The organism is Acidocella aminolytica 101 = DSM 11237 (assembly GCF_900129125.1).
Lineage (GTDB): Bacteria > Pseudomonadota > Alphaproteobacteria > Acetobacterales > Acetobacteraceae > Acidocella > Acidocella aminolytica.
Window position 1 is genome coordinate 1 of sequence record NZ_FQVJ01000019.1, and the last position, 56,228, is coordinate 56,228.

At 55.7% G+C, this 56,228-nt stretch carries 57 protein-coding genes, 10 pseudogenes and 1 other annotated feature (1 of these 68 running past the window's edge); of the genes and pseudogenes, 29 read left to right on the forward strand and 38 right to left on the reverse strand.

Annotated elements, in window-relative coordinates; translation table 11 throughout:
* Positions 1-349: transposase (locus tag BUB54_RS11060; protein ID WP_175556502.1), on the forward strand; the 349-nt coding region annotated here is incomplete at its 5' end.
* Here the strand turns inward: BUB54_RS11060 and BUB54_RS11065 are convergent.
* The 3 genes from BUB54_RS11065 to BUB54_RS11075 form a co-directional block, all read right to left on the reverse strand.
* The gene (locus BUB54_RS11065; RefSeq protein WP_048880248.1) at positions 303-1,478 is read right to left on the reverse strand and encodes an MFS transporter; all 1,176 of its coding nucleotides are present in this window, start codon (positions 1,476-1,478) and stop codon (positions 303-305) included. The two genes, BUB54_RS11060 and BUB54_RS11065, sit on opposite strands and share 47 nt — an antisense overlap.
* Before the next feature lie 330 nt (positions 1,479-1,808).
* Positions 1,809-2,822, reverse strand: coding sequence for a membrane dipeptidase (locus tag BUB54_RS11070; protein WP_199444748.1), 1,014 nt, complete (start codon positions 2,820-2,822; stop codon positions 1,809-1,811).
* A 5-nt stretch (positions 2,823-2,827) separates the two neighbouring features.
* Positions 2,828-4,279 (reverse strand): aldehyde dehydrogenase family protein, encoded by a 1,452-nt coding sequence (locus BUB54_RS11075; protein WP_048880250.1) that lies wholly within the window; start codon positions 4,277-4,279, stop codon positions 2,828-2,830.
* Positions 4,280-4,381: 102 nt separating this feature from the next.
* Between BUB54_RS11075 and BUB54_RS11080 the strand changes: the two genes are divergently transcribed.
* Both BUB54_RS11080 and BUB54_RS21160 read left to right on the forward strand, forming a co-directional pair.
* Complete coding sequence (locus BUB54_RS11080; RefSeq protein ID WP_048880251.1) at positions 4,382-5,233, forward strand: LysR family transcriptional regulator; 852 nt, start codon at positions 4,382-4,384, stop codon at positions 5,231-5,233.
* A gap of 52 nt (positions 5,234-5,285) precedes the next feature.
* Positions 5,286-5,531, forward strand: coding sequence for a hypothetical protein (locus BUB54_RS21160; protein ID WP_199444749.1), 246 nt, complete (start codon positions 5,286-5,288; stop codon positions 5,529-5,531).
* Between the two features lie 28 nt (positions 5,532-5,559).
* Here BUB54_RS21160 and BUB54_RS20265 read toward each other — a convergent pair whose 3' ends face one another.
* Entirely contained in the window at positions 5,560-6,282 is a 723-nt protein-coding gene (locus tag BUB54_RS20265; RefSeq protein WP_217652488.1) for an IS4 family transposase, read from the reverse strand.
* Positions 6,283-6,298: 16 nt separating this feature from the next.
* Between BUB54_RS20265 and BUB54_RS11090 the strand changes: the two are divergent.
* From BUB54_RS11090 to BUB54_RS11115, 7 genes and pseudogenes are all read left to right on the forward strand, one after another.
* Positions 6,299-6,439, forward strand: a pseudogene (locus BUB54_RS11090) (transposase); the annotation flags it as partial.
* Between the two features lie 29 nt (positions 6,440-6,468).
* A complete protein-coding gene (locus BUB54_RS11095) occupies positions 6,469-6,669 on the forward strand; it encodes a helix-turn-helix domain-containing protein (RefSeq protein ID WP_241869463.1) in 201 nt (66 codons plus the stop codon).
* Positions 6,670-6,841: 172 nt separating this feature from the next.
* Positions 6,842-7,246 (forward strand): hypothetical protein, encoded by a 405-nt coding sequence (locus tag BUB54_RS11100; protein ID WP_048880252.1) that lies wholly within the window; start codon positions 6,842-6,844, stop codon positions 7,244-7,246.
* Positions 7,247-7,297: 51 nt separating this feature from the next.
* Complete coding sequence (locus tag BUB54_RS11105; RefSeq protein WP_073211611.1) at positions 7,298-7,549, forward strand: hypothetical protein; 252 nt, start codon at positions 7,298-7,300, stop codon at positions 7,547-7,549.
* A 44-nt stretch (positions 7,550-7,593) separates the two neighbouring features.
* Positions 7,594-7,899, forward strand: a complete 306-nt coding sequence (locus BUB54_RS20270) for a hypothetical protein (protein WP_139284880.1) — start codon at positions 7,594-7,596, stop codon at positions 7,897-7,899.
* Positions 7,900-8,022: 123 nt separating this feature from the next.
* On the forward strand, positions 8,023-8,367 hold the full coding sequence (locus BUB54_RS11110; RefSeq protein ID WP_048880254.1) for a hypothetical protein: 345 nt from the start codon (positions 8,023-8,025) through the stop codon (positions 8,365-8,367).
* A 104-nt stretch (positions 8,368-8,471) separates the two neighbouring features.
* Positions 8,472-9,341, forward strand: a complete 870-nt coding sequence (locus BUB54_RS11115; RefSeq protein ID WP_241869464.1) for a hypothetical protein — start codon at positions 8,472-8,474, stop codon at positions 9,339-9,341.
* A 522-nt stretch (positions 9,342-9,863) separates the two neighbouring features.
* Here BUB54_RS11115 and BUB54_RS21800 read toward each other — a convergent pair.
* From BUB54_RS21800 to speB, 14 genes and pseudogenes are all read right to left on the reverse strand, one after another.
* On the reverse strand, positions 9,864-9,992 hold the full coding sequence (locus tag BUB54_RS21800) for a hypothetical protein (RefSeq protein ID WP_280521939.1): 129 nt from the start codon (positions 9,990-9,992) through the stop codon (positions 9,864-9,866).
* A 48-nt stretch (positions 9,993-10,040) separates the two neighbouring features.
* The gene (locus BUB54_RS11120; RefSeq protein ID WP_073211614.1) at positions 10,041-11,417 is read right to left on the reverse strand and encodes a sensor domain-containing diguanylate cyclase; all 1,377 of its coding nucleotides are present in this window, start codon (positions 11,415-11,417) and stop codon (positions 10,041-10,043) included.
* 131 nt (positions 11,418-11,548) lie between these two features.
* Positions 11,549-13,309: a hypothetical protein gene (locus BUB54_RS11125; protein ID WP_048877557.1), complete on the reverse strand. Its 1,761-nt coding sequence runs from the start codon at positions 13,307-13,309 to the stop codon at positions 11,549-11,551.
* Between the two features lie 65 nt (positions 13,310-13,374).
* Entirely contained in the window at positions 13,375-14,472 is a 1,098-nt protein-coding gene (locus BUB54_RS11130) for a protein-glutamate methylesterase/protein-glutamine glutaminase (RefSeq protein ID WP_048877556.1), read from the reverse strand.
* A 4-nt stretch (positions 14,473-14,476) separates the two neighbouring features.
* Positions 14,477-15,298, reverse strand: a complete 822-nt coding sequence (locus tag BUB54_RS11135) for a CheR family methyltransferase (protein WP_244890770.1) — start codon at positions 15,296-15,298, stop codon at positions 14,477-14,479.
* Between the two features lie 74 nt (positions 15,299-15,372).
* Positions 15,373-15,897: a chemotaxis protein CheW gene (locus tag BUB54_RS11140; RefSeq protein ID WP_244890771.1), complete on the reverse strand. Its 525-nt coding sequence runs from the start codon at positions 15,895-15,897 to the stop codon at positions 15,373-15,375.
* A complete protein-coding gene (locus tag BUB54_RS11145; RefSeq protein ID WP_048877555.1) occupies positions 15,863-17,701 on the reverse strand; it encodes a methyl-accepting chemotaxis protein in 1,839 nt (612 codons plus the stop codon). The genes BUB54_RS11140 and BUB54_RS11145 overlap by 35 nt, the downstream gene beginning before the upstream one ends.
* A gap of 118 nt (positions 17,702-17,819) precedes the next feature.
* A complete protein-coding gene (locus BUB54_RS11150; protein WP_241869301.1) occupies positions 17,820-18,356 on the reverse strand; it encodes a chemotaxis protein CheW in 537 nt (178 codons plus the stop codon).
* 15 nt (positions 18,357-18,371) lie between these two features.
* On the reverse strand, positions 18,372-20,372 hold the full coding sequence (locus tag BUB54_RS11155; protein WP_048877553.1) for a chemotaxis protein CheA: 2,001 nt from the start codon (positions 20,370-20,372) through the stop codon (positions 18,372-18,374).
* Complete coding sequence (locus tag BUB54_RS11160) at positions 20,369-20,734, reverse strand: response regulator (protein ID WP_048877552.1); 366 nt, start codon at positions 20,732-20,734, stop codon at positions 20,369-20,371. Before BUB54_RS11160 ends, BUB54_RS11155 begins: the two co-directional genes overlap by 4 nt.
* The gene (locus tag BUB54_RS11165) at positions 20,734-21,057 is read right to left on the reverse strand and encodes an STAS domain-containing protein (RefSeq protein ID WP_048877551.1); all 324 of its coding nucleotides are present in this window, start codon (positions 21,055-21,057) and stop codon (positions 20,734-20,736) included. The genes BUB54_RS11160 and BUB54_RS11165 overlap by 1 nt, the downstream gene beginning before the upstream one ends.
* A 265-nt stretch (positions 21,058-21,322) precedes the next feature.
* A pseudogene (locus tag BUB54_RS21480) lies at positions 21,323-22,098 on the reverse strand (transposase); the annotation flags it as partial.
* Positions 22,099-22,385: 287 nt separating this feature from the next.
* Positions 22,386-23,629 (reverse strand): annotated as a pseudogene (locus tag BUB54_RS11180) (IS701 family transposase).
* A 237-nt stretch (positions 23,630-23,866) separates the two neighbouring features.
* On the reverse strand, positions 23,867-24,814 hold the full coding sequence (gene speB, locus BUB54_RS11185; protein ID WP_082075572.1) for an agmatinase: 948 nt from the start codon (positions 24,812-24,814) through the stop codon (positions 23,867-23,869).
* 149 nt (positions 24,815-24,963) lie between these two features.
* On the opposite strand from speB, the gene BUB54_RS11190 reads away from it, so the two are divergent.
* Complete coding sequence (locus tag BUB54_RS11190) at positions 24,964-25,869, forward strand: LysR family transcriptional regulator (protein ID WP_048877549.1); 906 nt, start codon at positions 24,964-24,966, stop codon at positions 25,867-25,869.
* A 17-nt stretch (positions 25,870-25,886) separates the two neighbouring features.
* On the opposite strand, the gene BUB54_RS11195 is transcribed toward BUB54_RS11190, so the two are convergent.
* Both BUB54_RS11195 and BUB54_RS21165 read right to left on the reverse strand, forming a co-directional pair.
* Complete coding sequence (locus tag BUB54_RS11195; RefSeq protein WP_048877548.1) at positions 25,887-27,338, reverse strand: purine-cytosine permease family protein; 1,452 nt, start codon at positions 27,336-27,338, stop codon at positions 25,887-25,889.
* Positions 27,339-27,836: 498 nt separating this feature from the next.
* On the reverse strand, positions 27,837-28,076 hold the full coding sequence (locus BUB54_RS21165; RefSeq protein WP_199444655.1) for an LbetaH domain-containing protein: 240 nt from the start codon (positions 28,074-28,076) through the stop codon (positions 27,837-27,839).
* A 27-nt stretch (positions 28,077-28,103) separates the two neighbouring features.
* Here BUB54_RS21165 and BUB54_RS21170 point away from each other — a divergent pair, with 27 nt between their 5' ends.
* Complete coding sequence (locus tag BUB54_RS21170; RefSeq protein ID WP_199444654.1) at positions 28,104-28,328, forward strand: hypothetical protein; 225 nt, start codon at positions 28,104-28,106, stop codon at positions 28,326-28,328.
* A 287-nt stretch (positions 28,329-28,615) separates the two neighbouring features.
* Here the strand turns inward: BUB54_RS21170 and BUB54_RS11205 are convergent.
* Both BUB54_RS11205 and BUB54_RS21490 read right to left on the reverse strand, forming a co-directional pair.
* Positions 28,616-29,128 (reverse strand): annotated as a pseudogene (locus tag BUB54_RS11205) (integrase core domain-containing protein); the annotation flags it as partial.
* 129 nt (positions 29,129-29,257) lie between these two features.
* Positions 29,258-30,114: pseudogene (locus BUB54_RS21490) on the reverse strand (IS3 family transposase); the annotation flags it as partial.
* Positions 29,717-29,833 (reverse strand) — a sequence feature (AL1L pseudoknot). It overlaps the preceding pseudogene by 117 nt.
* A 471-nt stretch (positions 30,115-30,585) precedes the next feature.
* Between BUB54_RS21490 and BUB54_RS11225 the strand changes: the two are divergent.
* A complete protein-coding gene (locus BUB54_RS11225; protein WP_048877545.1) occupies positions 30,586-30,894 on the forward strand; it encodes an alkylphosphonate utilization protein in 309 nt (102 codons plus the stop codon).
* Between the two features lie 441 nt (positions 30,895-31,335).
* On the opposite strand, the gene BUB54_RS11230 is transcribed toward BUB54_RS11225, so the two are convergent.
* The gene (locus BUB54_RS11230; RefSeq protein WP_048877544.1) at positions 31,336-31,665 is read right to left on the reverse strand and encodes a winged helix-turn-helix domain-containing protein; all 330 of its coding nucleotides are present in this window, start codon (positions 31,663-31,665) and stop codon (positions 31,336-31,338) included.
* A gap of 106 nt (positions 31,666-31,771) precedes the next feature.
* Here BUB54_RS11230 and BUB54_RS11235 point away from each other — a divergent pair, with 106 nt between their 5' ends.
* Both BUB54_RS11235 and BUB54_RS22075 read left to right on the forward strand, forming a co-directional pair.
* The gene (locus tag BUB54_RS11235) at positions 31,772-32,410 is read left to right on the forward strand and encodes an NAD(P)H-dependent oxidoreductase (protein ID WP_048877543.1); all 639 of its coding nucleotides are present in this window, start codon (positions 31,772-31,774) and stop codon (positions 32,408-32,410) included.
* 69 nt (positions 32,411-32,479) lie between these two features.
* Positions 32,480-32,578, forward strand: a pseudogene (locus BUB54_RS22075) (hypothetical protein); the annotation flags it as partial.
* Between the two features lie 21 nt (positions 32,579-32,599).
* On the opposite strand, the pseudogene BUB54_RS22080 reads toward BUB54_RS22075, so the two are convergent.
* Positions 32,600-32,986 (reverse strand): annotated as a pseudogene (locus BUB54_RS22080) (DUF3291 domain-containing protein).
* Positions 32,987-32,998: 12 nt separating this feature from the next.
* Positions 32,999-33,625: a COG4705 family protein gene (locus BUB54_RS11250; protein ID WP_244890772.1), complete on the reverse strand. Its 627-nt coding sequence runs from the start codon at positions 33,623-33,625 to the stop codon at positions 32,999-33,001.
* Between the two features lie 326 nt (positions 33,626-33,951).
* Here BUB54_RS11250 and BUB54_RS20280 point away from each other — a divergent pair, with 326 nt between their 5' ends.
* Both BUB54_RS20280 and BUB54_RS11255 read left to right on the forward strand, forming a co-directional pair.
* A complete protein-coding gene (locus BUB54_RS20280; RefSeq protein WP_139284881.1) occupies positions 33,952-34,140 on the forward strand; it encodes a hypothetical protein in 189 nt (62 codons plus the stop codon).
* Between the two features lie 80 nt (positions 34,141-34,220).
* On the forward strand, positions 34,221-34,646 hold the full coding sequence (locus tag BUB54_RS11255; RefSeq protein WP_048877542.1) for a bleomycin resistance protein: 426 nt from the start codon (positions 34,221-34,223) through the stop codon (positions 34,644-34,646).
* A 217-nt stretch (positions 34,647-34,863) separates the two neighbouring features.
* On the opposite strand, the pseudogene BUB54_RS20285 reads toward BUB54_RS11255, so the two are convergent.
* The 3 genes and pseudogenes from BUB54_RS20285 to BUB54_RS11275 form a co-directional block, all read right to left on the reverse strand.
* Positions 34,864-35,617, reverse strand: a pseudogene (locus BUB54_RS20285) (IS5 family transposase).
* Between the two features lie 77 nt (positions 35,618-35,694).
* On the reverse strand, positions 35,695-37,101 hold the full coding sequence (locus BUB54_RS11270) for an alpha/beta hydrolase family protein (protein ID WP_199444653.1): 1,407 nt from the start codon (positions 37,099-37,101) through the stop codon (positions 35,695-35,697).
* Positions 37,102-37,219: 118 nt separating this feature from the next.
* A pseudogene (locus tag BUB54_RS11275) lies at positions 37,220-37,342 on the reverse strand (integrase core domain-containing protein); the annotation flags it as partial.
* Between the two features lie 610 nt (positions 37,343-37,952).
* On the opposite strand from BUB54_RS11275, the gene BUB54_RS11280 reads away from it, so the two are divergent.
* On the forward strand, positions 37,953-38,222 hold the full coding sequence (locus tag BUB54_RS11280; RefSeq protein ID WP_217652489.1) for a hypothetical protein: 270 nt from the start codon (positions 37,953-37,955) through the stop codon (positions 38,220-38,222).
* Between the two features lie 687 nt (positions 38,223-38,909).
* Here BUB54_RS11280 and BUB54_RS20795 read toward each other — a convergent pair.
* Entirely contained in the window at positions 38,910-39,110 is a 201-nt protein-coding gene (locus BUB54_RS20795; RefSeq protein WP_073211632.1) for a hypothetical protein, read from the reverse strand.
* Between the two features lie 285 nt (positions 39,111-39,395).
* On the opposite strand from BUB54_RS20795, the gene BUB54_RS11290 reads away from it, so the two are divergent.
* The 4 genes from BUB54_RS11290 (at position 39,396) to BUB54_RS11305 (ending at position 43,131) form a co-directional block, all read left to right on the forward strand.
* Positions 39,396-39,716: an SRPBCC family protein gene (locus BUB54_RS11290; RefSeq protein ID WP_241869298.1), complete on the forward strand. Its 321-nt coding sequence runs from the start codon at positions 39,396-39,398 to the stop codon at positions 39,714-39,716.
* Positions 39,713-40,723: a zinc-dependent alcohol dehydrogenase family protein gene (locus BUB54_RS11295; protein WP_048877540.1), complete on the forward strand. Its 1,011-nt coding sequence runs from the start codon at positions 39,713-39,715 to the stop codon at positions 40,721-40,723. Before BUB54_RS11290 ends, BUB54_RS11295 begins: the two co-directional genes overlap by 4 nt.
* Before the next feature lie 29 nt (positions 40,724-40,752).
* On the forward strand, positions 40,753-41,448 hold the full coding sequence (locus tag BUB54_RS11300; RefSeq protein ID WP_048877539.1) for a type 1 glutamine amidotransferase domain-containing protein: 696 nt from the start codon (positions 40,753-40,755) through the stop codon (positions 41,446-41,448).
* Positions 41,449-41,736: 288 nt separating this feature from the next.
* Positions 41,737-43,131 (forward strand): short-chain fatty acid transporter, encoded by a 1,395-nt coding sequence (locus BUB54_RS11305; RefSeq protein WP_082075569.1) that lies wholly within the window; start codon positions 41,737-41,739, stop codon positions 43,129-43,131.
* A gap of 66 nt (positions 43,132-43,197) precedes the next feature.
* On the opposite strand, the gene BUB54_RS11310 is transcribed toward BUB54_RS11305, so the two are convergent.
* Positions 43,198-43,695, reverse strand: a complete 498-nt coding sequence (locus tag BUB54_RS11310) for a DUF4188 domain-containing protein (protein ID WP_217652490.1) — start codon at positions 43,693-43,695, stop codon at positions 43,198-43,200.
* A 140-nt stretch (positions 43,696-43,835) separates the two neighbouring features.
* On the opposite strand from BUB54_RS11310, the gene BUB54_RS11315 reads away from it, so the two are divergent.
* The 4 genes from BUB54_RS11315 to BUB54_RS11330 all read left to right on the forward strand — a co-directional run bounded on the left by BUB54_RS11315 (position 43,836) and on the right by BUB54_RS11330 (position 47,430).
* The gene (locus BUB54_RS11315; protein ID WP_199444651.1) at positions 43,836-44,423 is read left to right on the forward strand and encodes a TetR/AcrR family transcriptional regulator; all 588 of its coding nucleotides are present in this window, start codon (positions 43,836-43,838) and stop codon (positions 44,421-44,423) included.
* Positions 44,424-44,558: 135 nt separating this feature from the next.
* Positions 44,559-45,623, forward strand: a complete 1,065-nt coding sequence (locus tag BUB54_RS11320; protein WP_048877535.1) for a type III polyketide synthase — start codon at positions 44,559-44,561, stop codon at positions 45,621-45,623.
* Positions 45,624-45,628: 5 nt separating this feature from the next.
* Positions 45,629-46,312 carry a methyltransferase domain-containing protein gene (locus BUB54_RS11325; protein WP_158320063.1) on the forward strand — a complete coding sequence of 228 codons (684 nt, stop codon included), beginning with the start codon at positions 45,629-45,631 and terminating at the stop codon, positions 46,310-46,312.
* The gene (locus BUB54_RS11330; protein WP_139284883.1) at positions 46,276-47,430 is read left to right on the forward strand and encodes an NAD(P)/FAD-dependent oxidoreductase; all 1,155 of its coding nucleotides are present in this window, start codon (positions 46,276-46,278) and stop codon (positions 47,428-47,430) included. The genes BUB54_RS11325 and BUB54_RS11330 overlap by 37 nt, the downstream gene beginning before the upstream one ends.
* A 43-nt stretch (positions 47,431-47,473) precedes the next feature.
* Here the strand turns inward: BUB54_RS11330 and BUB54_RS11335 are convergent, their stop codons facing one another.
* Both BUB54_RS11335 and BUB54_RS11340 read right to left on the reverse strand, forming a co-directional pair.
* A complete protein-coding gene (locus BUB54_RS11335; RefSeq protein ID WP_048877532.1) occupies positions 47,474-48,304 on the reverse strand; it encodes an NAD-dependent protein deacetylase in 831 nt (276 codons plus the stop codon).
* Between the two features lie 78 nt (positions 48,305-48,382).
* Positions 48,383-48,631 (reverse strand): DUF6489 family protein, encoded by a 249-nt coding sequence (locus BUB54_RS11340; protein ID WP_048877531.1) that lies wholly within the window; start codon positions 48,629-48,631, stop codon positions 48,383-48,385.
* Positions 48,632-48,848: 217 nt separating this feature from the next.
* Here BUB54_RS11340 and BUB54_RS11345 point away from each other — a divergent pair, with 217 nt between their 5' ends.
* Positions 48,849-49,433, forward strand: coding sequence for a nucleotidyltransferase family protein (locus BUB54_RS11345; RefSeq protein WP_073211634.1), 585 nt, complete (start codon positions 48,849-48,851; stop codon positions 49,431-49,433).
* A gap of 12 nt (positions 49,434-49,445) precedes the next feature.
* Positions 49,446-50,390: an XdhC family protein gene (locus tag BUB54_RS11350; RefSeq protein WP_048877529.1), complete on the forward strand. Its 945-nt coding sequence runs from the start codon at positions 49,446-49,448 to the stop codon at positions 50,388-50,390.
* A gap of 105 nt (positions 50,391-50,495) precedes the next feature.
* On the opposite strand, the gene BUB54_RS11355 is transcribed toward BUB54_RS11350, so the two are convergent.
* The 6 genes and pseudogenes from BUB54_RS11355 to BUB54_RS11380 form a co-directional block, all read right to left on the reverse strand.
* Positions 50,496-52,796, reverse strand: coding sequence for a xanthine dehydrogenase family protein molybdopterin-binding subunit (locus BUB54_RS11355; RefSeq protein ID WP_048877528.1), 2,301 nt, complete (start codon positions 52,794-52,796; stop codon positions 50,496-50,498).
* A complete protein-coding gene (locus BUB54_RS11360) occupies positions 52,796-53,278 on the reverse strand; it encodes a (2Fe-2S)-binding protein (protein WP_048877527.1) in 483 nt (160 codons plus the stop codon). Before BUB54_RS11360 ends, BUB54_RS11355 begins: the two co-directional genes overlap by 1 nt.
* 227 nt (positions 53,279-53,505) lie before the next feature.
* Positions 53,506-54,570, reverse strand: a complete 1,065-nt coding sequence (locus BUB54_RS11365) for an oxidoreductase (RefSeq protein ID WP_048877526.1) — start codon at positions 54,568-54,570, stop codon at positions 53,506-53,508.
* A gap of 134 nt (positions 54,571-54,704) precedes the next feature.
* The gene (locus BUB54_RS11370) at positions 54,705-54,932 is read right to left on the reverse strand and encodes a tautomerase family protein (protein WP_048877525.1); all 228 of its coding nucleotides are present in this window, start codon (positions 54,930-54,932) and stop codon (positions 54,705-54,707) included.
* Positions 54,933-54,946: 14 nt separating this feature from the next.
* Positions 54,947-55,689 (reverse strand): annotated as a pseudogene (locus BUB54_RS22085) (SDR family oxidoreductase).
* Positions 55,690-55,692: 3 nt separating this feature from the next.
* Positions 55,693-56,088 (reverse strand): (R)-mandelonitrile lyase, encoded by a 396-nt coding sequence (locus BUB54_RS11380; RefSeq protein ID WP_048877524.1) that lies wholly within the window; start codon positions 56,086-56,088, stop codon positions 55,693-55,695.
* A 119-nt stretch (positions 56,089-56,207) separates the two neighbouring features.
* Between BUB54_RS11380 and BUB54_RS11385 the strand changes: the two genes are divergently transcribed.
* Positions 56,208-56,228, forward strand: partial view of a LysR family transcriptional regulator gene (locus tag BUB54_RS11385; RefSeq protein ID WP_048877523.1) — the start only. The gene runs 876 nt beyond the window's last position; 21 of the gene's 897 nt are visible here — the first part of the coding sequence; it begins with the start codon at positions 56,208-56,210; its stop codon lies off the right edge, out of view.

Consider the following 56,228-nt stretch of genomic DNA (forward strand, 5'->3'; position numbering starts at 1 on the left):
TGTTGTCATGGACAATTACGGCACACACAAAACAAAGCTGATCCGCAACTGGTTCGTCAAGCGGCCACGCTGGCATGTTCACTACACACCCACCTCAGCGTCTTGGATCAATCAGGTCGAACGTTTCTTCGCTTTGTTGACAGATCGAGCCATCAGACGCGGCGTGTTCCGCTCCGTCGCAGAACTCGAGCGCGCCATCACAGCCTATATCGATACCAACAATGCCAATCCAAAGCCGTTCAGATGGACCAAGAGCGCCGACGATATCCTCGCCTCAATTCAACGCTTCTGCCTGCGGTCCCTCACAAAAATGCCCAAAATGAAGACAAATTCCGAATCAGGACATTAGGGTAGATCCACTCTAGAATCGATGGACCGCCGTTAAAGATGGCATAGAAAGCAAAAGCCAGGGCGATCAGGTTTTGGGGCGCGTTGGGGAAGATCGCTAGGGACATTAGGCCGACGCCGGAGAGAATGAATCCCCAGATCAGGACTGGGCGTCGGCCGAGCTTGTCGACGACAAGGAGAGCCACCACGTTGCCGATCAAAAAAAACAGGTTGATCAAGCCATAACCGATATTGGCGGCATTTCCTGAATCAAGATGGAACAGGGCTAGAATTTGAGGACCAAATGCGTAAATCGCAAACAGGGTCACAATAGTGCAGGTCCAGAAGATAGAGATAAAGATGACGCGGTTCAGATAGCCGCCGGTGAGCACGATCCCGAACGCCTTTGTTGTGCTGAGTTTGACTGCGTTAGGGTCATGGGCGGTGATTCCTTCCAGGGTGGCTGCCGCCCCAATATACTTCTTCAAGATGGCCAAGGCTTCTTCGTAGCGCCCCTTACCTACGAGCCAATGCGGAGATTCAGGAATACTCGCCCGGGCGACGAGAAACAAAATCGCTGGCACTGCGCAGGAGAGGAGCATCCAGCGCCAACCATCCTCTAGTGACAGCAACCAGTAGCCGACAAACGAGGCGACCGTGGCACCTACAAACCACATCGCGTTCAGGCCGCCGATTAGTCGAGCTCGCCAATTCGCCGGCACAAATTCGGCAACCAATGCAGTGGCGATGGGGTAGTCGGCGCCGACCGCTATGCCGATCAACAGACGCAGGACAAATAACTGCCAGGGTTCCTGGACCCAAAATTGCACTATGGAGAACACAACGATCGCGACCAAATCGACGGTATACATGAGCTTGCGGCCGATTTTATCAGTAATGTTGCCGAATATTATTCCGCCTATGAACACTCCGACTAGTGCGGAAGCGCCGATGAGCCCATTCCACCAAGCATTCATATGCCATTGGGGAATGATCTGGACTAATGCAATGCCAATGATGCCCAGGATGTAACCGTCCAGGAACGGTCCGCCTGAGCTAACGAGGGCCAGGCGCCGATGGAAAGAGTTCAGCGGCGCTGTATCAACTGTTAGTTTCGGGGGAGAATTTGAAGCAGGTTCGCGGTAGTACATAATTGGTGGTTCCGATCTGGTTAGAGAGAGAGCGACGATGGTGTCCCAACAGACCAGTGACTATGGATCAGTCAGGCTATTGCGGTTGGACCGGCATCAATTTTAAGATACCTTTCGTTGCTGAAATCGGCAGATTGCCTAGAGCATCGGGAAAGGATGAGATAGCTGCCAGACCTAGTAAATAGGCGACCTTGTGGTCCTCGGACTCATTCGGAATCTGCTAGGTAGACGGTGATATTGAGGGCGAATGACTACCTATGAATTCACGAAATTTGTTTAGTGATAGCGACAATTTCCATTCAATAAAAGCATATCCTCTTGATGCTATGATCAAGTTGACAGTGCCACGACGCGGCATTCTTTTGTTTGATCTGTTTGTGCTGTACCAAAGCTAATGGCGAAGAACCGCAACCAGTTGCCGCCCATGACGCCATCAATGACGGTCTGTTCCAATCCCGCAGCCTTCAGGCCGGCACGCAGGTTTTCAAAATCACAGTTATCGTTGAACCAATGCGGCATGGCTGGAAAGCCCGCTGCATCGGCATGGCCTTCGCCATAATCGATGGCCTTAGTCCATCGTCCAGTGCGCATCCATTCGACGATGCTATCAGGCTGATCCTGACAGAGATCCGTGCCGATTCCTACCTGTTCCGGCCCGACCAGATCCATTGCACGCGCCACCATGTCACACCAGTCTTGCAAGGTACAGGCACTGCCGTTCCTGAGGTGGTGTGGATAGATCGATAACCCGAGAAACCCGCCCGACTCGCCCAGGGCGCGCAGCAGCGCATCAGATTTGTTGCGTAGCACCGGATACCAACTATGGAGGTTAGCGTGAGTGATGGCGATCGGTCGCGTCGAATGCTCGATCGCATCAAACGTGGACCGCTCGCCAGAATGGCTCATATCCACCACAAGACCAACCCGGTTCATCTCGGCCACCACGGCGCGCCCCATGCGGGTGAGGCCGCTATCAACCGTCTCGTAGCAGCCAGAGGCCAGCAGCGATTGGTTGTTGTAGGTAAGTTGCATGAAACGAAGGCCAAGGGTGTGCAATACCTCGACCAACCCGATGTCATCCTCGATGCAGGACGGATTCTGCGAGCCGAAGAAAATGGCGGTGCGTTCCGTGTCACGGGCAATCTGCACGTCGGCGGCAGTCCGACCATGAAAGATTAGATTGGGGAACCTCTCGAACCAGCGGTTCCATTGTTCAATTACCTGCACGGTTTCGCGGAAGGTCTCGTGGTAGGTGATGGTCACATGCACCGCATCCACTCTTCCGGTTCGCATCTGGCGAAAGATCTTCTCAGACCATTTGGCATATTGCAGGCCGTCGATCACTGGTATCATTCCGGCACCCCCGCCGCAACGTAGGCGGTCTTCACAGTGGTATAGAACTCGCTCGCGTATCGCCCCTGCTCACGGGGCCCATAACTCGAAGCGCCGCGGCCACCGAAAGGGACATGATAATCTGTTCCCGCCGTGGGTAGGTTCACCATCACGCAACCCGCCCGCATGTTAGCGCGGAAATGACTGGCGCGCGATAGGCTGCGGGTCATAATGCCGGCGGTCAGGCCGAACGGGCTGTCGTTAGCAATGGCAAGGGCTTCGGTATAGCTGTCGGCCTTAATAACGCATGTGATGGGAGCGAACATTTCCTCGCGGTTGATGATCATGTCGTTGCGTGTGCCTGCAAAGACGGCCGGGGCCATGAAGTAGCCATCGGTCTCACGTTCTAGACGATCGCCGCCACACAAAAGCTCGGCTCCCTCGGCGCGGCCCTTCTCGATATAGCCAAGGTTCTGGTTTAGTTGGCCTTCGCTGACCACGGGACCGATTTGGGTGCCTTCTTCAAGCGCGTGACCAACCTTGAATGCCTTTGCCGCCGCGACCAATCGATCCACGAATTCGTCGTGGACGGCCGAATGGACGATCAGGCGACTGGCGGCAGTGCATTTTTGTCCCGTCCCGCCGAAAGCCGCATTCGCTGCATGGACGACGGCTAGATCCAGATCGCAGTCATCCATGATAAGCATAGGATTTTTAGAGCCCATTTCCATCTGGATCTTGGTCATGTTCGCTATTGCCGCAGTCGCAATACCGTATCCCACACTGCCGGAGCCAGTGAAGCTGATAGCATCTACCTTAGGGCTTTCGACCAGTCGCTGGCCGACCTCCCGCCCCGATCCAAGCACCATGTTGAACACGCCAGCTGGAATATCCTGACGCGCGATGACTTCGGACAGCGCCACAGCGCTCGCAGGCGTCAGGTTCGCGGGTTTCCATACGACCGCATTACCAAAGGCGAGCGCTGGTGCGATCTTCCATGCTGGCGTCGCGATCGGAAAGTTCCACGGGCTGATGATTCCGACCACGCCGACGGGCTCGCGGAGCACGTTGATTTCGATACCGGGGCGTACACTTTCGGCCAGATCACCATGATTGCGCAGACACTCCCCGGCAAAGTATGTAAAGAACTGCCCAGCCCGATAGGCTTCGCCCTTGCCTTCGGCCAAAGGCTTGCCTTCTTCGCGCGCAATGATGTGGCCGATTTCCTCGGCTCGCGACATCAGTTCGGTGCCAATCGCCATGAGGACGTCGTGCCGTTTATGGACGCCAACAGCCCACCAAATTTCTTGCGCCCGCTGCGCTGCATCTAGTGCACGGTCCAGTTGATCGGTGGTGGCCTGCGCATAGTGCCCGATCAGGTCAGACATGTCGGACGGATTGCGGTTTTCTATCGTCGACCTGGCGTCATGCCAGCATCCATCAATGTATAAGCGCTGATTTTGGATCATGGTTTCTCACTTTTTCTTGCATATTCTTTAGGCGTTCGCTTAACTTCAGTAAATATCGAAGTTCTTTAAATAATTACAGGAAATCTGAAGTTGAAACTCGAGATGTTGCGGATCTTCCAAATCACGGCCGAACAAGGATCGCTGTCACGGGCCGCCGAAGCGCTTGGCCGAACACCCTCAGCAGTGTCCATGATTCTCCTGCAGCTTGAAGACGATATCGGGGGTGCTCTGTTCGAAGGCGGCCGCAAGAACCGTCTGACACCGTTGGGGATGCTGGTGCTGGAAGAAAGTCGCCGTGCGAGCGAGGCGTACGACCGAAGCGTCAAGGCGATCCGGCGCTACGCCACCTCAACTGCGGGCTCCGTGCGAATTGCCTCAGTGCCATCGGCCACGATTAGCCTTCTGCCCCCGGTCATCCTGCGGTTCCGCCGGGAGCGCCCGGACGTCAGACTTGAGATAAATGATGTCGACAGCGCTGCGGTCCGACGTCGGCTGGAGTTCGATGAAGCGGATATCGGTATTGTCTCTGCCGCGCCTGACGATGTCGGCGAAGGAACGTTAATCGAGCGTACCCCGCTGGGAATCGTCTGCCGCTCGGATGGCCCGATCGCGCGGGCCACAACCGCAGGCAAAGCTAGCTGGTCATTACTTGGCGAAGAGCCGATGATTGTCAATCCGTTGTGCAGCTTGGTCAAAAGCCCAATCGTCGAGCATCACGCACTCACAGCCACCCTTGAATCACGCAACACAACGTCCTTGCTTGCTTTCGTTCAGGCTGGACTTGGGGCGACTATTCTCCCGCAAAGCGCCATGCGTGCCACCGGCGAAAACCTAACCTTCATTCAGCCGACTGATCCAGTCGCATTTCGTCATCTGCTGAAGATCCGTCAGTCGACACGTCCCAACACTCCGGTCGTAGAGGCATTCTACGAAGCGTTGTTACATGGGGCGTGACATTGATTGACCTGCGCGTATTTGTGCTGGCCAGCTGAGGTGATTCTTTCCAATGGACAATGAATTGATGGGCACTGTACCTAGCAGTCTGGTACCGCTTCGGCGCAGCTTTCAATTACCCACATCTTCGGCCGGAGCCGATAGCTATGCCGAAGAGAATATCGTGCAATCTTGTGAGACCTCGCCAGACCACCATATTGCCGGGCGGCGGATCACGTGTGCTAGCGAGATAGCCGCCGAGCATGGCGATTTGCAAAAGATAGGTTGCGAGCGTTCGGCGGAGGATGCGTGGTTTTGAGCGGGCTGCGTCGATGCGGTCGAGCGTTTCAATTTCTGCGAGGGTAAGAACGGTCTCGGGTCTCGGGTCTCGTATCTGGTCGAGCGCGGGCAGACATGGTGATCCAGAAAATGCGCCAGCTGACGACAGCGATGAGGGCAAGCAGCTTCACCAGCCGCTCGGCGGTCTGCAATCTTGCATCCTCCGCACGGCATCCAGATTTCATGATCTTGTGGAATATCTCGATTTTCCAACGCAAGGCATACCAGTCGAGCTTTCCGATGGCGGCGGCGAGATCACTGACCGGCAGGTTGGTCACGAGCCTCCAGTTGATCGGCTCTCGGTCGGAAGGTGGATCGACTTCGAGGGCATGAATGTAGACGAATGTTTGTTGATCGTAACGCTTTTGCTTGCCGACGGGAGGTAATGTCTTCACCGAGGCAAACTTTATTCGCAAGAGAGCAGTATTTTCGTTCTGATCACCAATAGTGACCTGGTGACGACCGGCCCAGGGGATCGCGGCGAGTTGGGCGAAGACACGGTGGGGCACATCCGTTAGCGCCGCTTCCATCGGTGGCTTGGCCAGCCGATTGGTCTGCACCCGCACAAGAAACCGTGTGCCGAGATCTTGCGCCAAGCAAAAGAGTTCGTAGATGTCACTTTCCCTGTCGCTCACATGCACGCAGCGTTCAGGTGAGCCCATCAGCGCAAAAGATTGGCGCAAGTGGGCTGCTGCCGGTTTGGTGGACACGAGGATAAGATCGTGACCCATGACCCGGAGGGCGAATATGGCGAGACGAAAGTTTGGAGCTGAGTTCAAAACCGAGGCTGCAAAGCTGATTGCGGAGCGGGGCGTATCGGTTGACCGGGCGGCGCGAGACCTGGATCTGACGGAGAGCGTGTTGAGGCGCTGGATGCATGAACTGGCTGTAGCGTCGATTTCGAGCGATCCCTGATCGTGAGGCGCACCAGCACCGGACGGATCTCCGCCAAAGCGCGCGGAGTACGGTTCGGGCCTCGCCCCTCCCTCTCTGCGGAGCAGATCGCCCATGCCCGGCAGCTCATTGAGCAGGAAGGTAAGCCGGTTGCTGAGTTTGTCCGCCTATTCGGGGGGGCATCGAGCGACCCTCTACGGGCGCTGGCGGCTAAACCCGTTTGATCGGGACGCTTTTCCGAAAGTCTTGATTTTCGGGTTTTATAGCCGCCTAACAAATTTTTAATTATTTACGTTCTTTACGTGCGTAAAAAGCGTAAATAATGATACGCCATCAAGAGGCGTAACGCATGATAACCCGCGTTTTCCCCACCGCAGCTACCGACAGGAGGCCACTTTGACGCAGACGATCGATATCGATTTTGATGTTTGGAAAGCACTTACTGCGCTTCGCATGTCACCCACAGACACTTACAACGACGTACTCCGGGGGGTGTTGAACCTGCCCCCTATTGAAAAGCGCCCTGTTACCATCGAGCCGGCTGCGGGCATGGGCTGGGTATCAAAGGGAGTCACGTTCCCGGACGGCACTGAATTTCGTGCCACTTACAAAGGGCAGCACGTTACGGCGCGAGTCGCACGGGGGCGGCTACGTGGTGCTGGCGATAAGGTCGCAACGAGTCTTTCACAAGCGGCTCGGATGGTCACTCAAACTTCGGTTGATGGTTGGACTTTTTGGGAGGTGAAGCGTCCGAATGATCTTCAATGGCAGCAGGCTGGTACTCTCCGTAAAAAGTCTTGATTTATGATATGGGCCGTGCCGGTCGTGCACTTGGCTAGATGGAAAGAAAGGATGAGTTCTTTGGCTACTGTACCAACTACCGAACAAGTCGAGCGCCGGATTTTAGACCAAATAGCGGCGCTGAATGTCCGCAGCGGCGAAATATTTGAACCTCTGCGGATACACATGAAGCTGCAGCAGCAGGGGCTTCGAGCCGCTGAGATCAACGGCGCACTTCAGAGTATGGGCGATAAAGGGTGGTTCGAGAACGCGTCGTCGCTCAAATTCTTGAAGCTGACGGATGCGGGCTACGCTGCAATCTAGGCTCTTGTGTGAGATATGCTCATGGCGATGCCGGAGGGGAAACGATGAGCAAAAAGGCTAAATACACCGATTTTTGGCACATACGGCATAGCTGCGGCCATGCCGTCTATTGGAGCGACATCGACATTGCCGGGCGGGTTTCAAAAGCACCATGCCCGTGGTGCGGGGCCGAGGACGGCAACAAACTTCCGCAAAGCGTCCCCGTGCTGCATGACCCTAAAGCCGGTGTCCTGGCCTTCCGTGAATTACTACCTGACGGTCGCGTCCCTTGGCCGAGCGAGTTGGCCGACAGCGGGGGCCGGGTCGCATTGCGTCATAGGGCAGATAATGGGTGCTGCGGCAGCACATAAGGGCAATGTTCCGGCTTTGTGCTTCCTTGTCAGCTGCCCGTTAGTGCGGGAGGCCAGCCCGCTCGGATGGTTCCCATTTCAGCGGGTACTGACGCGGAAAACAACTGTGAAAAGGAAGTCTGAATGTCTATTTCATTTCTGACGGATAATCCGACAAAACTGCTGAAAGACTTCAAGAAGAAAATTGACGACGGAGAGGTTGTCACATGGTCATATGATAAAGACGGTGACTTCACTCATGCACCGGATCAATGGAAAAACAAGGCATGGTTAAAGCCGACCGAAGAGGCTGACAGGCTCAGATTCAACATTATCGGCAGCAACAAATACGAACTGACCTGGACCATCTATTCTGTTTACCACGGCCGCTTCATGGAAGCGATGATCCGCCATTGCCGTGCTCTCTATACCGTCGCTCGGTCACCATCGAAGCCGACGGACAATGACGCTAAACCTGTTTCAGACTGAGCGACTATAAACGGTCGCACCAGTTCTCGATGCTGGCATCCGCTTTCGTGATGTCATGCTTGAGGCGTGAGCGTTCGTCTTATGACGCTGAGCTGTCGGCCCTCGTGGGCGACGAAGGTATACTTGTGGGTTCGCTTTTTGAGCCGGGCTACTGGATGTCAATTGCCGCAGGTCCGCTTAGAATCCTTACGGCGAAGAACCTGTTACTGGACAACCTCAACAAGAACGTCGTGGAGGATAATTTGGCTAGGGCAACATTACCGGACGGGCTGGACGCTCTCAGGGTGGAGATGGAACTGGGTGATGTGATGCGCCTTATCGAGCGTACCGCGAGGTGGGTAGACCCGGCGACCTTCCGCCTGCTGCCGCTGTGGTATCCCGAGTATGCTCGGAAGTGCCTCTTCTACAAGGAAAACTGGACAGCCCCGCAGCTTAACAAGGGCGAGCACAAGCAGGAAGGAAACACCTACGCCAACAGAGCCCTGACGCACGCCTTGGGGCTGCGGTCCGATAATCGGCCGAACTGGAGCTGCTGCCATATCTGGGGCGTGGACGACGCGCTGTTCCAAGAGACGAACGTCGTCGTGCAGGATCGCCGCTTCTTTTCCTGTGTGGGCAACATGGTCCTCCTGCCCACGCCTCTAAAGGCCTTTACGGATACCGTCCCCGAAGTGAAGGCAATGATCCGTATCTGCGCACGGGCGCTCTATGGATGGCACTGCGACCACGAGAGCTTGGTGGAGACCGTTGCCGTCATCGACCGCTGGGACGACTGGGGGGCCTATCCGGTGAGCTGGCCGCGCGGCTTGGGCGACGGGAAGCTACCGCCTGGCGTGGTTCCCTTGAACAATGACATCCGAAACGACGCCGTCCGCCGGTTGGCGAGGATTCGGCAGGACCTCGAAGACGCCGGTCCGCATTACCCCCGCGACCAAGTTCGAGAAGCCCTGGCCTACTGGAAGGTCGCGATCTGAATGACGTTCGGTTGGGTGCAACTAGCCTGAACTAGCCAAGACTGTGGCTCGTGAGCTCATCAGCCGACGCACGTATGTCACTTATGTCTGCTTTTCGTAGTGTGCGCCTGTAAGCACACAGGCAGCCCCCGGCCCAGCTCCGCCAGAAAGAGAATGTCCGGTATCCGCATCCCCTGGCCGTGAGCTGACCGGCCGATTCCCCCCCCAAGCCGGTCGACCCGTAGCGCGACCACGAGTGTCGCATTTGGAGCATGCCCTCATGCGGGCTGGACGACCGGGAAGGGCGCGGAGCTGTCTTGTCGCCCAAAACCCTCCGGCCATTGGAATGCCAGTTCTCAGGCGATTGATTGGAGGCCGGGTACGGCGAGATTAGTGAAGCGCGCACGAACGTGTGTACGCGGCCAGTTTCTCAGAATTTAGATGGTTGGGGGCATGCTGAACTATATAAAGCGGGTCTGTGGAGGTTCGTTTGTTCACTTTTTGTGCCGCTCCCGAAGGTGCTCACTTTTTATTCAAATAAAATCAATAGGTTCCAGTTCTCAGTTTCGTCACCGTTGGCACGCCACTCTTAAAAAAACTAATATCTTCGGCTGGCATATATTCTATGTCGGTGAGCGCGGGTTTTGGCAGCAATTGTGTGGGACCGGTCATGAGGATCTCCTCATTGATGATCACAATCTGATCCACGAACAGCTTGATTTACGCTTTGCGGAGCTCAGGTGCAGCGGCCTGACCGTTAAATTTGATTACTTCAAAGCCAGTTGCAGCGTTGACCCGGTTTCGTCCTTCAGCTTTGGAGTGGTAGAGTGCCTCGTCAGCGGCTTTGATCAACTCCCGCTTGTTTCTTGCGTTTGTAGGGTATGAGGCAACACCACAGGAAACGGTCACCGGACCCAGTTGTTGACCATGATGGTTAAGGGTCATACCCTCAACTTTCTCCCGCACCGCATCGGCCCAGCGCACAGCATCGGCAGTGTCTGTATTGGGCAGCAAGATGAGGATTTCTTCGCCGCCGTAGCGGCACACAATATCGCTCTTGCGTGCGTGTTGTACAAAGCACCTGCCCAGCGCGGACAACACAACATCACCGGCATCATGGCCATGAAGGTCATTAAATTTTTTGAAATGATCCACATCTAGCATAACGACGGCAAGCGGGGTCTTGTTTCGGTCGGCTTGGCTTATCTCCATATCCATCACTTCGTCCATGAACCGTCGATTAAACAAGCCGGTCAATTTGTCGATAATTGCATGCTCGTGAAGCGCCTCACGCAGACGGATATTGGCGAAAGCGATCCCTACACTCTCACTCATCAGCGAAAGATATATGAGCTCCTGTTGACTTTCCGTCTCGCCATTATCTAAGCAAGTTTCCGTTCCATTCTGAGCGGCTTGGCGGTCAAGACGAAAGCTTAACCCCCCCAGAACTTCGCCCGAGGCAACCAAAGGCAAGCAGATGGCAGAGCATGCATCCGCTGCAAAATGCAGACACCTAATCGAAATATCACTCGACGACATTTTGTGAATTTTGCCCATCCGCAACGCCCAGCACTCATCCGGTCGAAAAAAAGCCGAAAAGAACTCCTCTGGAGCGTTCCATTCGATCACTCGATCAAGAATGTTTCGTGAAGATTTAAAAACATAAAGTGCACCAGAGACACCGGGCAGCAACTTCTGGAATTTTTTGGCAATGATGGCATAAGCCTCGGCTGAGCTATGGCAAGCCTGCAACAGGCGTACGGTATCGGCAAGCTGTACTGCCACCGCACGATGTGCGTCGCTTGTCGCGATTGATTGTTCAAGCGTCTTATTCGCTGTAGCAAGGTCTTTCGTTCTTTCCGCAATACGTAGCTCAAGTTCATCGTGGGCAGCGGCAAGTCTCGCCTTACTAGCGGTCAATTCAGCGTTCTTCGAGACCATTTCTTTGAACACGCCAATATAGAGGACAGGAAACAATAATGCGGCCATGAGGGAAGCATCGAAACACGTTTCGAGAAGTATACTGTGGATATGAGCAAGGTGGGTTCCGAAATTAACGACGGCATCCACAATAAAAACCGTCAAAGTAAGAATCATCAATAAATTCATAAAACTAAGCCAAAAACCGAAGCAAGGTCAATACACAACCACCCAGAACTTAAAACACGGCTTGGACAAATATTCAGCTATATTTCGGGACGTTCTCCAGACGAGAATCAACTTGTACCCTAAAACAACACATCCTCAAAATCGTCGCTCGTTGGTTCCGATGCTTGGGAAGGTACAGCCTTTTCTATACCGATGCTCCAAGTGGCGGCAATCTCTGCTTGGATATCCCGCTCCTGCGACATCGTGTAAATTTCTCCAAGTTTAGAGAAAATCGTGAAAAGTGGAATCTGTATATTGGCGTCGCAAGGCTTCGCGGTGGCCGCAAATGTGCGCAAGTCCTCTCCAGCCTGGAGCAGAGTGTCCCCGATTTCACCGTGAAACGCCAATCCACTGCGAGCACCCGTGAGGAGATTCAAAACAGCTTCCCCATAGCCAGCGAGTGCCGTAACGTCTCGCTCGGTCGTCGAGGCAGCCGTATTGATGCAGGTGACGGCCGATGAGAGCGCCGCACCAATCCTCTCGTCCTTTATATCCGTTGTATCGGATGGCTCTGACGATAAATCAGAAGCCGAATCAATCAATATTTTCAACGCGTCGACGCATGTATTTGCCGTAATTTCCAAATTTCCTGCATGTGCGCGCAATTCCGTAGCTATGATGCCGAGCGGCCGGCCTTCGTCTCCGAGACGGGTTGATTTAAGGGTTGTGTTTAAAGCCATATACTGCACGTCGGACTTCATTATTTGCACCGCATCCAACTTATCCGACAGGATACGCGCCGCCAACCCGGCCTTCTTGCCGATATCCTGCGCCAAGACATCCGCTTCTTCTATTTCGGTTGCAAGTCTAACAGCAACTCCGATGCGCCGTTCCAAAGTTTGCAGAAATCCTCCAGCCTCGCCGGCTTTCGGCCCATAGGCCACGTCCCGCAGAGATAAAAGTGCGGCCGCGTCCTGGGATAACCCCTCCAGCCCCGCGCTGATCTGCTCCATTTCCATATTAAAATCATTCAGCGTGGCATCCAGCTGAGCGGCCAGAAGCACGCAAGTCAGGGCCCGTATGCGCGTTGCATCCACCGGCGGGATATCCTTATCAATGGAATCCAAAAGCGCGATGCCTGTTTGAATATGTTCAACACGTTGGCGGGTGATATCCCCAATTTGCAAAGCTACGAGCATCCGCATAACCTGTTTACGAACGCTTCGGGCCAGCGCGCCGGCATCGGCGGTTGTGACGGCAATTTTAGCGCGATAGTCTGCCATCAGCGCCACCGCGTCGTGCAACTGACGTGATACCACCGGAACCGTATCCGCGCAGCTTCGTTCAAGCGCTTCCGCTCTAGGACCCGTCGTTTGCAATTCACTTTTTAAATTGCGAAGACCATACTCCAGCGCATCAACTTCCTTGCGACCCGACTCGACGCGCCCAGACATCTCCTGTGCAAACACGTCAAACTCGTCGTCCGCGCTCGGGATTCCGCCCGCGGTTATTTTAATGCTAATCGTAAAGGCGCGCATATAAGCGAGGCTTCTGCGCATGATCTCGATATGCGACGATAGAATGGTGTGCTGAGCCTCAAGCTGGCCTATCGTGGCACGCCGCGCGCATTGTTTACCCGGTAAAGCTAATAGTTTAGCCGAAGCGTCGTGAAGTTGCTGGGTTGTCGACGCGATGGTGGCGGGACTGAGGGCTTCAGCCAAAGCATCCAGCGCTGCAACCAATGTAGCGATACCCTCCACTGCCTGCGAAAGAACCCTGCCCACATCCAGAAACTTCGTCTCGATCGCGAACCGCGCAGCCTCCATCTTTTGGACCATACCGGCCATATCTAGTCGCGATTTATGTACGATCCCAGCGTTCGGTCCTGCTTCAAGCGACATTATGCAACTCCTCAATTCTCCACCTCATACTAGCACTGAAAGGCCGTACTGTGACTTGGTGAAACTCACCGGGCAGCAGCACGGCGGATCTCCTGAGCAAGGTGATGAAGGGGTACAATTCTATCGACACCACCGCGCGCGATGGCCTCTTTCGGCATCCCGAAGACGATAGAGGTGGCTTCGTCCTGGGCAAGAGTAAAAGCACCGGCATTTTTCATCTCGGTCAGACCGCGGGCGCCATCGTCACCCATGCCAGTCATGATGACACCAACCGCATTAGAGCCCGCCGCACGCGCCGCTGAACGAAAAAGAACGTCGACGGACGGCCGGTGACGCGCGATCAATGGGCCGTCTTTCACGGAGACATAATAGCGGGCACCACTTCGTTCAATCATGGTATGCAAATTACCTGGGGCGATCAGAACCCGGCCACGCAGGACGCCATCGCCATTCTTGGCTTCCTTCACTTCCATCTCGCAAAGGCTATCAAGCCTACGCGCAAAGGATGCCGTGAATTTCTCAGGCATATGCTGAACGATTACAATACCAGGTGCATCACTTGGTAGCGCCTCCAGGACTTCGCGCAATGACTCCGTACCACCAGTCGAGGCTCCGATGCAGACAATTGTTTCCGTTGTGCGCGCCATGGCGCCAACTACCGCTGGCGGCAGCATTGCATCCGCTGTGAGTTTTTTGTTCGACTCAATGGATGGGAAGGCATATGAATTACGATCCCGGCGGCGCCCGACCCGCGCCTGCGCGGCGCCCTTTACCACGTCGCATATATGCTCACGCGCTTCGGTCAACTGGTCGCTCACACCGATCCTCGGCTTCAGGATGATGTCGACGGCCCCGGCTTCCAACGCCTGCATTAAAGTCTCCGACCCGGATTCGACGAGGGATGAGCACATCACTACGGGAATTGGATGCTGCGCCATCAGTTTGCGCAGAAACGTTATGCCATCCATGCGTGGCATTTCGACGTCCAAGGTAATAACATCGGGCACTTGATCTCGTATGCGTGTGGCTGCCACAAATGGATCGGATGCAATGCCGAGCACGTCGATTTCAGGGTCCGACGCCAAAACCTCAGCCAAGGTCTGTCGGACCGAGGCGGAGTCGTCGACGATAAGTACACGCACACGCTTTTTGGATTGTAGCATGGAACTATAATCTCCGGAAAATTGTGCTGCGGACGGAGACCAGGGGCAATTCAGCGCCCGCGCCCGATTCCGAATGACCAAGAATAAGGTAGCCGCCTGGTCGCAAATGGTCGCAAAGGCGCTTTAAAACATTATTCTGAGTTGATTTGTCGAAATAGATCAAAATGTTTCGACAGAAAATACAATCCATGTCACGGTCGACCGGATAGCGGCTCTCCATCAGATTCAGACGGGCCCAAGCGACTTTGGCGCGTAATTGCGGAATAATTCTCGCCATGGCCAGGGTTTGATCGCGCGATTGCAGAATGTAGCGGCTACGCATCTCCGGCGGAACAGGATCGATCATCGCCTTGGAAAACTGTCCCGCCACCGCTATCTCAAGCGCTTCGGTGGAGATATCCGTTCCTAGAATGGAATAATCAGGTCCATGGTTTTTTCTGCGAAAATCTTCGAGCACCATTGCGATGGTATAGGCTTCGGCACCGATAGACGCTGCGGCACTCCAGATCTTTACCGCCCGGCGTCCGGCGAGCACTAGTGCAGGGAGAAACGTTTCCCGCAGAAAATCGAAATGTACCGGCTCGCGGAAAAAATCTGTTTTATTGGTCGAAACAGCATTGATCAAATGGACAAGTTCATTTGCGATACCGCGGTTCTCAAATATATAGCCGCAATAGTCATCTAGGCTATCGAGCTCCAGCGCGACAAGTCGGGATCTCAGCCGGCCTGCGAGCATAGTGCGTTTCCCTTGCGGCATTTTGATGCCGCTATACCGATGGATCAGCGCGGCAAGTCGTTCAAAGTTGCGTGCGCTGAAGCGCTCCAAGGCAATGTCTGATAGCGGGTTTAGCAAAGAACCACCCAAGCAATGTTTCGCCTTCTCTAACAGCGTATCATCCGTCAAGCGGCATCGTGTCGTACGTTTTCGAGCAGCGAGGTTTCACTGCTCGTAAGGAGTTTGGGCACATCGAACAAGACGACAAATTCATTTTCTCGTCGTACAACGCCAGCGATGTAATCTGAGCGCCACAGTACACCAATCTCCGGCGCGCCCTCAATATCGGTTGCGGCAAAGCTGGCCACCTCGATCACTCGATCGGCGACCAAGCCGAGACCAAGGAGTCGTCCGCCGACCGGAACGTCGAGCACAAGAATTCGCGTTGCGCCATCTGGTGTCGTTGATGGCAATCCCAACTTCGTTCGAAGATCGATCATGGGGGTGCCACGCCCCCGCACGTCAATCAAACCGAGCAGATAGTCTGGTCCCTCTGGTATCTTGAATGGCGCGCGATAGTCTAGGATTTCCCGCACATAGGCAACCGGCACCGCAAACACCTCTCTCCCCAGCGCCAAAGTTACGAAATCTCCTCCTTGCATGGCTCCCCGCCCCTTAACTGTAAGCCGTGAATTGAGCGTCATCGGCATCCGGGCCACCCACCGTTAGGTCGAGGGCGAAGCCGTTGTTGCCATCCTGTCGAACCGGGATGAACTTGCCATGTGGCTCGGTACCTTTATGCATCGGTTTGGCCTGCATCTGTTTGACCTTCGCCGGTGACTTGGCCGTCATGCGTGGCGCTGGCATGTGCGCCGAGTTCGCCGCTACGGGCTTACCTTGGGCAGTCGCATCAGTACGGAAATACGATATGGCAGCCTGCAACTCCTCCGCCTGGGTCGACAATTCTTCAGATGTTGCAGTCATCTGCTCGGATGCTGCCGCATTCTGCTGGGTAACTTTGTCCAATTGCTGGATCGCCTCGTTGATCTGCGAGGCGCCCACATCCTGCTCGCGGCAGGCGGCGCTGATCTCCGACACGAGTTCCGCTGTTTTGCGGATATTGGGGACTAGGTTGGTCAACATATCGCCTGCTGTCCGAGCCGCCTTCACAGTTTCGGTGGAAACCGCGCCGATCTCGGTCGCGGCAATCTGGCTGCGTTCAGCCAGCTTGCGCACTTCCGACGCCACAACCGCGAAGCCTCTGCCATGCTCGCCCGCGCGCGCCGCCTCGACGGCAGCATTCAACGCTAGAAGGTCAGTCTGGCGTGCGATTTCCTGCACGATAGTAATTTTTTCAGCAATTGTCTGCATCGCCACGACCGCGCTGTTCACTGCCTCGCCGCTGGTTTCAGCATCCTTAGCCGACTGCCGGGAAATTTTCTCGGTCTGGGTAGCGTTATCCGCATTCTGCTTGATGTTGGCGGTCATCTGCTCCATCGAGGCAGAAGCCTGCTCTGCCGCCGAAGCCTGCTCGGTTGCCCCCTGGCTTACCTGCTCGGCTGTCGCCGAAAGTTCCTGGCTGCCCGAAGATACATTGTCCGAGGCAAGTATTGCATTACCCACGACGTCACGCAGTCGCAGGGACATGCTCTCCAACGCTAAGCCGAGCGTATCTTTCTCTGAGAGTGGTTTGGGCTGCACCGTTAGGTCGCCATCAGCGATTTTGTCCGCAATCGCGGCGGTCGCACGCAGGTTGGCGCTCATACGGTTGACCGTATCAACCAGATCTTTGATCTCGTCATTGGTATTGATCTCGACCTCTTTGTTGAGGTCACCGATCGCTACCGCGTCGGCTAGCGTGGCTATTTTGTTCAATCCCTTGCTGATTGACAACGCCAGCCAGATCGCCGCGATAAGCGCGATAAGCAACGATCCAATAGCAACGGCGATCAACGCGTCGCGGATGGTGCGATAAGTTCTGCTGGCTGCCTGCTGTTGGGCCCGCATATCCTGGTTCGCTAATGTGACGAGGTCATCCGTTATGGCGACAGACTTACCCGTCAGCGTCTTCAATTGCCCGACGGACAGTGCATGCGCTTGTTCATTCTGGTTATCCATCGCATAGGCCCGCAACTGGCTGTCCAACGGCTTCATGGTTTCCCAAAGCGAGCGCAATTCGACATATTTAGCTCGTTCCTTGGTCGATCTGCTCTGATCGCCTTTATTGAGAAGGGCCTCGAAATCCTGACGGTCCTGTCTGAGCTCGTTATCATAGCCCTGCATCTTGGTCTGATCGGTCTCGAGGATGATGTCCTTCTCGGCGCGACTAATATCGAGAAGCTTCAAGCTGATATTATCCGCGAGCCGCATCCTGGCGACTGGACCGCTTATCAATTCGGTGATCGTGGCATTCATGGTGGCAAGGCCAAAGACGGCATAGCCAGCAGCGCTCATGAGCAGGAGGAGGATGATACCAAATGATAAAGCGAGCTTGAGTTTGATGGTGAATCGCATAACGAGGGCTTTCAGCTAAACGGTTTGAAGAAGCCGGCAGAAATCTGAATCGTGAAAGCCGAAGCTGAAGCTTCGCAGCCATCATTTTCTGCCCAATGTTGCGGCTGGTGCACCGGACTCATCCGGATTGGCCCGGCAGACGGACGCCCCCGCCATCGGCCTTGCCCCGGGCAGCGAATACGGCGGCCAGATCGGGGAGGATGATGATATCGTCGCCCCGTTTGGCGAGATAGCGGATGAAGTCCGGTCGCCAGCGCATACCAAGACGCGGCGCGGCCTCGGTCGCGGTATCCTGGATCATTGTGACTTCGAAGACCTTGTCGGCACGCAAGGCGAGCAGCGCTGTTTCACCATCAATTTCAAATTCGATGACGATGATACGGCTGTCGTGCGAGATGCCGCGGGCCTCGAGGTCAAATGCCAGCCTCAGATCCGCGAGTGGGATGATCCGCCCGCGAAAATTGATCACCGCATCGACAAAGACGGGCGCTCCCGGTACGTAGGTTTCAGGGGATTTATCCAATACCTCTCGAACCAGAATAGCCTCCAGAGCGAAGATTTCGCCCGCCAGATCAAATGTCAGCACTTCCAGACCACCCCCGCCACTTATCGCTGGGGCCGGCATGGCGCTTAGGCTAGCAGATTGAGCTTGCATGACTCTGTCCCTCTCTCAGCTCGCAACCCGCAGCGGCGGTGGGTTATGATGGGCCTCGGCGGCCACCAAGGCGCCTACATCCAGAATCAAGGCGACGCTGCCATCTCCCAGAATTGTGGCACCCGAGAAGGAGCCAACTTCCGAGTGGAACGATGATAGTGGCTTGATGACTGTCTGGTGGTCCCCCAGTATCTGATCCACCACTAGCCCGACGCGCTCCACGCCGCTCGAGATCACAACGATCTTCTGGTATCGATCCGGCTGCATGCCAGTCTTGAACATGTCGTGCAGCCGGACGAAGGGAACAAGCTGTTCGCGGATAGTTAGCAAGCTCCGACCGCGGGAACGCTGGTCCTGCGCAGCCGATAGCTCCAAGCACTCCTCCACCGCCGAGAGCGGAATAACATAGCGCTCCGCCCCTACACGCACGAGCAGACCATCGATGATGGCCAGAGTGAGAGGAATGCGCAGCACTACCGTGGAGCCCTCGCCAGGCGGGCTTGAAAGCTCCAGCGTGCCTCGGAGGCCGTCAATCGTCCGCTTAACAACATCCATGCCAACACCGCGACCGGAAAGATTGGTCACTGCAGCGGCGGTCGAGAAGCCGGGCTGGAAAATCATCTGGAGCAATTCCTGATCGCTGAGCACAGCACCCGGTGCGACCAAACCGTTCTCCTCGGCCTTGGAACGCACTCGGTCGCGGTTCATGCCCCTGCCATCGTCACGCACGGTGATCACGACTTCTGCCCCGGCCTGCCGGGCGGAAAGCGTGATGCGGCCCTTTGCCGGCTTACCAGCTGCCCGGCGGTCCTGTGGCATTTCTAGACCGTGATCAGCAGCATTGCGGATCAGATGAATCAATGGGTCGGCGAGACGCTCGATCACGGTCTTGTCGAGTTCCGTGGCTTCACCTTCGGTCACCAACTCGATTTCCTTGGCTGTTTCACGGGCCAGATCATGGATCAGGCGGCGGAAGCGGCCGAAAAGCTGGGCCACGGGGACCATGCGCACAGACATCATGCTGTCGCGCAGTTCAGAGGCGAGATGCTCAATCTCCTCGGCCACCGATCTCAGATTCATGTCAATACTAGCGCCAGCGATCTGCTTTAGACGCGACTGGGCAATCACCAGTTCGCCCACCCGGTCCATCAGTTCGTCCAGTCGCATTGCCGGGACCCGCACTAATGCGTCTGAACGCAAAACCTTGCCATCCCCGCCGACCACAGCGCGCTCTGGCGCCTGAGAGACAGCAGTTGGCGCCGCTTCGGATGCTGCTTGAGACGCGATGGCGGGACTAGCCGCGCTTGGCGCAGCCAGCGCCTCGATTTGCAAGGTCATGTCGTCCATGACGAACATGAATACATCCTCAATAACGGAGCGCGGTTGATCCGTCGTCAGAACCACATCCCAACCCAAATAACACAAGTTCGGAACGAGTTCGTCGAGCGGAGGTATGTTGTCGACGATCACATCGATCCGGCTTTTGCCCAGAGCTCTCAATTCATCGAGCATCGGCAGCGGACGTGTGCCGTTCACTAGAACATCGGCAGCCAAGGTGAAACGCAAATGCCAGGTGGTCAGTGACACGTCACCCTCTGAACCAGCCGCAATGACACTGGAACTACCAGCGCCGGAAGCTGCGGCCCCAACTCCCACGACGCGCTCCAACGCCTCCAGCAACACCTCGCCTTCGGCTGCCGCCGCTGCACGCCCTTCAGCAAGAGCGCGCATATGGTCCATAGCATTCAAAACCGCCGCCACTAGCTCCCGCGTCGCCGGAACTTCGCCTTTGCGCACCAGGTCGAACGCTGTCTCGCAGTGATGGGTAAAATCGGCCAGCGCGTCGAAGCCGAACATGGCCCCCGACCCTTTGAGCGTATGCAGGGCACGGAAAACCGTTGCGACCAATTCCTTGTCGCCCGGATTATGCACCAGATCCAAAAGCCCTTGCTCGATCTGTTCCAAAAGCTCCTGAGCCTCAACTCGGAAGATTTGGATCCCCTCGTTCGCGCTCATCTCGCAAGAATCTTTTTGACGAGTTTAATCAGATTATCGGGGTCGAAGGGCTTCGTCATCCAGCCCGTCGCACCGGCGGCTTTCGCTTCTGCCTTCAGACCGCCGTCGGATTCAGTTGTTAGAAAAAGGATGGGCACACCGGCATGGACAGGTAATTTGCGCAACTCCCGGATCATAGTCAGACCATTCATAACCGGCATGTTGAGGTCGGTGATGATGAGATCGAACCGCCTGCTCCCTGCTTGACGAAGCCCGTCCTCACCATCGTAGGCTTCGGTGACATCATAGCCTTCACCCGTCAGCGCCATCTTTATGGTCCAGCGAACGCTGGGGGAATCATCGACCGTAAGGATAGATGCCATCACATCGGCTCCGTTCGGCCCAGCCAAAATAGCGTGCGCTCGTCCGATGGGTCATTGAGAAATCCGCCTCGATTTAAGGTCTCCAGCACCACCCCCCCAGCGGGTTCGGATAATCGGATTGTTGTCCCGGACAGCGCAGCGCTTCGTCTGGCAGATTCGATCAGTTGCACAAAGGTCAAGTCGATGTCCGTGATATCTGTAAGATCGATTTCAACTGAAGCCCCTCCCCCGACGGCATTCTTAACCTTTTCGAAAGAATCGCCTATCGAACGAATATCGATGACACCAGACAATTTGAGCACCGATAACATATCGTCGACCATAAGATACCCCGCCCTTGGAATTTACTTGTCATTTTCTTATCCTCTATCTCTTAATGAGAAGATAACTGAGCTCCCCCCCCCTGTTGGCCAACTCCTGGGATTATTTAAGCTACTCTCCGTCCCAGTTCATCGGCTTCGATCTGATTGAAGTCGACCACCTCAAGCGGTTGACTGCCATGGGAGGCGTTGTGTCCATCGTCAGATAATTTACGACAGTTGACTATCTGAATTTGCGGAGGCTTTGGCTTATCTATTGGGTTAACGTTTAAGCGGCTGTTTGATTGTGCTGTAAGCGCCCGGCCTGGATGGTTTGGCACTTTATCTGTTGGCGTTGCTGCAGGATTTGCGGAGTCCGGCAGTAATAGGCATCGGCGGATGTGACATTGCCCAGGGTCTAATGATAGATGCGGTTATTGTAATGGTCGATGAAGGCGGCGATCTGTTGCTCGAGATTGCCGGGCAGGTGGTAATTTTCGAGCAGGATGCGCCATTTCAACGTCTGGTGCCACCGCTCGATTTTGCCTTGCGTCTGCGGAAGGAACGATGCGCCAAGGATATGCTTGATGTTTTTGCGCGTAAGCCATTTTGCCAAATCACCGGCGATGTAGAACGGCCCATTATCTGATACCGGGCGTGGCTGATGAGAGGCTTTGACCGTGTTACAGCCAGAAGCTTCGAGGGCATGGGTAGACGGGTCGGTAACATCCTCAGCTGCATGGCGTTGCCTAGTCTCCAGGTGATGACTGAGCACGAATAATCATTGAGGATGGCGGGGAGATACATCCCTCCTCCGCCAGCTTTCCAACAGCGCTACGCGCTCGCGGAAACTTCGCAGGCTCAGCACCAGCCGACGACTTTCAGATAAGTGAAATCCGCTTTCCCAATTTGGTTTGGTGCAGTGGTCTTTATGCTGAATTCATCAGCGGCCTTGATAACGATAAAGGCAGGCGAGGTAATCAGACCATGTGCCTTCAGCAGCCGGCAGGCCGACGCCTTGGAGACAAAACAGCCCTGCGGGTCAGTGAAGGTCACGGCGAGTTGGCTCTGGTCGCGTCTCCTGGTGCGGTCATATGTCTAGCCCTGTTTGGGCGGCATTTTTGCCGCAGGCCAAGATGCTCCCCGCGAGCAACATCAAACAGGATTTGCGGCATTGAACTGTCTTCGGTCAAAACGAATTTTGTCGCTCGTCAGTGGGATCGGTTACCATCTCCTGCGTGGCCTTTAGCCCTTGGCACCGGCGAACCGTTAGGCAGCGTTCGGCTGACGCCGATACGCTTCCCCGTGTACCAATATGGCCCAGATAATCCGGGCCATATTGTTTGCCAGAGCTACCGCAACGAGCTTAAGCGGATTGCGCTCCAGCAATTATAGCAGCCATGGCGAGATTGACTTGCTGCCGGCAGAGTTGGTTGTGGTGGTGGTCCGGAGCTTCTTTTTCCCCCATCAGCCTCGATGAGCCGATGGGTCTGAAGGAAGGCGTAAGAGATCATTGTCATTAGAGCATGTCGGTGCAGCCACGTCCCTGACGGTCCGTCGAAATAATCAAGGCCGACTTCCTCCTTCAGTAGCTGATGTACCTGTTCGTAGATCCTGCGGGCCTTGACGGTCACGGCGAGCGCTTTGAGCAGCGTATCGTCGGGTACATTGACGAGATAACATTTGCGCTCGCCATTCTTGCGGTGCTCACCGACCAACCAGACGGGCTCACCCGGCATGCGTTTTCCACCCATATGATGAATGCGTCGCGGCAATCCGTCGCCGACCCGCACCCGCAGGGCGGCGAAGCGGGTCGGCAGGCGTCCTTTGGTGCCGCGGCGCCAACTGAGAGAGCGCCAAACTGCGTCAGCCGGCATGGTCTCGGCCGCCATCGACTTGCTGTCCGGGACGTGCCGCAGCCGCGGAATACCGACTGCCCAATGCAGCCCGCGGGCGCTCAGCGCCTGGCGGAATAGCACGCTTAAGCCACAACCTGCATGGACCAGCACTCAACCGAATCGCACATCCGCCGCCATAATGCGGTCGATCTCTTTGATAGCGATCTCCGACTTGCTACTGAACACTTGGCGAACTTCCGGCACATGCGCCCGTTGCAGGCTGGCCGGATCACGCGTCCAACTCTCCGGCAAAAGCAGCCGCAACCCCACCATCACCGGCACTTCGCCACGCGCCAACATCAGCGATACTAACATCCGGCAATTCGTCTTCTTGCCCAGGGCCAATACATATTGCGGCGCCACGCCAACTGAGTGGCTTCCCTGCTTCGGCGAGGCCGTGTCGTCGACGTCCAAAGCCATGTCATCGCCGCCAATAAGCCGATCGGCCTGAGTCAACAATTTCACCTCTAGCTGCACCGTGCCCTAGCCCCCGCCGCGACGAAGCGGTGCAATCGATCATAATCGCCGGGCGCAAAGCGCACCGTCATCGGTTGAACACTCTTGCGGTCACCAGGGCCAATCAAGCCCGCAACATACCGCGGGCACGTCCGCCAGCGAGTCTTGTTGCCAAGTCGTTCAATGAACGGCTCAAGCCACCGCTCCAAATTCCCCGTCCAATCCGATCCACTCCCACTCATGGCCGCCCCCATCATGCCGACCATCTACGAAGCAATCCTATCCCGATTTGAAAATCCCGAACGCCCCCCAAAACTAAATTTCTGCCAAAGTATTGCTAGGCGGCATCGTCCAATGCAGACATGCGCGTTCCCATAGCACGGGGAAATCGATGTCGATAAAAAACATGGGTCCACGCCTTGATGAGATGGTCTGCGCTTTGAAGATTACGCAGACAACAACCAAGTCAGGAACAGCTATCATTTAACTCCCGGAAAAACGCACAAAATCTCAAAAGCGATATTCGCCGCCACCAGGGCGGTGGTGCCCTGCGGGTCGTAAGGCGGTGAGACCTCCACCACGTCACCACCAACAATCTCCACCCCATCCAGCCCACGAATAATCTCAAGCCCCTGTGGGACGGTTAGGCCGCCGATCTCGGGTGTGCCGGTGCCAGGAGTAAAAGCGGGGTCCAGACTGTCTATGTCGAAAGAGACATAAACAGGCCCCGAACCAAGCTTAGCCTTAATTTCTACCATCAGCGGCGCCAGCGACTTATGCCAACACTCATGAGCCTCCACCACGGTGAAGCCCTGACTACGCCCCCAGTCGAACTCGTCAGCCGCATAGCCTGTGCCCCGCAAACCAATTTGGACTGTGCGCTTAGGGTCAATCAACCCTTCTTCAACCGCCCGGCGGAAGGGCGTGCCATGAGCGATCTTCTCGCCAAACATCGTGTCGTTAATGTCGGCATGAGCGTCGACATGCACCAGCCCCACTCGGCCATGCTTTTTAGCCATGGCACGCAAGATTGGTAGGGCGATGGTATGGTCGCCGCCGAGGGTCACGGGTTTGCAGTTGGCTGCCAGAATAACGTCATAGGCACGTTCGATGCGGGCAATGGAATCGCGTAGATTATATGGATTTACCGAGATATCCCCGATATCGGCAACGCGCAGGCTGTCGAACGGCCCCTTGCGGGTGGCCACGTTATAGGGGCGCAGCATTACCGATTCCGTGCGGATCTGCCGTGGGCCGAACCGCGTGCCAGTGCGGTTGGAGGTGCCGAGATCGAACGGCACGCCGACGAAGCAGGCATCCAGCCCCTCGGCCGAGGGATAGACCGGAAGGCGCATCATTGAAGCGATACCGCCACAGCGCGGCATCTCGTTGCCACTTAAAGGCTGGGGAAAATGCGGCTTTTCCATCTGTGGGCGTCTCCTCATGGGCCGATGCAGGTCACTTGTGTAACTCTTCCAGTCCTTTTCATACATAACCCGGGCACGCTATTTAGTTTGATTTTCTTAAATCAAATGATAAATTAAAGTCATTAGCATAAGAAATAGGAGACATGGGGATGGCGCGGTTGGATAGCGTGGACCTGCGCTTGCTACGCGTATTCGTGACCGTAGTGGAGGCACGCGGATTCAGTGCGGCGCAAACAATACTGAATGTGAACACCTCTACCATTTCCAACCAGATCTCCGCGCTGGAGACGCGGTTGGGAGTAAAGCTGTGCCAGCGCGGGCGAGCGGGCTTCAAACTGACGGACGACGGCGCCACTATCTTTTCCGAAACGCAGAAGCTGTTCTCGGCGATAGATGGGTTCGACATGAGGGCCAGCGCCTTGCGTGCCAAGGTGCGCGGCACGCTGAATATTGGCTTGCTGGATAATACGATCAGTGACAAGCAGGCCCGGGTGGAAGTGCTGCTGCATAAATTCACCCAGACAATGAGCGATGTGCAGATCAATCTTGAGGTAAAATCACCCAACGAATTGCTACGCGATGTGGTGGACGGAAAGCTGCATGCGGCCATTGGAAGCTTTCCAAAAATTCTGCTCGGGCTGAACTACACAAAGCTCTATGAAGAGCGGCACTCTTTTTACTGCGCCGCCTGCCATCCTTTGTTCAATCTGAAGGAAACAGAGATCACGCGAACGATGATTGCGAAATACCGCCTGGTATCACGTGGTTATTGGGGTTCACGGGACGCAAAACATATACGTTCAGAACGAGCGAGTGCTACCGTGAATAATATGGAAGCTGCCGCGCGGATGATCCTCTCCGGCGATTATCTTGGGTATCTGCCCGAGCATTACGCGCAAGACTGGGAGAAGACGAAGACAATCAAAAAGATTTTGCCCGCAGATCTAAGCTTTCTGGCGCCTTTCGAGATTGCTTATGATCCAACGAAGCTCGTTTTGCCGCCGGTGAAACTATTTACTTCACTGGCGGCTTCCGTGCTAACGCGGGAGGAATAGCTCCCGCGGCGCCTAGCTCAGAGATTGGTACCCAGCGCCTCATTGCTGGCGGCGATAGCGGAACGCTCAGCAGAAAGGTCAAGGTTGCGGGTGATGAGATAATAGACCACGCCCGAGACCAACAATCCCGGAGCCCAGGAAATATCAACGCCTCCCAGCGCATGGGCTATCGGCCCCTCATATAGCCCGGCCAGGTTGAAAAATGGCACGCTGGTGGCAAAGCCGACAGCATAGGCCAAAAGCCCGCGGCCACCCCAGGCGCCATAAATGCCCTTGGGAGTAAAAAAATCCTCGATGGCATAATGGCCTTTGCGCACGAAAAAATAATCCATCAGGTTCACTGCGGTCCAAGGCACCAACAGATACAGCATCATAGAGAGCGCATCATAAAGTGCGTTAATGGCATTAGCATTGAGCGAAAGCGAGATTGTCAACCAAACAATCGCCAGTGCTAGTACGCCTGAGATGCGCACGCCACGCGAGAAGGGGATATTGGCAAAGCAATCCAAACCCGTGATCAAAGTAAGCATGCCGGAATAGGCATTCAGCCCCATAGTCGCGGTTAGTGCCGCGACCGAGACTAGCACGGTGAGCGTGCCAAGATACGGAAACACCACATTGCCTGCCGAACTGACGGCTACCATGCCATCCGACGCACCAAGATATGTAGCGAGCCAAGCACCCAGAATAATCAGCCAGATGGCTGCACCTGAAGCACCAATATAGACATTCAACACTAAGGCCGCGCGCTTCTGTCCGGTTGGAAGATAGCGCGTATAATCCGACACATAAGGCGCATAGGTAATGTTATATGCAGCACAAGCGGCAAACTGAGCGGCGAAGGCGATCCAGCCAAAGCTGGTATGGCCGGCCGCATGGGGGGTAATAATGCCGAACAGAATGGCGCCCGAAACGATCACATAAAGTGGCAGACTGACCCAGAACAACACACGGAAGACAATATGCAGCCAGTCATGCCCGAAAATGGCGATGATAGCGGCTACCGCGCCCAGCATCAGTGCCACAGTAGGAATCTGCCAGCCGAAGAGATGGTTAAGACCCTGGGAGATGAGCACCGTATCCACCACATTGAAGCCCGCAAAGGTAAAAAGCGTCCCCAGAAGTGGGATGATGACGCCACGATAGCCAAATTGCGCGCGGGACTGGATCATCTGTGGCAGACCGAGATCCGGCCCCTGGCTGGCATGGAAGGCCATGAACAAGGTGCCGAACAAAATGCCCAGCACCGAGGCCAGGATTGTGGCACCGAAACCCAACCCCATGCCTGGACCGATAAACCCAATGGCTATGGTGAAAAACTGGAAGTTACCAAGGAACCAGAATGGCCCCTGGGCAGAGACTTTGCCGTGACGTTCAGCCGGGGGCACGAAGTCGATGGAGCGTGTTTCAATCCCCAGGCTGGGGCCATTACGGATGCTACCGGCTTCGGTATCAGCAAGCGTTACCATTTGGTCCTCGCGCTCTTGTGGTTAGACCACGAGGCATATCACCCATGACACAGACGCAAACATAACGCTGTCAAGGCAATAAGTTTCAAAAAGAATGAAGTTTTGAAACCTACGCTTTATGTGGCAAACCTCGACAGGGTCTATGATGTACCACCATTCGCGTAGACGGGCGGAGGAGGGCTTCATATCCTAAGCTACCCTTGTGCAGCACGCGTCATTTCCCTCACCCGTTTGTCCCTAACTATGGGCATTCAAAAGCAGTTTCCACAAGAAGCTTCGCATCTCTAGGGTTTCCACTTTCGGGAAGTATCCATGATACATCTCGGCTGACGCTCTGTACTGAAACAACAACGAAACTTTCTGGTGCGACGTTTGCGCGCCGAAATCGACCGTGCCGCGCGGATACTCCCAATGCCGCGCGGAAAAGATATCACCCGAACATCAACGAAAAGCAATGATTTGAAAGCAAATTTCAGCGCAAATTACTACTGTGAAGCCTCAGGAGGCCGGAGCTAACCGTGCACAGAAGGCTTCAATATCATCAGTTTGAAAGACAGCCAGCTTCCCAAAGAATTTTTCTTCCGACCAGTTCCACCAAGAGATGGCGCTCAGCTTGACTGCGATCTCGCGCGGGAAGCGTTCGCGTATTTTCCACGCGAGCACACCGCCAAAAATGTTGTAGGACGCGCCATCTCTTGAAACAGTAGGCCCTGCGCCGATTACCACGCCATCCGCCATAGTCACACCTAGCAGGATGATAGCGCTATGACCGATCCACACATCATGGCCTACCACTACTCGCGCATCGCGGTAGGTGACGGAGAACTCGGCATCGCGTTTGGCACCTCTCTCGTAATATTCCGGCACATAGGTGAAGCGGTGCTAACTGGGCCGCTGCATCGGGTGGGTCGACGCTCCAAATCGCACTATGTTGGCAATGGCGAAGAATTCCCCGGTCCACGCAACCGCTACTTCACAATGCTCACCTAAATAGGAGTAATCGCCAAAACTTGCATATTCGATGCGAGAATTACGCAGCATCGCGCAACGCCACCCGATTTCCGCATTCCCGAATGCGTATACTAGAGTCTATCACCATCTCGGCGATTTTTAGAAAAATATGCTCTATCAAAGCAGCCTCTAGCGTAGGAGGGCTGTGCCGCGTTCATCCGCAATTACCAGCACTAATGTGATGATAAGCAGCAGAGAAACGGTCTTGTAATCGAATAAGTTCATGGCGTTGAGGAGCTGAAAGTCAGTCCCTCCGCCTATAAAGCCTAGGTGTTCAGTCCCGGCATCTGGTGGATTGGATTTAGGATGAATCGATCTGGCTCTGAAGTCCAGATTTTGCAGATGTATTCTTAGGGCGTGAGGCCGCTGAGCATCTTGAGCCTTCGTGCAAAGTTGTAAGCTGACAGGAAGTCGGCGAGATGTGTGCGCAGCTGTTCGTGGCTGTCTTAGCGAAAGCGTTTGACGGTAGCGTCCCTGATCGTTTGGTTCATCCGCTCGACCTGGCCGTTGGTCCAGGGATGATTCTGCTTCATCAGACGGTGCTCAATCCCGTTGGCTTCGCAGATCATGTTGAAGCGCATCTGCCGCGAATATGCTGTATTCCGGTTGCGGGGCTGCTCGGCGAACTGGATGCCGTTGTCAGTAACGAACGTGTGGATGCGATAGGGGACGGCCTTGAGCAGATGCTCGAGGAACTCACACGCAGTCCTGTGATCAGCCTTGTCCACGAGTTGCGTGGCTGCAAACTTGCTAGTCTGGTTAATGCCAACAAAGAGATACTGAACCGCGCCAGGTTTCCCGGAGATATTTTGGTTTGAGTGCTACGCGGCTACAGGCATAGCCGTAAGTTCCGCGTAATAGTTTTCCTCTGCTTCAGCAGGTGGCATGTTGCCGATTGGTTCGAGGGTACGCCGGGCAAAGACGTCTATAATAAAAGCGACATAGGCAAATTCTTGCCAGATTGAGACGTAGGTAAAATCGCTAAGCCACAGTATGTTTGGAGCTGGTGCGCGAAACTGGCGATTGACCCTGTCCGGGGGACAGGGAGCAGCCTTATCGGAGATAGTCGTTTTTATAGCCTTACCCCGGACAACGCCTGCAGCCCCATTTGACGCATCAGGCGCGCGACGGTGCAACGCGCAACTTTGACCTTTTCCCGGAGCAATTTCCGCCACACGTTCCGGGCGCCATAAACCCGGAAATTATCCTCAAAGACCCGGCCGATCTCCCGGCAAAGCACAGCATCACGCTGTTCACGCGCGGGGCGTCGGGCTGGTATGTCCATCCGGGACCGGTGTCCATAATAGGTTGCCGGGGCGAAGGGGCCGCAAGATTCCAATATTGCGCAGCAATACCGGAAAGGCGCCGGAGGGGATCAGTAGAACACGCACGATCGACTCGACCCCATAAACCTCACGATGTTCATCGATAAAGGTGGTCATTTTTTGAGTGGGCGGTCGAGTTCTGCCTGGGCAAAACAAGCCGATGCCTTGCGTAAAATTTCATTCGCCTGACGCGGTTCCCTGTTCTCCCGTTCAAGAACCTTAATGCGCTCGCTTTCTGCGCTTGTCGGCCCAGGGCGCAGGCCGCGATTACGCTCAGCCTGTTTTACCCAGCTGCGCAGCGTTTCACCGGTGCAGCCAATCTCGCCCGCAATCGAGGTGATCGCAGCCCATTGTGTCGGATAATCCCCTTGGGTCTCCAAAACCATACGGACAGCGCGTTCCCGTATCTCCGCCGGAAATGATGGATTTCTCTTCTTCATCATAACCCCATTCTCTCAAGAAGTGAGGTCTCCGGGCAACCCAGCGCAGTCCAACTGCGCCAGGGCTGGGGCAATTGAATAGCCCCTAGATTTATGGACACATGCTTCCCTAATTTTGAGGCCAGGAAGCGCTTCTGGAACCGAGTAATTTTAGCAACCAGCCCAAGCGCGACGCATTGTCGCAAATTACCGCGTCCACCTCTCTCAGAGGTGATGGGGCGGCTCGACGTCAGCCATAATCGTAACCAACTTCACCCAGGCAGATATCTGTGCTTTAACTTCGGCCACGCTGGCAGGCTATATGTCCTCTCTTTGGATAAGCTTGTCGTCCCCCGTTCGGTCCTATTCACAGTCAGATCATCTCCAGAAATAACAGATGAGGCAACACTTTGAATCATTCTGCCCCTCAGTCCTTGCCGACGATGCAAGGAATTGCCACAAGCCCAAACAGCAAAGGCCATAGAGGTGAGCATGACGGCGGACGATGATGATGCATATGTATTTGATGAGGCAACTGGTGAATGGCGCCCCGCCAGCGAAATCGCGGCGGCTGCGGCAGAGGCCAAGATCGAAGTCCGGGACGCAGCGGGGAACGTGCTCACCGATGGGGATTCAGTTACCTTAATCAAGGATCTGAAGGTGAAAGGAGCCAATCAGACCTTGAAACAGGGTACAGTGATCAGATCAATTCGGCTCACGGACGATGCCGAAGAGATTGATTGCCGCCATGAAAGCATCAAGGGGCTTGTTCTCCGGGCGGAGTTCGTGCGCAAGCGCTGATTGGACACCCGAATAGCAGGCCAGTCGAGGGCCTTAGCGGCCCAGTCGTCTAGGACCTCGCGCTGGTAACAGACGGTAGTCAGCCGAACACCATGTAAGGCGGCCCAGGATAACCAAACGCCTCATATCGGCTGCCTCTATATCGGCAGTTGCAGCGCCTTCCGCATCACTTACGGATCCGTTTCTGCAGCCTCAACCCGAAGTTAGGGAGCGGACGGGTCAAGGCGCGTCCATGGGGCCGCTGAAACAACCTTCGTTTGCGCTTGGATCCGTGTTTCGTGCAGGACGATGAGCTGGCCATCCACCCATATCGCGCAATTCGAGGCGTTCCTCACACATGGAAGCAGAACAGGCTTTCCCTCAAAAAATCCAGAGCCTATTCGCATTAGTTCGTTTCGGAGGCGATGGAGTGACTTAGCCTCTACGCGCCCGCCTGTCTGTCTAGTGGGCGGAGCGTATATAGGCATTCACGATGGCCGGGATCAAGCCGGGAAAACGCACCTCAATTTCCTCCCAACGCGAGACATTGCGTATCTCCACCCCGTGACGCTCGGAGCGTATCAGCCCGGCCTCTCGCAGGATTTTAAAATGCAGTGACAGAGAGGATTTCGGAATCACTCGGTCCGTGAAGCAGGCCGCCGCCGTACAACTCTGCGAGTGCGCTGCACCGGCGATGCGCACGAAAATTGCCACCCGGTTCGGGTCCGACAGCGCGTGCAATATTGCCTCCAGCCGCACTTCGCGGATCGCAGGGTGAAAAAGCGGCCTCATGAAATTTAAATAAGAGGGGTTGTGAGCGACTTCAATAGTTCCAAATATCCGAAACGTTGGATAAAGAAGGTCGGCGCACCGACCTTGCAGACATGAAGGATCTAAAATGACGGCATTGAACGAACGGTTGGTTTGGCGCTACGCGACAAAGGCCTATGATCCGACCAAGAGCGTGCCAGCCGAGACGCTGGACGCCATTTTGGAAGCCGTACGCCTAGCGCCCACCTCCAGCGGCCTACAGCCCTTTGAGCTGCTCGTAGTCACCAACCCTGAAATTCGCGCCAGAATACGCGAGGTTTCCTGGGACCAGGCACAGGTGACAGATTGCTCGCATCTGCTTGTCTTCGCCGCCTGGGACGACATCACTCCGGAGCGCGTGAACATGATGTTCGATCTTACCAACGAGGTGCGCGGCCTCAAGAACGAGGGCTGGGAAGCCTATCGGCAGAAACTGCTTGGCATCGTTGCCGAGCGCGGCACCGAGGCAAATTTCCAGGCCGCTGCGCGTCAGACTTATATCGGCCTTGGAGCTGCCCTGATCGCCGCCGCCTTCGAGGAGGTAGATACGACACCGATGGAAGGCTTCGACCCGAACGCGGTGGATGAAATTCTGGGCTTGAAAGCTCGGCATCTGCGCAGCGTGGTGATGCTGCCGCTGGGTTACCGCGCGGCCGAGCGCGACTGGCTAGTGAATTTGAAAAAAGTCCGCCGCCCTCGCGAACAATTCGTCAGTTATGTGAAATAACATCCGCTATGTTCATCCACGTAGACGGAAGTTGATTGTCTCGATCCAAGATTAGCCTTGCTGCCGATGATGGCACGGATGCTGCGCAATCTTTCGCAGATACTCGACAAGGCGGCGGCCCATACCGCCGCCAACAACATTGCGCCCTCGCTAATGCTGGAACTGCGACTGGCGCCGGGACCTTCGACCTTATTTGCCGCGTCTCGCTTCCATCACTTGAACACGGGACATGTCGAGCTTCACGGACGACCCGGACCGATCGAACGGCTGCTTGAAATTGAAGGCGTGGGATGTTGCTCCCTGAGCATGCAGGTGTTCGAGCCGAGCAACGCCAACGCTCCATTCCGGGTGGCCGCTTCGATCGTGCCACCACAAGACCAACGACGGTTAGTGAGGCTTTTCGAACCACACCCTTTCACGGCGCAGGGCAGTCGCGTGAAGGCCAAAATACGTGAAGGCAAATGCAGCTTCCAAGTCTCTCCAAAGGGACAGAGTGACTGGCGACCAGCCATCCCCTCTGTCGACGTAGAACTTGGGATACCCCCTGTACCTGTTTGCCGGCGGATCACGGTGCACCGTGATCCGCCGTCAAACAGGTACAGGGGGCGTGGCAAGGTTGAAGCGACTGACGCTTCTATTCAGCCACAACCGAAGCAAAGCGCTGCCACCGGTGGCGCAGGCAAATATGAAGAACCGCCCCCCGACAGCTAGGGTCAAGGCCGCAGCAACCGCCGGTGTGCAGTAGCCGAGACCTCCGGTCGCAACGGGTTTGTCAAACCAGTCCGCGAAGGAGGCACCCATCGGTCGCGTCAGAATGTACGCCATCCAGGATGCAGCGACCTCGTTCAGGCCGAACGCGAAATAGGTCAAGCCCGGCACGGTAAATAGCACTGTGAACAGAACCGCCGAATTGAAATAGCCCACGCCGAAGGTTGCCAGCACGGTCGCCCAGTAGAACACCTCGCGCCGGGGCGTCTGCACCGTGTAGATCGAGAGTGAGCGCTCGACGGCGTTCGAAGCCCACAGAATCAACAGCAAAGCGATCCCGAAGGCGACGGCCGAGACCACGTACGGTATGCCAAGCACAACGTGAATGACATCAACGACCATTGTGCCGAAGGTGCCGACCGCCACAACGAGGAGCCAGTAGGCCGCGAGAACATGGCGCCGGGTGGTGAACTGCAGCGCGAGGGCAACAAGGAACGCCAGGGCCACCCAGAACAGAGAGGTAGGGATTGGTGTGGAAGACAAGAAAATCCGACGTTGCCTCGCCCATTGCCGTCGAGAGGATCTTTGCAACCCAGAACAACAGCGTGAACTGCGGAACCTTGGTCCCATAGTACCACCCCTCGTCCATGCGCATGAAAAATCCGGTAGATCTCAACGCCGTGGGCCTCCTCGATGTCGGGCGGAGCCGGAATAGGCGACCGTACTCCTGGTCGCAACCCGACGCCGTGGTCTGCGCAGAAACCCAGGGCTTTCCGCTTTCTTTGAGAAATTATTGCTTGCCTTGCTGAACAACCAAACCGATAGTGAATATTATGAAATTCACCCCTACAGTGTGGGATTCGCTGTGCTTAGTGTTGGTCTTGTGGGCCGATTTACTTCTGGCCGCGCTCTATCATCCTAAAATCACTGACTTTTTGGACTTTTTGAAGCTGGATGCGGTTTTTGCTTGTTTGGTATGGTTGCCGCTTAGAGCACTGGGGCTGGCTCTAGGCCGCCGTTAATCTTGGTGGTTTGACGAGACGCGATGCAGTGTACAGAGCCATTACGAGCCGACGCCACCCCAGCTGGGAAGGAAGGTGGAATGGAGATCTGGGCGAAGCTGATACCAGAGTTGCTTGTCACGGACATAGACGAGAGCCTGCACTTCTGGCGGGACCTGATCGGTTTCTCTGTCGCGTACGACCGACCGGAGGACCGCTTCACCTTCCTGGAACTAGACGGCGCCCAGATCAAGCTGGAGCAACAAGCCCCGGCGGAACGCCAATGGATAGCTGCCCGGCTCGACGCACCTTTCGGGCGCGGCGTCAATTTTCAGATCGAAGTGTCTGCACTCCAGCCAATCCTGGAGCGTCTGGCAGCGGCCAGTTGGCCGCTATTCATGGAACCCGAGGATGCCTGGTACCGCTCCAATCAGATCGAGGTTGGCCAACGCCAATGTGTCGTACAGGACCCGGACGGCTATCTTCTTCGATTGGCTCAAGATATCGGCGAGCGCGCCGCCGGGTAACCACAGCTCAGGCTTGGCGCACCATCGTCATTAAGCAACGCCCTCTTTAGGCAGTCAAAATAAATTTGCTTAAAACACGCTCTAGCCAGTGAGCGGTATGATTACCGAACAGCTTCATCCGTGTCGCATCATTGGAGAAGAATTGTATTCCCTGCTCTGGCAGCCCTCAATGAAGCGGCTGTGGGAAGCGGCCTTATCCATTAGGTCCTGTCTGCACTCATCGCAGCCAGCTCACAGCGAAGTCGAAATGAATAAATCCAATGAAGGCTGCGATAGTTTTTTACACCACAGGGCGACTCTACGGAATCGTTTGAGTTTGTTAAAAAAGCAATCGACCTGATGGCGTTCCTTATAGAGCCATCCAGAAGATGGGTGGGGTTTTTGCACGGCTGGGGTTGGCTTTGATCTGGGAGGTTGCGCCAAGATCATTGGCGATAAAGGCACGTAGAGGATCGGCATCGCAGGCGGCATCTGCGATGCCATGGCCGATGCCCTGCAAGCCGTCCAGAAGAGTTTGGCCTGCGGACAATCGCCATAATGCCCTGGTGTTGGATGGATGCGCAGCGGCAAGCCAAGCGCATCAACAGCAGCGTGTAGCTTGGTCGTCAGCCCCCGCGTGAACGGCCGATGACGGCAGCTTCAGTCCCTTTTTGCTCCTGCCGCATCAGCATACACTTTCGAGATGGTGCGATCGATCAATACGTATCCAAAATCCGGCGTGTCAGCCCGAGCATGAAAAAACGCCTCCCACTCATCATCCTGAGGTCAGCGCTGGAACCGCGCATGCGCTGCTATCCATTTGCCAAATACCTCCGGCAACTCCCGCTAGTGCGCTGCATTGCCAGCCATCCATAGGATCGCATCAATAAACAGTCGATTGTCCAAGCCTCTCCGCCCAGGCAGGCCAACGCGCCCTGGCAAATGGCCTTCAATAGACGCCATGGTTCGTCTGTCAGTGCCCCTCCGCTCAAGGGTCAAATCCTCCTCGAGCCTTGAATCAGAACTCCAAAGCAAAGGAACCCCTGAATGCAGACAGCCCCTAAAGCACTTACGCTTTGGATTTACAAACACCGTCGAACCATTCCGGAACTGTCTCCGCGTACCCCATGGCATCACCGCCTCCATACAGACTGGACAGAAAGGTTGCACGGTGGCTGGCTCCTTGCACTTGAACCCCTCTCATATGCCGCCCGCCAGTAGCCAGCGCCATCTGTACCAGTTGCGGAGGTAGAGCCTCGTCGGCAGTACCATAGTAGAAAGCAACCGGAAATTCGAACTGCTTGTAGATCGTGCTGTTACCTGCTAGACGGGAGAGGAAGCTAGTGTTGCTCTGAGCCGTGAATTGCTCAAAAAAACCTTCCACAAAAAACGCAGATGCCGTGGGCATGTCACCCTGCATCTGCGGGTCAAGTACGTAGTCCTGCCAATAAGCCTCAGCGAAGGCGCGGTACTCAGAGCGGATAGCTGTATCGAACAGGTCCGGCAGTTTGTAATAGGTGCGATAGCTGCCCAGTAGGATCACTAGGCATGGGGTCATCCATGCTGGCACCACCGGATATGGCTTGGTCCCTGATGACGCGAATTTCAGGTTGCCGCACCAGTAGCGCAGCGAATCAGGCAGATTGTTGAATGGACTCTCTGCAGCCACCGCATCTACGCGTATACCCCGGCTATGCAACTCTAAGCCCAACCACTGGGTGTTGAGCGCCCCCTGAGACCATCCATTGAGCAGCAATGTCGAGGCTCGGATGCCTAGTGGCTTAAGCATGGACATGCCGGCGTCAAGCACGTCATGACAGCACTGTACCGTCGCCGCGCGCACGGCATAGGCTTCGCTGCGGCCGTCCCGATACGGCCCCTTGCCCAGATAGTCCGCTGCGATCACGACGTAGCCTTGCGCGGCTAGCCTATGCAGGTTGAACAGGGTTTCAAGCGAATCGACATTGTCCTGCAGCTTGTAGTTCGGGTCTGCGAGGCGCATTAGATTGGACGGCACCTGGTCGAAGGATAAGATGGTGCCATGCTGCCAGGACACCACCGGTAGCGGGCCACGCAACCCCGACGGTGTGGCCAGAAGGCCGCTGACCTTAATCCGCTCACCAGTTTCGGGAATATGCGTGAAAGTGGTGATGCGCCTTAGTTCGATATCATAACGCGCTGCGTGATCCTCTTCCGAATAAGAGGGGAGAACCCCGCCTTCATTGAAAACTTTGTAGAACTGTTGGGCTAGGGTATCCAAACGTTGCTTGCTTAACACTACAGACTTTTCTAAGTGGATACGCTGCCCGCCCAATGTGCTGGCGCCTGCGTTGCCGGGCAGATCGGCTGCGGTTGCTACGGCAAGCGCTGCAATGGTTCGGCCCACGGCACCGATCGCTTTTCGGCGTGCCACGTTAGGCACCGGATGATCTGAGAATGTTAGTACGGAGTCAGTGTGTTCTTCTTTCTGGGTCATGGGTTAACTCGCTAGTGGAAGGATAATTCTCCCAATTTTTAACAGGGCTTTTTGGTAAAATCCACGCGACAAATTTTAGTTTTTGGGCTGACGTTATACCGTCGACGCCCATGCTCTATCACTCATTGTTGTATGTCCAGAGCCATTTTGTTGCGTAATCCTGTGCCTCCTTGATGCTGCCAATGATATTATGATCGAACCATTCATGGCGAACCGTTCTGTTGTAACGCTCAACATAGGCTGCCTTGACTTTCTTTGGAAAAGTATAGAGCTATTTTGATTACGGTGTCCGCCTCTCGTAAGCAGCTAAACTTATAAAGTCCAGTGATGAATGTCGGCGGGCTGGATTAAGGAGCCCATCGATGTGACGGCCAATGGCATCTTTGGCATCCTGCCTAGCCATGAACGTCGTGCACCAGACAAGTTCTGACTTGAGGGTTTTGAGGAATGTGTCAATGATATTGTTATTGTAATTATTACCCTTTCCTGAAAATGAAACGATGCCCCTCTGCTTCTTCAGTTCAACTTGGTAGTCAATTGAATAACATTGGCTGCTGGATTGCGGCCAAGGCGAGGTTGCGGTGCAGGCGGTCACTGACGGACCGGCCGACAATACGCCAGGAGAACAGGCCCATCACGATCGCCAGATAAAGTCATCCTTCCTTGGTCCAAACGTAGGAAATGTCTGCCGATCACTTCTGTTTCGGTGCGGCGATGCTGAAATCCTGGTCCAGTACATTAGGTGCACGCGGAATCGTGATCGAGCCCGATGGAAAAATCCAAGATTACCTTGAAAACCGTCCGCACGCGAGGGACAAGATTTGGCAAAAGCCATGCAAGCAAAACGGTGTTTGCGCGGTGACGAGGGAGCGAATTTTGTCCGACGCTCGATGGAGCGGAACGCGGCACCCGCCAGCTTTGTCATCGCCGCTAGGTGGTCATGGCGGCGCAAAAAATTTACCCGCCCTTCCAGCATCATGTTTTCGCTGGCTACCATGTGGTCGGCGGTGAGTTACACGGTTCCCGTCATTGCTGACATGGCTTCAAGCGGGCACAACCAAACCGAGGAAAAGGTCCATGACGACACATGGGGTGCCACCAGTTTAAGCGTTTCAGACTGAAGCTGCGCGGCAATAAGCGCATCTTGCCGCGCGTTACGCAGCCGCTGCAATATTTGCTCCACGGCCGAACAGAAACGCTCGGTAGCCTTGGGAAACTACTTTCATCAAGTACAGCCAGAAATTTTCAAGACAAATCGTATCCATAAAAGAGGCAAGAGCTCAAAATTCAGACATATTGCCTCATCAGAAGGAAGGTCCATTATGTGTTGGTTTACTCGTACATACTGCCGAAAATCGCTGCTCTGCGCGATGCGATTGTGAGTCAGAGCGAAGCATGTTTTCTTGCTTAAACGTCACAAATGTCTAATATCCTTGTCTTAAATTTTGCTTTTCTCAGGCTCAGTCAGCGTCTATTAGACCCCATCCAAAAATAGCTTACTGAAGCGGTTTCAAAAACGAGACTTGGTTTCGTAGCAAGATTCATTTTTCGGTCCATAACGTACCATGCCCCAGCCGCCAGATTCCTGCGTCGGTTATATCCAGAATTTACGCAGCAAGCCCTCTATGGTCCAGTTCCTGCAGTTGAGATTTACGATTGTTGGAGGATAAGTTCGACAAGAGATGTGTGCCACTGGAAATGTCTTGAACAGCAAGACGCGCGCGCATTAAAGCCCAAGATCTCAATGCGCGCACCCATGCCACACAACCAGCCTTGTCAACCCAGGAATCTCCAGCGCGACGGCCGCGTCACGATACCCTACATCCCCTCGGCCAATCGACGTGGCACAACAGCGATGGGGCCATAGTGCGGAGGAATTCCGGCAGAGCCAAGAACTCCATGACGGATAGCGCTACCCGCCGCTGCCGCCCCAGCTTGGCCAGCGCTTCGTCCAGCAGTACATCCAATGTTTGCAGCATGTTGAGACCCAAACGCCTGATATCACGCACAATTATGTCTCAAATTTTAAAATGCAATTTGTCTTCTGCTGACATAGCTCCCATCTGTCGGAAAGCTAAATTTCTATCCGTTTAGGAGCACGCAACTTGGCTAACGAAATCCTCCGGCCAGGGGGTATGGCCCCGGCTTTACCTATAATTTCGCCTCCAACGAGGCGATCGCGGCAGGCTTCTCCGCAACCGATATCTGTCCTTTTCTCAGTCCAGCGCCGCTCTGGCCCAGCTATTACGCCAATATCTCCCTTCACAGTGGCAAGGGACCGACGCTGGAAAAATGTGCGCTTCTACTTCGAAACTTTCGACTTCCTGGTGGAGGCCGAAGTGGTGGAGTTTGACGCTCCAGCAGCCGGAAAGCCCGGCCGCGTGACTTGGCACTGCCGGGCTGGGCAGAAGGGCGCGATCGACCGGCTGGACGTGCACCATGCCTGGCTGTTGGAATATCTGCCCGGCGGGCAGATGCGCCTCCTCACCCAGGAGACACAGAAGGGGAAACCGACGCGGAATCTCGCCACGGCCACCCCAAACCCAATGATCAACGACCATCAGGACTGGCTGAATGGCCGTGTTGCTGTCACGAGAGAGGAGAAAACCCAATGAAAGCCGCCATCCTGCAAGCCCCTGGAGGGTTCGACAACATCACCATTCAGGACCTTCCGGACCCTGGCCAGCCTGGGCCGGGAGAGATCCGGGTCAAACTACATGCCTCCTCGCTGAATTTCCACGATCTTCTGGTGGCCAAAGGCGCCATCCCCACGGCGGATGGCCGTATATTGATGTCAGACGGCGCGGGCGTGGTGGAGGCTGTGGGCGCTGGCGTGACCGAATTCCAGCTGGGCGACCATGTTGTCTCCTGTTTTTTCCCGCACTGGCAGGACGGCCCGGCGTTCCCGGCTGTTGGAAATTTCGCCCACACGCCGGGGGACGGGATCGACGGCTTCGCCACGGAACATGCCGTGCGCCCGGCCACGGCATTCACCCGCGCGCCGCGCGGCTGGAGCCATGAGGAAGCCGCCACGATCACAACCGCGGGCCTCACCGCCTGGCGCGCTTTGGTGGGGGACGGGCAGACCAAACCTGGAGACAAAGTGCTGGTGATGGGCACGGGCGGCGTTTCCATCGCGGCGCTACAAATCGCCAAGATGGCGGGGGCGGAGATCGTTGCAACTTCCTCCTCGGACGAAAAGCTAGAGCGTCTGCGCGCACTGGGAGCGGACCATCTCATCAATTACAAACGCGTGCCGGATTGGGGCACCCGCGTACAGGAGCTAACCGGGGGAGGCGTTGACCATGTGGTGGAAATCGGCGGCCCTGGCACGCTGGCGCAATCCATCGCGGCGGTGCGGGTGGGAGGGCATATCTCTCTCATCGGCGTGCTCACCGGGCTTGAAGGCCATGTGCCCACCGCCGTGCTAATGTCCAAACAGGCCCGGTTGCAGGGGCTCATTGTCGGCAGCCGGCGCCAGCAGCAGGATTACGTGGTGGCGTTGGAACAGTCCGGTATCCGCCCGGTGCTGGACCGCGCCTTCCCCCTGGCCGAACTGGCCGCCGCCTTCCGCCATCAGGAAAGTGGCACGCATTTCGGCAAAGTTACCCTCGTCCCGTAACGCCTTTTTACAGACCGGAGACTTTTTTTATGACCAATAAGACGAACATTCTGATCATCGTCACGTCCCACGCAAAGATGGGTGGACAGGATCGACAGACCGGCATCTGGTTCGAAGAGCTGACCACGCCCTATTATGCCTTTCTGGATGCCGGGGCAGCGGTTGCAATTGCTTCCATTGCCGGTGGCAAGGTGCCCGTTGATCCGCATTCTATGGAAGCAAAAGACCGCCCCACCAGTGTTACGCGCTTCCTGAAGGACGAGAACGCGATGCGACAGATTGAAACGTCCAGGAACATCAGTGAGCTTTCCGTGGATGAGTACGATGCCGTGTTTCTGCCAGGCGGCCATGGGGTGATGTGGGACATGCCGGAAAACCCGCTCCTGTCCGCTCTGCTCAGCAAAGCCTGGGCACAGGGCAAGGTACTGGCGGCTGTGTGCCACGGTCCTGCGGGGCTTGTTGGCGCCACGGACGAAACCGGCAAGCCTCTGGTTTCCGGCCGCAAGGTGGCAGCTTTTACAAACGAGGAAGAAGAGATGGCGGGCCTGACCAAGGAGGTGCCCTTCCTATTGGAAAGCCGTATCCGCGAATTGGGCGCCAAATATGAAAGCGGCCTAGCCTTTCAGCCTTTCGCGGTGCGGGACGGCAAGCTAGTAACCGGCCAGAACCCCGCCTCCTCAGAGAAGGTCGCGGAACTGGTGCTGGAGGCTGTGAAAACCTCGTAAACCTACCTTGCACCCAGCCCGTCGCCCATGCGGCGAGCTGGGTGCAAGCCTGGGGCTTTGTCTCGTCAGCGCCCTCTCCTCGCCATCTTAACGTCTTCAATGCTCAGCGCCGCTCAATACGTCGCGTGTCCACTCTCTTGCCTACTCATGTGCTGGCGACGGTGCACAGCTCAGCAAATTACAGCGAAGATGAGGCTGAACTAATTTTGATCGTGCCCTTAACTCAACTGTCCGTTGTTTTTGGTTATCGACACCAAATATAAAACCAATTTAAGGGGAGAACACTATATGAACATCACGTCTGAGTCACACCAACAGGGGAATGGTGGAAAATCGCCTGAAGGCGGCATGATGCGGGTGATTAGCCGGGCATGCGTCTATTACGCCGAACGTTACGTTCCAGATCCTTATCTTTATGCTCTAATTTTGACCTTCATCGCGTTCATCGCCGCATTAATCTGGACATCTAGCGGGCCGATGAAAATTGTTGATTCCTGGTATAACGGTCTCTGGTCGATCCTCGCATTTGCTATGCAGATGGCGCTGATCCTTTCAACTGGTGTGGCGTTGGCGCAGTCGCCTGTTATTAAACGGGCGCTACAACGTCTTGCCTCTTGGCCGACCCAGCAAAGCACCGCTGCTATCGTCGTGTTTCTGACGTCCGCGATCGCCTCTTGGCTACAATGGGGCTTTGGCCTTGTTGTTGGCGCGATCATCGCTCGCGAAATCGCGAAGCGGATGCGCAATGCCGATTTCGGATTCCTCGTCGCCGCAGCCTATATGGGGTTTATGACCTGGGCGTCTGGCTTGTCCAGCTCCATCGCGCTTGCAACGGCAACGCATGGCAGTGCGCTTAACATCATTGAAAAACTGACCGGTAAACTTGAAGGGTTTAATCATACCATTTTCACTTGGTACAATCTTCTCCCCGTTGTCCTGCTGATTCTTATTATCCCCATCGCCCTCTCTTTCATGGGGCCGTCCGAAGCGGAAATGAGGAAAGTTGATCCCGAGGCGCTGATCCGTGAAGACCAAATTGAAGTGGCCGAACAGGAAAAAACTTTCGCCACGATGCTCGATAACGCGTGGCCTATCACGCTGCTGCTGGTTCTAATGGGAGGTGCTTATATCTGGGAGCTTTCGGCTACCAAGGGCTTCTCGCTCAATCTCGATATGTTTATCTTCATCACCTTCATACTCGGGCTGATTCTACACTGGCGGCCTATCAACTATGTCCGCGCCTTCTATACCGGCGCCAAGACGGTTGGACCTATCCTGTTGCAATTCCCAATCTACGGCGGCGTCATGGGTATTATGGTGAAAACCGGACTCGCCGCGGTTATTGCCCAAGCCTTTGTCTCATTCTCCACCGCGCATACACTTCCTTTTTGGTCGTTCATCTCGTCGAACATCATTAGTTTGTTCGTGCCATCTGGCGGTGGACATTGGGCGGTGCAAGGCCCCTTTATGGTGCCCGCCGCAATGAAGCTGCATGTTGACCCAGCGATTACAGCTATGGGTACGGCCATGGGCGAGCAGACCGCTAACATGATACAGCCCTTCTGGGCCCTTCCTATTTTGGCCATCGCTGGCCTCGGGATCAAGGATATCATGGGCTACTGCATCGTGGCCATGGTCATCGGTCTAGTTCTATATGGTGGATCGCTTCTTATTTTTGCTTGATCAAAACAATATTTTTGGGTTTTAGGGGCCATAATCGGTGCTGATCATGGCCCCTAAACAACTATTTCATGGTGATGGCCGCAATGCTGTGAGACGCTTGGCTGCGGTGGCCCGCTGCCCTTTGGCTGGAAACAGATTTCCGGCAAGGCCCAGGCCGAAGCGCGGCATGTTCACATACACTGATTCCGCATGACCAATTGGCGCCACATAGGTCTCGTGCCAAATGCCAACGTCGCCATTTGTGCCAATCTTGGTATTGAATGCCCGCCACGCAGGGAGATGGGCTTGGTTGGCTGATTGCGCATAAGCGCGGAGATGCTCAGCGCTCCGCCAATATTGGATGACCCATAGATTACGCAGCCCAAATTGCGGGCGGGTATGCAGCAGGCCAAGTTCGGGATGTGCGGCCAGTTCCCGCAGCATACGCGGCATCGCTACCAGCACTGGAAGCCAGCGCCACACCTTCCAGAGTTTGTTAATGCGCATACCTATTAGAAAAACCACGGTGTCGCCATCTATCTCAGCGCAGACGCGTTCATGGATAATTTCGGCCATTGGGCTCATGACTTTCTGAAACTGTTAGAGTATGTGGGCAATGCCAACTTACACCTAATGTGGACGACGTCAACATGAATCCGCACACCCGACCTGAAACGACCGCACGGAGAAATGCGAGCCAATCATCCCCCTATCACCACGGGGATTTGCGCCGCGCCCTGGTGGAGGCCGCCCTGGCCCTTGTGACGGAGGAGCAGGATTGGGGGTTTTCGCTTCGGGAAGTCGCCCGGCGGGCCGGGGTCAGTCATAATGCGCCGTATCGTCACTTCCCGGAGAAGCGTGACCTTCTCGCGGCCCTGGCGGTTGCGGGCTACGAAGCGCTGCGGGTAAAGCTTGTCGCAGCGGCGGAGACGGCGGAGGGGCCAGAGGACGAACTGGTTGCGATTGGCGTGGCTTACGTCCAATTTGGAGCAGAAAATCCGGCGCGCTACCGGTTGATCTTTGGCCCTGATCTCCTCACGGGCGGGCTTGGCATGCCAGCTTCGGTGGCGGAAGCTGCCCAGGCAGCAAAGGCCGTGCTAGTGGATGTTATTGCGCGCGGGGTGCAGACGGAACGGTTTGCAGTATCTCAAGATACACAGGCGGAGCGGGACCGCGTGGTGCTGACGGCCTGGGCTTTGGTCCACGGGCTAACCATGCTACTGATCGACGGTCTTGCAGGTCCAGCATTGCCCCCGGCTGTGTCTGAGACCGTTACGCGTTCCTTGCTCGACGGGATCCGAAAGCGGCCTTGAGCGGTGATGGCCGCCTGAGCGTCGGGACCGGGGGAAATCTAGGCCGGGGAAATGAACGATCCGTATCATACGGTTTGCAAACCAAAATGCAGATCCCGCGTATAATGAGTATCCTCAAATTCGGTGAAGCAAAAAATGATCCAGGCTCACATAAACCAGATCGGTACGGCACGACCGCCGCATGATATTCACGCCGCATTTCAGGACTTTACCGCACGCGGATTATCCAACGAGCGGCACCGGGAACTATTCCACCGCATGGCGCGACGGGCGGGGATCTCGCATCGTTATTCCGTGCTGCACAAGGACGGGCTGGTGGAAGCGCAATCACAGAAACCAGGGTTTTATCGCCGGGGCATGTTTCCGGGCACAGCACAGCGTATGAAAATATATGCAGACCATGCACCGGTTTTGGCGGAACAGGCTGTCCGCCACCTTAATCTGGAGGGACGGGTTCAGGAAATCACCCATCTAATCGTGGCGTCCTGCACAGGCTTTGTCGCCCCCGGGTTGGACCAGCTTCTGGCGGCGCGGCTGGGGTTGCGCGCGGACCTGCAGCGCACAATGGTTGGCTTCATGGGCTGCGCAGCCGCCGTGCCAGCTTTGCGACTTGCCCAGGCGACGGTACTCGCGGATCCCAAAGCGCGGGTGCTGGTAGTCAATCTGGAACTCTGCACCCTGCACATGCAAGAAACTGACGAGTTGGAGACGGCGCTGACTTTCCTGCTGTTTGGCGACGGGGCCACCGCCGCTTTGGTGACCACGGAGCCACATGGGCTAGCCCTGGAAGATTTCCGCACCATGACTATCCCTGATAGTGAGAATTGCATTACGTGGCATGTGGGCGATCATGGTTTTGTCATGCATCTCTCCGGGCGTGTACCGAGCCGGATTGCCGCTGCATTACGGGCCCATCCGGATTTTGTCCTACGTGGCGAGAGTGCTCGGGGGCTGCCACTCTGGGCCGTGCATGGCGGCGGGCGCAGCGTGTTGGATGCCGTGGAAGGCGCCTTTGAATTGGATCCATCCGTCCTGGCACCTTCTCGCGCGGTGCTCGACATGCATGGCAATATGTCCTCGGCCACTGTCATGTTTGTCCTCGCCGGTATGCTGCGCACCGCACAGCCCGGCCAGCGCGGTCTGGCGATTGCCTTTGGGCCAGGGATGGTGACGGAAACCTTCCGCTTCATTGCCCGCTGATGGATTTGTCTCTGCGTTCTGCCCAGGGCGAGGCGATGGATGACCCGAACTTGGACGAGAAGGTGTATCAACGCTGTCTCGGTGATCTGGCCCGGGTTAACCGGGTGACGTTGACCCATCGGACGACGATTAATTGGCTGGCGCACAAGATCCACGCCCTGCCGCGCTCAGTTCGCGTCTCGGTGTTGGATATAGGGTGTGGCCAGGGCGATTTACTGCGCATTATTGCCGCTTGGGCACGCCGGGAGGAGCGCAGCGTTTCCCTCATCGGGCTAGACCTGAACCCACGCAGCGCCACGGCGGCGCGCGCGGTTGGTGGAGATGAGGATATTACTTATCTCACGGAAGATGTCTTTGCCTTCCAGCCTGAGGTTAAGTTGGACTTTATTGTCACTTCGCAATTCACTCATCATCTGGCGGATGCCGAGATCGTCCGCTTGCTCGGCTGGATGGATGAACATTCGCGGCTAGGCTGGCATATTACAGATCTACATCGACATTGGTTCGCTTATTACGGCTATCCGCTATTGGCGCGGCTGCTGGGCTGGCACCCGATTGTCCGCGCGGATGGGCAGATTTCCATAGCGCGCGGCTTTTCCCGGCGTGAGTGGGAGATGTTGCTGACACAGGCGGGCTTGCACGCGCGCATTAAATGGCAACCGCTGTTTCGCTATACGGTGTCGACATGATCCTGGTTGTTGGCGGTGGTCCAGCGGGGGCGGCTTGTGCCATTGGTTTGGCCCAAGCCGGGCGGGCGGTGATGCTGATTGAACGTGAGACCGCGGCCATCGATAAGGTTTGCGGTGAATTCGTCAGCGCTGAGACACAGATTTACCTCACCCGGCTTGGCCTGCCCACGGCGGCGTTGGGTGGACACGAAATCTCCATGCTGCGCTTAGTCCACGCGGAGCGGACGATTACCGCGCCGCTTCCGTTCGCCGGAGTTGGGCTGCGGCGCCGGGGATTGGATGAGGCGCTGCTTGCGCTGGCCGTGAAGAACGGGGTTCAGGTACGGCGCGGCCAAGCGGTCCGGCGCATACAGACCAGCGGCGGGATCAGCGTGGAAGCGGGGGACGAGGTACTGCGCCCAGACCTTTTGGTTCTGGCCAGCGGCAAACACGAGATTCGAGGCGCCATGCGCCCAACTCGGGCTAGCCGGTTTGTCGGGCTTAAATCTTATTTCGCACTGACGGCCGCGCAACATGCGGCACTAGCGAATCATGTTGAGTTGATTTTGTTTCGTGGCGGGTATGCCGGGCTGCAAATGGTCGAAGGAGGGCTGGCCAACTTGTCGTTGCTCGTTGACAAGGCGGAGGCCCGAAACAAATGGCCTGCTCTGCTGGCCAGCCTGCAACGTGCAACACCACATCTGGCGCTACGCTTGGACCAGGCTATCGACCAGCTTCCGAATCCGCTAGCCATTGCTGGCATGCCCTTTGGGTTTATTCACGGTCCCCAAGAAGATGATCCGCCAAACCTGTTCCGGCTGGGAGATCAGGCGGCGGTTATCCAGTCCTTCACCGGAGACGGGCTCGCCATTGCCTTGCACAGCGCGGCACTGGCGGTCTCGCGGATTATCGCCGGGGAGAGACCCCAAGCGTATTACAAGCAGCTGCGGGCCGATATCGGTGGACAAATTTTGCGTGCCGCGATGCTGCATCGAGCGCTGACGACGCCGCTACTGGGCCCTACCCTGCTTGCTGGTGCCGCCTTATGGCCCGCGACACTGACCCGCGCCGCCGCCTGGACCCGTGTACCGGATACGGCAATGGCGCGCTGCGCTACGTACGCCACCATGCGTTGCTGACGCGTACGTTCATCTCTCAGAGGCTTCTGTCGCATAATAATGGTCAATGCTCTTCCTGCATGCATTCCAGCAAAAGCTTCAATGTTACTTCGCAGGACTGTTCAACTTTGAGGGTCAACAAGCTGTCGGCACGGGTGCGGCCCAGATTAACCGCCGCCAAGGGCTTTCCCGCCTGCGCCGCGGCCTGCACGAAACGGAACCCTGAATAAACCATCAATGATGAGCCAACGATGAGCACGGCGTCGGCTTGGTCCAGATGCTGATAAGCAGCCTGCACAATGACCTTGGGGACGTTCTCACCGAAAAACACCACATCCGGCTTCAACACGCCACCACAATACTGGCAGGGTGGCACGGTGAAAGATGAGAAATCCACCGCCTCCAGGTGGGCATCTCCATCCGGTGCGGTCTGGGCGTCCAAACCCAGCCAAGCGGGGTTGAGCATGACCAGCTCGTTCTGAAACACGGTCCGTAGCAGAGGCTGGGCGCACCCCATGCAGCGGACCAAGTCAAGGCGGCCATGAAGGTCAATGACGCGCGTACTCCCCGCCGCCTGATGCAGCCCATCAACATTCTGGGTAAGCAGCACTTCGACCCTGCCATGCGCCTCCAGCTTGGCCAAAGCGTGATGAGTCGTGTTGGGCTGAGCCAAGCCAAAACGCCGCCAGCCGACAAGGCTGCGCGCCCAGTAGCGTTGACGGGTGGCGGGATCGCCTATGAATGCCTGATAGGTGACGGGCTGGATGCGCTTCCATTGACCATCGGCGTCGCGATAGTCGGGAATACCAGACCCGGTGCTGCACCCGGCCCCGGTGAGCACAAACAACCGCTGATGGCGGGCAATAAACCCGAGGAGTCTTTCAGTGGGTGTCATGATAGTGATTTACGATGGTCCAGAGATGCGCTTCAATTCATAACTCTTGGAAACAGAGCGGATTGACTGGAGGTGGTGTCAGCCCGTTTCACCCGGCCTCAATCCCCCAAAGGAACTGAACAGTTTAGCAAAAGCCTGCTGCATCTGATCGGGCGCCATGGGCATCCATGCTTTCAGGAGCGCCTCTGGGGTTGTGGCGTCGATAGCATTCTCCATGCGCTGCTGGAGCTTCTCGATAATTGCCTGCTGCATGGGGACGACATCTGGAAGGCCGGCAAACCGCCGGGCTTCGTCAGGTGTGCAGTCAATTTCAATGGTGATCTTCATGACGACGTTCCTGTTTTCATTGCGCCACGCGTTATCGGCAATAACCCAGCTTACCTGATCCCAATGACGTTCTGCAACCAAACAGCTAGACTGGCGAGACAAGCGCAATCTTCGCATTATTTGATAGGCCAAATAGACTGTGTAAACGCTTGCATAAGGGCCAAATAGCCCTTTAAACTTCAACTTAATGGAGTGCCAAAGGCGCGTTAAAAGCTACATGGAACCAGAATCAATTATTGGTATCTTACTTGCTGCCGGTCAATCGGAACGCTTTGGCGTGAATGATAAGATGGTCGCTTTATATAATGAACGTCCGCTTGTGCTGCATGCCGCGCACGCCATGGCAGCACTGGGGCTTCAGTCGCTGATTGCTGTTACCCGCCCATATCCTGACGCGCCATCTATGCCGAAATTATTGATGCCCTTTGGATTCACAACAATTATAAACGAAACTCCGAAGGCAGGGCTTTCGCGTAGTATAGTCTGCGCCATTAGCAGTATAATGTCGTCAACCTGCCAGGGCGTACTCATATGCCTCGCGGATATGCCAAACGTCACCAACGCGCATCTTGCGGCTGTTTGTAAAACAGCATCCTCTCCGCGATCAATTATAGCAAGCTCCGACGGTAACACCCGTTCACCTCCTTGTTTCTTCGGTCGCAATCATTTCAATTCACTTTTAGAGCTTGAAGGAGATCAAGGTGCGCGGGGGCTTTTGCGTGATGCGACGGTTGTTGAAGTTGAAGCAAAAACTCTTCACGATGTGGATTCGCCAGCTGATCTTTCTGTGAATTTTGAGTAGGTTTATTCGCTAATGTCTGATCTGACCCGTCTGCTTGCCCTAGCGCTGGCCAACCCAGATGCCAAGATGGCGCTGGCTACCGTGACCTCCACGTGGGGGTCAGCACCGCGGCCGTGTGGCAGCCATATGCTGGTTCTGGAAAATGGGCGCTTCGAAGGTTCTGTTTCAGGTGGCTGCGTAGAAAACGCCGTTATGACAGAAGTTGCCGACGTGATCAGTAACAATAGATTTCTGACGCGCCGCTACGGTGTAACAAACGAATCCGCATGGGCTGTCGGCCTTCCCTGTGGCGGTGAGATCGAGGTCATGATACAGCCCGTATCACCGAACGGGTTCAGGCAAGAGCTATTTTCCAGGCTGGCTGCCGCGCAAGCCGACGGCGAACCTGTTCAACTCACAACCGATGCAATGGGCCACACGAGTGAACAACTTGGCGGCTCAGGTTTCGTCAATATTTACCGGCCTCCGAGGAGGATGCTGATTGTTGGCGCCGTGCAGATCGCGCAGTCACTTGCGGTGATAGCCCAGGAGGTTGGCATGCGGGTCACTCTTATTGATCCCCGCGGTCTTTATTTGACACCTGAACGTTTCCCCGGAATTACACTCGATTCAAGATGGCCGGATGAGGCGGTTGCAGCGTTGGTACCAAACAACAGCACTGCGGTTGTCACTCTTAGCCACGACACAAAGCTCGACGATCCTGCCTTGGCTGCGGCATTGCGGGCTCCTACCGGTTACATCGCGGCGCTAGGGTCCCGACGCAGCCACGCCACCCGCCTGCAAAGGTTAAGTCTGCTTGGTTTTACAAGCGCTGAATTGCAACGCATAGAAGGTCCGGCTGGACTCAAGATCGGGGCGGTTGGGTCAAGCGAAATCGCACTCTCCATTATCGCCAGCGCGGTTAAAGAACTTACAGCAGGTGAGCATGCTTTACCTGATGCTGCTTATACAAGCTAAACACTCCAGCCGCGCAACGTGGCGCGGCAAGAAAATAGCCACGGCAATTCAAAGCACGAAAAGGCTTTCTCTCTTATAAGAATGCCATTTCCATAGGTGGAAAGCTCAAGCTTGGCTAAGAGCGGCTTTGAGTTTGTTGGGCCGGAACGGGAGATCACGCAAGCGGATACCGACCGCGTCGTAAACAGCGCTACTGATTACCGCCGCCGTTGGGCAAGTTGAAGGTTCACCGGCGCCGTGCATCGGGTATTTCGGGTCGTTGTTGACGATCACCACTTCAATGCTATCCGGCACCTCCTTGAAACGTAGGATCGGGTAGCCGATCCAGTCACGGCTGGTCACATGCGAATGATCGAACGTGACTTCCTCATGCAGCGTGCGGCTGATTGATTGGATCACGTTGCCTTCAACCTGATTCCTCAGCCCATTCGGGTTAACAACCAAGCCGCAATCATGCGCGACCACGACGCGATCGACCTTGATCGTGCCGTTTGACGGATCCACCGTGACATCCGCGATTGTGGCAACGCGGCTATCGTCCCGATTAACCCAGGCGATACCCCGCCCCTTAACGGGCTTTCCAGCCTGCGGCGCCTGACCACGCGCGGGCCTGGGCGCCCAGCCATATTGTTTGGCCGCTGCCTTGAGCACGTCAATCGCGCGCTGGTCCTTCAGGTATTTAAGCCTGAATGCGAGAGGATCCTGACCGGTTTCGGCCGCCAGCTCGTCGATGAAGGTTTCCATCGCGAAAGTTGTCTCATACTGCGCCGGCGAACGCAGCCAAGCTGTGCGCAACGCCACCCTGCCATCGCCATGACATGCCACGTCTGCATTCTCAAACTGATAGGCATAGGCGATCGCCGGCAGGCCGTGGCCAACCGCACCGACGATGTCCGGCCTGCCGATGAGTTGCGCCGCGATCAGTGTGTTGTCGAGGAATGTTGGAATCCACATCTTGTGACGCCACGCTGTGATATTACCGTTGTCGTCGATTGCCGCTTCAAGGTCCTGGGTAATCGGCGGGCCTTTCGGTTCCCAGCCATGCTCATCCCAGCGCATCCATTGTACACGGACAGGCTTGCCAACCGACTGCGACATCAGCGCCGCGTCAGCGATCGCATGTTCGAGCCCATTACGGCCATAGGCACCGGCAGCCTCGAACCAGCGCAGCTCGATCTGCTCTGGCTTCATGCCGAGCAGTTTTGCCATATCGCGCCGCGCTTCATGCGGCATCTGCGTTCCCGACCAAAAGATCGCTTGCTCCTTGCCAACATCCGCCACGGCGCAGGATGGCCCAATTGAGCCGTGCATCTGGAACGGCGTTCTGAAGGTTGCCTTCAGCGTCTTTTTGGCCACTGCCATGGCCTGATCAACCGAGCCCTTATTGGCGACCACGGCAGTCGTGCCTGGGGTATCGCGCACGACATCCCAGATATTATCCATCTGGGGCAGGCCGTCCCATTTCGACCATTTGGCTGCATATGCGTCGGGGCCTTTCGGGTGCAGCACGGAACCCAGCTTGGCGGCAGCCTGAATCGCCGCCCATTCCGTCTCGCATACGACGCCTAGGAAATTGTCGCGCCGGACCAGCTTCACAAAACCCGGAATGCCCTTCACCGCTGATTCGTCAACGCTCTCGAGCTTTGCCTGCACTCCGTAGGGCCGGACCACACGGCCATGCAGCATACCCGGCACCTTCACGTCCTGGATATAGTTGAAATCCGCCGTAATCTTACCTGGGATGTCCTTTCGCGCGACCGACTGGCCGATAATGGTGTAATCTTTGGGATCCTTGGCCTTGGCCTCCGGTGCGACCTTCATCGCGAAGGAGGTGCCGGTGGCACCGATCGTCATATCCAGCTGCTTACCAGCGACCAGATCGCCATAGCTGATGCTCTGGCCGGACAAGTCCGAAATTACGCCATCCTTGACCGAGAGGCTGTTGGCTTTGGCTTTGAAGTGATCAGCCGCTAGGTCGAGCAGCACCGCGCGGCCGGCGGCCGCAGCCTGGCGGATTTGCGGACCAGCATAGCGGACAGTACGGCTACCATAGCTCGGCCCCTGGTCAACGGTTTCGCTGGTATTGCCCATCACAACCGCGAGGCGGTCAACTGAAATATCCAGTTCCTCAGCCGCGATCTGCGCCAATGCCGTCTTGGTACCCGTGCCAACGTCAACCTTGCCGGTGAAGAGCGTGGCTGTATTGTCTGGATGCACCGCAAGCCAAGCATAGAGCTTGCCTTCTGGTGGCGGAGCCTGGACGCTGCCAATCGGCTGCGAGGCCGACACAGCCTCGGCGTCGCCAAACAGATTGAAGGCAACAAAAAGACCACCGGATGCCTGAAGAAATCCACGGCGGCCTAGGTTTGTGCGGGATTTCGTCTTGATGTCATTGAGCGCGCTCATCAGTTGCCTCCCTGGCTGGCTTGGCCTTGCGTCACACGCTCAACCGCGCGCAAAATTCTCATATGCGTGCCGCAGCGGCAAAGATTGCCTTCAAGTGAAACCTTGATTTCGTCGCGGGAGGCATGTGGATTCTGGTCAATCAGCGCCTGCGCCTTCATGATCATACCGTTGATGCAGTACCCGCACTGCGCTGCCTGCTCGTCGATGAAGGCTTGTTGCAGCTTGTTTGGCTTGCCGTCCTCGACCAAGCCTTCGAGCGTTGTAACTTTCTGCCCCTCCACCATTTTTAGTGGCATAACACAGGAATGGATCGCCTTGCCGTTCAGGAGCACCGTGCAGGCGCCGCATTCCGACAATCCACAGCCAAATTTTGGTCCCCGCAGACCAAGATTGTCGCGCAACGCGTAAAGCAGCATGCTCTCCGGCTCAGCTTCAACCGTGCGGTTCTTTCCGTTGACGTGGATCACCAGTTTCTGAGTCATGGTCCGTCCTTGTCTATTTGTCGGCGCCTGGATCGGTGCACATATAAATTGGCGCGCCTTTTATTTAGGGACGCATCTGGGAATTTCAGCGGGCGGAACATCTCCATCAGGAAAAAAGGCAGGAACAGGCCATACCGGTGAAGCGAATGGCTAAAACCATCAAAACCCCGATGTGAAAGACGGCTCAATACCTCCATCCGTTTCTGAATGCAGACGCCCCCTCACCTTCACCGCCATACCTTCTGTTCATTAACCGTGAGAGGCAACGGAACAGCGGCGCCTAAACGAGCTGATTCAGTCCCAGCCTCAATAACAGCCATAACCGCCAGGGCCTGAAGGGGAGTCACGGGATTAGGCCCTTCGCCGCGCAGAGCTTTTGCAATCTGCGCATAGTAACAACGCTGATCACCTGCTTGCGTGGGCAAGCTTTGGGGAGAGTTAAGGCCATTATAAAACAGCATTGGGTCCGAATCTATGCCCCAGCCTATTGCACCCGGGGTTAAACCTGACAGCAGCTGTGCTTCCTGCTGGTCGGCATGGCGCTTGACTAAGCTTCCCTGCTCACCATGCACAACAAAACGCGCACCCGCGACCGCAGAGAGCATACTGGCCTGCAGAATGACGCGGCATTCACTATAATCAAGTATCGCATGAACCCAATCGTCGGCCTCAGCGCCATTGCGTTGAATTGCTAAGCTGGCATATACGCGCTCAGGCAGGCCAAACAGCTGCAACGCTTGGTCAACCAGATGCGGCCCAAGATCAAACCATAACCCGCTACCAGGCCCCGCCTGTTCTCGCCACCGCTGCTGAACCGTTGGACGGTAACGATCTATATGCGATTCAAAATGCGTGACACGCCCTACCAAGCCACGTGTAATTTCCCGGCTGACGCTCAGATAATCACTATCCCAGCGACGATTATGGAATATCGACAACAAGCGATCGTGACGATCTGCTTTAGCTATGAGGTCACGGCCTTCTGCGAGGTTCAGTACAAACGGCTTATCCACGACGACATGCTTTCCGGCCTCAAGCGCAACATGAGCTAAAGAAGCATGACTATCGTTTGGTGAGGCTATAACGATTAAATCAAGATCTTCTCGCTTGCAAAGCAGCTCGGGAGATAGCATCACCTCGACGTCAGGCAGATCGGCAAATACTTTTTCGGCCTGTCGAGAAGCTACTGCGACAAGCTGAAAATCAGACAAAGAACCGATCAATGGAGCGTGAAAGATTTGACCTGCAAAGCCGTAGCCAACCAAACCTACTCGGACAGTATCCGTTTGCATGCTAATTTTCTCCTGAAAACAGCCTATTGGATATGGCATTTTTGACTTGTCAGGAAGGCAGCACGAGACTGCACGCAATTAAGCGCGTACGTTGCGTTCTCATTTATGACGCAACGCAGCATGATCTGACAAGGCTACATTGTGTAGCCGGGTTTTTTGTAGAGAGTATTAGCTTTTTCAACGATGTCAGGCTGAAAGACTTGGTCGCACCAGTCTGTCGCCGTTACCTCCTCAAATCCGACCGATATGACTTCATTGCCATATCCAAGGATAGTGGCAACGTCCCTGGCAATGGCGTCGGCCAAGTGCTGTTTTTGCTGTTCGCTCTTGCCCGGCCAGAGTTTTACAATGACATGTGGCATGTTGACTATTCTCCTTACCAAGCCTGGCTGACCGGCCCAACCGTGAACTCACTGATGGTGGTATCCACTGGGGCGTCAATGGCAAAGGACACAACGTTGGCGATCCGGTCTGGGCTAATGGCATACTGGGCATAAAGCTTTCCCATCGCTTCCGCGGAAGCCTTGTGGGAGATGCCGGCGTCTAATTCGGTGCTGATTGCTGCCGGATAGATCGTCGCGGTTCGAATGTTGGTGCCCTCCATGGCCGATTCCATGCGCAATACTTCCATGAAGTCGCGGACAAACCATTTTGTGCCGCCATATACCGCACTGCCAGGATAAGCTTTGAGCCCCGCCACCGATGAGGTCGCAATGATTTGGCCGGACTTCTGCGCGATGAATGAGTGCATCACTGCCGCAACACCGTTCAGAACACCCTTGATATTGATGTTGAGGCTTCGTTCCATTCGTCTGTTTTGATGGCCGATACCGGCGATGTCGGCATCAGGCCGGCATTCAGAAAGATGACGTCGACGCGGCCAAATCTGTCTTGGGCCAGACGGACGATCGCCTCATTATCGGACGGGCTGATTACATCCATCATCCGAGATGTGGCTTGGCCTCCATCAAAACGGATCTCTTCAACAATTTGCGTCAGCCTTTCTTCGCGACGGGCGCCAAGAACAACTTTTGCGCCTTGCCGTGCCAGCAGCCGCGCCGTCGCCTTACCGATGCCGGACGAGGCACCGGTGATAATAACAACTTTGTCCTTAATCATGCTTCAGGAGCCGTACTGCTCGTCAGAAACCTGTTCCATCCAATCAACCACCTTACCATTTTCAACTTCCTGAATCGCGAGGTGCGTCATTGCCGTATGAGGTCCAGCGCCGTGCCAATGCTTTTCACCGGGAGCGAACCACACAACATCACCTGGACGAATTTCCTCGATGGGACTGCCCCAACGCTGCGCCCGCCCAACGCCCGAGGTCACAACGAGGGTCTGGCCCAATGGGTGTGTATGCCATGCGGTACGGGCCCCTGGTTCAAAGGTGACGTTGGCCCCCTGGACCCGTTCAGGCGCAGCCGGGTTAAAAAGCGCGTCAATCCGCACTATACCAGTAAACCAATCGGTAGGTCCCTTGGCAGACGGCTTATGGCCAGCTCGAAAAATCTCCATGATGCTCTCCTGTCATTTTCAGAGGCCCAAAGCCCGAGGAAACTGAACAGAAGATATGTCGCCTTGCCGGGCTTTATTAGACCGAATAAACTTCATGCACTTATGAGATAAGATCAACAATGCCGCGTGACCAGATTAAT

Coding starts and splice junctions, on each gene's coding strand:
- BUB54_RS11065 (WP_048880248.1), bottom strand. CDS start 1,478: ATGTACTACCGCGAACCTGCTTCAAATTCTCCCCCGAAACTAACAGTT.
- BUB54_RS11075 (WP_048880250.1), bottom strand. CDS start 4,279: ATGATCCAAAATCAGCGCTTATACATTGATGGATGCTGGCATGACGCC.
- BUB54_RS11080 (WP_048880251.1), top strand. CDS start 4,382: ATGTTGCGGATCTTCCAAATCACGGCCGAACAAGGATCGCTGTCACGG.
- BUB54_RS21160 (WP_199444749.1), top strand. CDS start 5,286: ATGGACAATGAATTGATGGGCACTGTACCTAGCAGTCTGGTACCGCTT.
- BUB54_RS20265 (WP_217652488.1), bottom strand. CDS start 6,282: ATGGGTCACGATCTTATCCTCGTGTCCACCAAACCGGCAGCAGCCCAC.
- BUB54_RS11105 (WP_073211611.1), top strand. CDS start 7,298: ATGAGTTCTTTGGCTACTGTACCAACTACCGAACAAGTCGAGCGCCGG.
- BUB54_RS20270 (WP_139284880.1), top strand. CDS start 7,594: ATGAGCAAAAAGGCTAAATACACCGATTTTTGGCACATACGGCATAGC.
- BUB54_RS11110 (WP_048880254.1), top strand. CDS start 8,023: ATGTCTATTTCATTTCTGACGGATAATCCGACAAAACTGCTGAAAGAC.
- BUB54_RS21800 (WP_280521939.1), bottom strand. CDS start 9,992: ATGACCGGTCCCACACAATTGCTGCCAAAACCCGCGCTCACCGACATA.
- BUB54_RS11120 (WP_073211614.1), bottom strand. CDS start 11,417: ATGATTCTTACTTTGACGGTTTTTATTGTGGATGCCGTCGTTAATTTC.
- BUB54_RS11125 (WP_048877557.1), bottom strand. CDS start 13,309: ATGTCGCTTGAAGCAGGACCGAACGCTGGGATCGTACATAAATCGCGA.
- BUB54_RS11130 (WP_048877556.1), bottom strand. CDS start 14,472: ATGCTACAATCCAAAAAGCGTGTGCGTGTACTTATCGTCGACGACTCC.
- BUB54_RS11140 (WP_244890771.1), bottom strand. CDS start 15,897: ATGCCGATGACGCTCAATTCACGGCTTACAGTTAAGGGGCGGGGAGCC.
- BUB54_RS11145 (WP_048877555.1), bottom strand. CDS start 17,701: ATGCGATTCACCATCAAACTCAAGCTCGCTTTATCATTTGGTATCATC.
- BUB54_RS11150 (WP_241869301.1), bottom strand. CDS start 18,356: ATGCAAGCTCAATCTGCTAGCCTAAGCGCCATGCCGGCCCCAGCGATA.
- BUB54_RS11155 (WP_048877553.1), bottom strand. CDS start 20,372: ATGAGCGCGAACGAGGGGATCCAAATCTTCCGAGTTGAGGCTCAGGAG.
- BUB54_RS11160 (WP_048877552.1), bottom strand. CDS start 20,734: ATGGCATCTATCCTTACGGTCGATGATTCCCCCAGCGTTCGCTGGACC.
- BUB54_RS11165 (WP_048877551.1), bottom strand. CDS start 21,057: ATGGTCGACGATATGTTATCGGTGCTCAAATTGTCTGGTGTCATCGAT.
- speB (WP_082075572.1), bottom strand. CDS start 24,814: ATGGAAAAGCCGCATTTTCCCCAGCCTTTAAGTGGCAACGAGATGCCG.
- BUB54_RS11190 (WP_048877549.1), top strand. CDS start 24,964: ATGGCGCGGTTGGATAGCGTGGACCTGCGCTTGCTACGCGTATTCGTG.
- BUB54_RS11195 (WP_048877548.1), bottom strand. CDS start 27,338: ATGGTAACGCTTGCTGATACCGAAGCCGGTAGCATCCGTAATGGCCCC.
- BUB54_RS21165 (WP_199444655.1), bottom strand. CDS start 28,076: ATGGCGGATGGCGTGGTAATCGGCGCAGGGCCTACTGTTTCAAGAGAT.
- BUB54_RS21170 (WP_199444654.1), top strand. CDS start 28,104: ATGACCGATCCACACATCATGGCCTACCACTACTCGCGCATCGCGGTA.
- BUB54_RS11225 (WP_048877545.1), top strand. CDS start 30,586: ATGACGGCGGACGATGATGATGCATATGTATTTGATGAGGCAACTGGT.
- BUB54_RS11230 (WP_048877544.1), bottom strand. CDS start 31,665: ATGAGGCCGCTTTTTCACCCTGCGATCCGCGAAGTGCGGCTGGAGGCA.
- BUB54_RS11235 (WP_048877543.1), top strand. CDS start 31,772: ATGACGGCATTGAACGAACGGTTGGTTTGGCGCTACGCGACAAAGGCC.
- BUB54_RS20280 (WP_139284881.1), top strand. CDS start 33,952: ATGAAATTCACCCCTACAGTGTGGGATTCGCTGTGCTTAGTGTTGGTC.
- BUB54_RS11255 (WP_048877542.1), top strand. CDS start 34,221: ATGGAGATCTGGGCGAAGCTGATACCAGAGTTGCTTGTCACGGACATA.
- BUB54_RS11270 (WP_199444653.1), bottom strand. CDS start 37,101: ATGACCCAGAAAGAAGAACACACTGACTCCGTACTAACATTCTCAGAT.
- BUB54_RS11295 (WP_048877540.1), top strand. CDS start 39,713: ATGAAAGCCGCCATCCTGCAAGCCCCTGGAGGGTTCGACAACATCACC.
- BUB54_RS11300 (WP_048877539.1), top strand. CDS start 40,753: ATGACCAATAAGACGAACATTCTGATCATCGTCACGTCCCACGCAAAG.
- BUB54_RS11305 (WP_082075569.1), top strand. CDS start 41,737: ATGAACATCACGTCTGAGTCACACCAACAGGGGAATGGTGGAAAATCG.
- BUB54_RS11310 (WP_217652490.1), bottom strand. CDS start 43,695: ATGAGCCCAATGGCCGAAATTATCCATGAACGCGTCTGCGCTGAGATA.
- BUB54_RS11320 (WP_048877535.1), top strand. CDS start 44,559: ATGATCCAGGCTCACATAAACCAGATCGGTACGGCACGACCGCCGCAT.
- BUB54_RS11330 (WP_139284883.1), top strand. CDS start 46,276: ATGGCAACCGCTGTTTCGCTATACGGTGTCGACATGATCCTGGTTGTT.
- BUB54_RS11335 (WP_048877532.1), bottom strand. CDS start 48,304: ATGACACCCACTGAAAGACTCCTCGGGTTTATTGCCCGCCATCAGCGG.
- BUB54_RS11340 (WP_048877531.1), bottom strand. CDS start 48,631: ATGAAGATCACCATTGAAATTGACTGCACACCTGACGAAGCCCGGCGG.
- BUB54_RS11345 (WP_073211634.1), top strand. CDS start 48,849: ATGGAACCAGAATCAATTATTGGTATCTTACTTGCTGCCGGTCAATCG.
- BUB54_RS11350 (WP_048877529.1), top strand. CDS start 49,446: ATGTCTGATCTGACCCGTCTGCTTGCCCTAGCGCTGGCCAACCCAGAT.
- BUB54_RS11355 (WP_048877528.1), bottom strand. CDS start 52,796: ATGAGCGCGCTCAATGACATCAAGACGAAATCCCGCACAAACCTAGGC.
- BUB54_RS11360 (WP_048877527.1), bottom strand. CDS start 53,278: ATGACTCAGAAACTGGTGATCCACGTCAACGGAAAGAACCGCACGGTT.
- BUB54_RS11365 (WP_048877526.1), bottom strand. CDS start 54,570: ATGCAAACGGATACTGTCCGAGTAGGTTTGGTTGGCTACGGCTTTGCA.
- BUB54_RS11370 (WP_048877525.1), bottom strand. CDS start 54,932: ATGCCACATGTCATTGTAAAACTCTGGCCGGGCAAGAGCGAACAGCAA.
- BUB54_RS11380 (WP_048877524.1), bottom strand. CDS start 56,088: ATGGAGATTTTTCGAGCTGGCCATAAGCCGTCTGCCAAGGGACCTACC.